Origin of the sequence: Dyadobacter jiangsuensis (assembly GCF_003014695.1) — a bacterium.
Classification (GTDB): Bacteria; Bacteroidota; Bacteroidia; order Cytophagales; family Spirosomataceae; genus Dyadobacter; species Dyadobacter jiangsuensis.
In genome coordinates this window covers 230685-288355 of sequence record NZ_PYAS01000006.1, presented here as the reverse complement: position 1 = coordinate 288355, position 57671 = coordinate 230685, and the positions used below count along the sequence as shown (strand labels likewise).

The window sequence follows — 57671 nt, the reverse complement described above, 5'->3', positions numbered from 1 at the left end:
CCGGCATCCCCTGTTGGTCGAAACCTCGCAAAAGGCGGCTGCGCTTACGTACTTCTTCGCCGGGGACGTTTCGTATGACATTATCCGAATAGACAACCCTGCCCAGTAATTGCAAGTATTCGTGGGTTACTTATTTTGACTCATTATGAGTCGATTATACGCTTTTTTGTGGCCGCAGACGACCGGTTGCCGGATTGTTAAATTTTTTCAATTTTCTTCCGGTTTCTGGTGTTTTTGAAAACCGGTTTTCTAAATTGGGTAATTATTGAAATTCATTCCTTTCGAAAAATTGACGGATTAATGGCACAAGGAGCTGAAAAAGTTAGGTTAAGTCTTCAAACAGAAAACAAGGGATGGAAGAAATGGGGACCTTACTTATCGGAGCGCCAATGGGGCACGGTGAGGGAGGATTATAGTGGCAATGGAGATGCCTGGAACTATATTACCCACGAAATGGCGCTTTCCAAAGCATACCGCTGGGGCGAAGACGGGATCGGTGGTTTTTCTGATAACAAGCAACATATATGTCTGTCTTTCGGGTTCTGGAACCATAAGGACAAAATACTGAAAGAGCGCATTTTTGGGCTGACCAACCGGGAATCGAATCACGGGGAAGACGTGAAGGAGATGTATTATTATCTCGATAGCACGCCTACGCATTCGTACACTAAAATGCTGTATAAGTACCCGCAGCAGCCATTCCCGTACGACAATCTGCGCCAGGAAAACGGCCGGCGCGGCAAACAGGACCCGGAGTACGAGATCATGGACACAGGTGTGTTCGATAACGACGAGTATTTCGACATCTTTATCGAGCACGCCAAGGCCGATGAGGAGGATATTCTGATGAAAGTGACGGTGTTCAACCGGGGTAAGGAAGAAGCGCCGATTACCGTGCTGCCGCAGATTATGTTCCGGAATACCTGGTCGTGGGGCTACGAGGCGTTCAATTACAAGCCGATCATGAATGGTATTTCCAATCGCCTGATCGAAGTAACGCACCGGAAACACGGGAAATATAACCTTTACCTCGACGGCGCGGATGAACTGCTGTTCTGTGAGAACGAAACGAATTTCAAAAAGCTTTACGGTACGGCCAATAACACGGCTTATCCTAAGGACGGGATTAACGACTATATCGTAAGCGGCCAGAAATCCAACACGGTCAATCCGAACAATATTGGTACGAAAGCGGCAGCGCGTTTTACCAAAACTATCAAGGGCGGTGAAAGCTTTACTTTCCGCCTGCGTTTTGTTAATCATTCTATTTCCGAACCTTTTGGTGGTTTTGAAGACCTTTTTACCAAAAGAATCCGCGAAGCCGACGAGTTTTACGATGATTTACAGCGCGACGTGGCCGATGCCGACCTCCGCTCGATCCAGCGCCAATCGTACGCGGGAATGCTTTGGAGCAAGCAGTTTTATTATTATAATGTATATGAATGGCTGAAAGGCGACCCAGCGCAGCCGGGGCCTAACCAGGGCCGCAAATGGGGCCGCAACTCGGGTTGGAAGCATTTGTATGCGGCCAATATCATTTCAATGCCCGACAAATGGGAATACCCGTGGTTTGCCGCCTGGGATCTGGCTTTCCATTGCGTGCCGCTCGCGAGAGTAGACGCCGATTTTGCCAAAAGACAACTTGAAATCCTCCTGCGCGAGTACTACATGCACCCGAACGGGCAGATACCCGCGTACGAGTGGAACTTCTCCGACGTAAACCCGCCGGTACACGGCTGGGCAACCTGGAAAGTGTATGAGATCGACCGGGAGCAGAACAACGGGGTAGGGGATATCGAGTTCCTGGAAAAGATATTCCATAAACTGCTGCTGAACTTCACCTGGTGGGTCAATCAGAAGGACGATACCGGCAACAATATATTCAGTGGCGGCTTCCTCGGGCTCGACAATATCGGGGTGTTCGATCGCTCGACGCCGATGCCGTTTGGCGGTAAGTTGCAACAGGCAGACGCGACGGGCTGGATGGCGATGTACACGCTGAATATGCTCCGCATTTCCGTGGAAGTGGCGCTCGTGCACGGCGTTTACCAGGATATGGCTTCCAAATTCTTCGAGCACTTCCTGCACATTGCAGGCGCGATGGAATCGATTGGAGGCAAAAACTCATCGATTAGTCTTTGGGACGAGGAAGATCAGTTCTATTACGACGTGATCCATATTCCGAATGGGCAGAGCATTCTATTGAAAGTTCGTTCGATCGTAGGATTGATACCGTTATTTGCGGTGGAAATTCTCGATCCGCAGAATCTGGACAAGCTGCCGATTTTCAAACGCCGGGTTGAATGGGTATTGGCCAACCGTCCTGACCTCGCGAGACTGATTTCGCGTTGGTTTGAATCGGGTAAGGGAGAAAACAGGCTGCTGTCGATCCTGCGCGGCCACCGGATGAAGATGATCATGAAACGGATGCTCGACGAGAGCGAGTTTCTTTCGGATTACGGTGTGCGGGCGTTGTCCAAATACCACGAGGAGAACCCTTACAAGTTTTATATCAACGGTGAGGTGTTGCAGGTCGATTATACGCCTGCGGAGGCGTTGACCGACATCATGGGCGGTAACTCCAACTGGCGCGGGCCGATCTGGTTCCCGCTTAATTACCTCATTTTCGACTCACTGATGAAATTCCACTCCTATTACGGCGAGGATTTCATGATCGAATACCCGACCAATTCCGGTAACCTTACGACGATCAAAGACGCCGCATTGGCTATTGCTTGCCGGTTGATCGACATTTTTAAGAAGGATTCGGAAGGAAAGCGCGCGGTGTACGGCCATGATGAGAAAATGCAGAAAGACCCTAACTTTAACGACCACGTTCTGTTTTACGAATATTTCCATGGTGATAACGGCCGCGGGTGCGGGGCGAGCCACCAGACAGGTTGGACAGGCCTTGTTGCGGAGTTGATCCATAAAACCGCGAAGGAGCAGTTCTCTGCGATTGAGAAGGAGCCGTTGGAGGTTAGTAAATAAGGACGGTACATACATTTTAAAATTCTCTTAATTAATTCTATTTAACTGATTATGACTGCAAAATTGGAACCGAATGTGATGACCAAAGTGAGCAGCTGGCTCAACGGTGATTATGATATCGATACGAAACAATCCATTCAACAACTGATCGATGAAGGCAACGATACTGAACTGACGGATGCGTTTTACAAAGACCTCGAATTCGGAACAGGCGGATTGAGGGGCCTCATAGGCATTGGTTCCAACCGCATGAACCGCTACACCGTAGGTACGGCTACGCAAGGATTGGCAAATTATCTCAACAAAGCATTCCCGAACGAAGCGAAAAGCGTGGCAGTGGCTTATGACAGCCGTATCAAATCGGATGAGTTTGCGAAGATCATCGCGGATATTTTCTCGGCAAACGGTATTTCAGTTTACCTTTTCGAAGGCTTGCGCCCGACGCCGGAACTTTCTTTCGCGATACGCCTGCTGGGCTGCAAAAGCGGGGTGGTAGTAACGGCATCGCACAACCCGAAGGAGTATAACGGCTACAAGGCTTACTGGACCGACGGCTCACAGGTAGTGGCGCCGCACGATACCAACATTATCAACGAAGTAAATGCGATCACGTCGATCGACCAGGTGAAATTTGATGGCGATGCCTCGAAAATCACGAAGATCGGTACCGAGGTGGACGAAAAATACATCAACCATATTCTCTCGCTTTCGATTTCAAAAGGTGCATTGGAGCGCCAGAAAGACCTTAAAATCGTATATACCCCATTGCACGGAACTGGCGTGACGCTGGTGCCGCAATTGTTGGGGAAAATGGGTTTTGAAGCGGTAACCCTGATTGAGGAACAAGCGGAGCCGAAAGGTAACGGCCAGTTCCCGACGGTGGTTTATCCAAACCCGGAAGAAAGCGAAGCAATGTCCAAAGCCGTTGAAAAGGCAAAGGAAATCGACGCTGACCTGGTAATGGGTACCGACCCTGATTCCGACCGCGTGGGTATTGCCGTGAAAAATCACCACGGCGAAATCCAGCTGCTGAATGGTAACCAGACGGCCAGCGTGCTCATTTACTATCTCCTGAATGCATGGAAAGACGCAGGCAAGCTCACCGGAACGCAATTTGTGTGTAAAACCATCGTAACCACCGATCTGATCGACAAGATGGCGGCGGCTTACGACGTGAAATGCTATAACACGCTCACGGGCTTCAAATACATCGCACAGGTAATCCGTGAGAAAGAAGGCCAGGAGCAATTCATCGGCGGCGGCGAGGAGAGCTACGGTTACTTGATCGGCGACGCGGTGCGCGACAAGGACGCGATCGCTTCCTGCGCGATGATCGCAGAGCTTACGGCTTACGCGAAAGACAAAGGCCTGAGTCTCTTCGATATGCTGATGGAAATCTACAAACAGTTTGGTTTCTACTACGAAGGGCTGATCTCGCTGACCAAAAAGGGCAAGTCAGGCGCGGACGAAATCCAGCAAATGATGGCCGATTTCCGTGCTAATCCTCCGAAAACCATCGCAGGATCGCCGGTTGTAAGAATGGACGATTACAAAGCGCTTACCACGACCGATTTCAAATCGGGTAATACGGTTGCTATTCCATCCGGAGAAATGGGTATCGAATCGTCGAACGTGTTGCAGTTCTTCACCGAAGACGGTACGAAATTCACTTGCCGCCCGTCCGGTACCGAGCCGAAGATCAAGTTCTACGTGGGTGTACGCGCTGCGCTGGAAAAGAACGAGGATTTCGACAGCGTTTACGCTTCGTTGAAGGACAAGGTGAAAGCGATCGGCGAGGAGCTGAATTTGAAATAGTACCTTATCATACGGTAATAAAATGCGAAGGCGGCTCATTCGGGCCGCCTTCTGTTATTTGGTATAAATGATAAAATAGGTCTTGTGCTGGTTGTCTTCCCTGTAAGAAATTTTCTTGACTTTATCGATGGTTAGTTTGCTGGCTTCCTCCCGGGTCGAGCGCTTGGTATTAATGTAAAACTCTGCATTTGCATTCTTCTCGGTAAACAGCAACGTATTTTGCGCTGACTTCCCGAAGCCTTTTCTCTCCAATAACCCTTTATTGCCATTGCCATCGAAAAACCCCTCGTCTATTGATCCGCCAGAATTAGGCCCGATAGAGCTAAACAGCTTTTTCTCAAAAAAGTCAACCTCTTTTCCCTTCTTAATGGCTAATGCGGCCTGATAATCTTTTTCCATCTCCATCTGTAATGGTGCAGGCGGTCGCTGCCCCATTCCGATACCGTCTTTGCGGATATAACCGGAATACCCTTCAATTGGTGAGAACTCACCATCCCCTTCCCGCGAACCTGATCCTGATGAACCGCGCTTGCTACTTTGGGTGAGAACTGATATCGAAGTGATGAATTCTTGAAAAGGATCGAACTGGATCTTATTCACTGCCAGTTCCGCACCAAATTCATGTACGAATTTTCTCAGCGCATTAATGTCATCCCAGGTCATCAGAGGTGTGATGGTCCAATACAATGTATCATTCCGCAATAAAACCCCTTTGACTTTGGGTACCTGTGGGCTTTGAACCGTATCGCTGACAGGCTCCATTACATTTTCTTTTTGTGAAATCGCGGAAACTTCTTCCTTGTCCTCCGGATTTTCGGTCGGATCTTTTTTAGTAGACACTGATGCAGCCGAATCTCTTTCAGGCCCTGCCGATGCAATAACCTCACCCACCAACGGTTTTACAAGCGGCCTGATTACCTCAGGCGCCAGTTCGACAATCTGCTCGCGGTAAGGCGCTACAAATGCCGATGAGATATAAACCAATGCAATTACAGCTACATACTTAACCCAAACCAGATAGTGCGAGGGCTTCCGGTTCATCATTTTGATCCGCTTTTTGAGGAGCGACTGAGCGAATGAATTGGTCAGAGGTAACTCCCGCGCCTGCATGACCGTGTTGAGCAAATTGTATTGATATTGTTTCTTCTCGAAGCCATTATCTAAAACGGCCCGGTCGGCGAGGTATTCGAGGTTCTCCTGTACGAGCTTTTGATGTATCCAGGCAAACGGATTAAACCAAAGGCAAATCCGCTGGATTTCGGCCAGCAGCAGATCCGCGCTGTGCCATTGCCGGGCGTGCTCGGCCTCATGCGCGATGATGTTACGCAACGCAAGGCCCGAATGCATTGAAGGATCGAGCACGATCCATTTGAAAAAGGAATAGGGAGCGGAACCGCTTACGTGGACAATGGAAGTTCCGTCGGCATGTCGTTCTGCGTTGCCTTTAACTACGGTTAGGAACAACCGACCGATCTGGAACAGGAAATAAGCAGCCAGAATGATCATTCCGGTAAAGTAAATGGCGGTTATCCAGTCGGCGGCGGTCATGGTAGTAGCCGCGATGCCTGGCGATGGGAATGGCTCGGATTGAATCGCTGCAATCGGCTGAGTAAGCGCAGGAAGCTTGCCTACTACCCTGGGAATGCTGTGGTGAAATTCGTTCTGTACTTGCACCGGACCCCAGCTGGGCAGGCTGATGAGCGGCAAAGTCCATGCTGCGACGGCATTCAGCCACAATAGCACACGATTTAGCTTTGAAAATGTTTCAAACTGAATCAGCCAGCGATAGGCCATTGTAAGCACGGCCAGCACGAGGCTGACTTTCATAAGATAAGGGATCAGCATAAAGTCGGTGGATGAATGTGGTACATCAATACTCTACTCTCCTTCTTCGATCATCCGGATGATCTCGCGCAGATCGTCGGGAGTCACTTTTTCCTGCTTTGCAAAATAGGCAACCAGGTCCTTGTAGGAATCGTTGAAATACCCTCCAACGACTTTGCCCAGCACAAAATGGTTCTGGTAATCCTCCTGCTTCACGACCGGGAAATATTCATAGGTATTCCCGAATTGCCGGTGCGATACATAGCCCTTTTCTTCCAGGTTCCGGATAATGGTCGAAACGGTGTTGTAATGCAATTTCGGCTCGGTAAAAAGCGGAAGCATGTCTTTCACAAATGCAGCGCCCAGCTTCCATAGCACCTGCATCACTTCTTCTTCTTTGTTGGTCAGCTTTTCAAATTCCATATCGTAAATATGAAACTATTTTTATAGTTAACAAACTATTTTTCTAGTAATTATATTTTTTGATGGAAAACTTGAAAATAAATACGTACACAAGGCGGCTTCCAATGAACCGCTGGGTAATCAATATGTTACCTTTTGTTGTCTTATGGAAACTATAAGTGATACTTTTTAAAGAACGAATTGTAAATTACAGGTATCATGTAACGACACCTAGCTAATTGATGATGAAAAAACTACTTCACAACAACTCAATGTGGTTGTGCCTGACGATGGCATTCTGCTGGAATGTTGCATGGGCGCAAGATGGGTCGGTGGCCGGCAAAGTCACGGACAAAGATGGAATTGAAATGCCGGGCGTAAGTGTGAACGCCAAAGGTACCTCTCACGGAACGTTAACTGATGCGAACGGCAGATATTCGATTTATGTAAAGCCTGGTACAGTACTCGTTTTTAGCTTCATCGGTTTTAAAAAACAGGAGATTACGCGCGGTAGTGAGAGTGTATTGAATGTGCAAATGGAAGCCGATGTGTCGATGCTCGACGAGGTGGTGGTTACAGCGCTCGGGCAGACGCAGGAAAAGCGGGCGATCGGCTATTCGGTGCAGTCGATCCGGTCCGATGAAATTAAGGAATCGGGCAATCCGAATATGGTAGGCGCATTGCAGGGCAAGATTGCAGGCGCGGTGATCACCGGCTCGGGCGGTGCGCCAGGTGCCGGCGTTAATATCATCCTCAGGGGAATTACGTCGCTCAGCGGGAGTGCCGATAATCAGCCGCTGTTTGTGATCGACGGCATTATCATCAGCAACGCTACCACAGCCGGTAACCCGTTGCCCAGTGCAGGTTCGGCTTCTCCCGGTGCCTCCGAGCAGTTTGCGAATACAAATCGCGCCGCCGACATCAACCCCGACGACGTTGAAAGCATTTCTGTATTGAAAGGCCCTGCGGCAACGGCGCTTTACGGCTTGCGGGCCTCGAATGGTGCCATTATCATTACCACCAAGCGCGGGAAATCGGGTAAGCTGAATATCTCACTGTCGCTATCGGGTGGGGTGGATGTGCTGGGGAAATCACCGGATATTCAGACGCGCTTCCTGCAAGGCCGCTTCGGAGAGTTCATTTCGCCTACCGAAGTGCGTCAACGGACGCCTTACCAATCGTTCGGGCCGTCGGTGATCGGTAACACCACCGACCGCATTTACGACAACTTCCGCGGGTTTTATCAAACGGGTTTTCGTACCAACAACAATATTACGCTCACCAAAGGCAGCGAAAAGGGCAATATTTACGTCTCGGCGGGGCATAACTACCAGCAAGGCATCGTACCAGCAACCTATTTCGAACGAACCTCCGCGAAAATCGCCGGTACCTATAATCTGACGAAGCGCCTTTCGGCTTCGGGCTCGTTCAATTACATCCGTTCCGGCGGAAAGCGCCCGCCTGCCGGAGATAAGTCGGTGTTCAGCGCCTTGTCGTACTGGCCTAATACTTACGACGTGAACGATTACCTGAATCCTGACGGATCGTACAAGAACTTGTTGCCCGGTTTTACCGACAACCCGGTTTACCTCGTCAAGAAGAGCCCGCGGATCGACGCTGTCAACCGCTACATTGCCGACCTCACATTGAATTACAACATTACCGACTGGCTCACGGCCAAATACCAGATTACCATGGACGCTTTCAACGAGCGGCGCAAGCGGCAGGTCGATAGTACTTTCGATGTGGGTACAGCCGTGAAGGGGTTTTTAATCAAGGAAAATATCAATTACCGAGAAATCAATTCTAATCTGTATGTCACAGCGACGAAGCAGTTCAACGAAAACTGGAATGGCTCGCTGATGGTCGGGAATTCGGTAGTAGGCAGCAAACGCCCCGACAGCTATTACGAACGCGGTGAAGGCTGGAAGGCACCGTTTACCGACGAGATCAGCAGTTACCGTAATCAGCAAAAACGCTTCTATTCGCCGCTGCAATACCGCATTGTGAGCTTCTTCGCGGATGCCAAGCTGAGTTATAAAGATATGCTTTACCTGAATGCGACCGGCCGCAACGACATTGTTTCGACGCTTCCCAAGGCCAATAACTCGTTTTTTTATCCCTCATTCAGCGCCGGGTATATTTTCACAGAAAACCTGCCTAAAAACAATATCCTCAGCTACGGAAAGCTCCGTGCGTCGTGGGCGCAGGTGGGTAAGGGCACGGACCCGTACGTGATAGGCGTGTATTATGAGCTAGCCGATAACTTTCCTTTCGGCAATACGGTGCCCGGCTATGTCCGGCGGTCCACCACCGCAGCGGATAACCTCAAACCCGAGCGTACCACCTCTATTGAATTCGGTACCGAGCTGCGTTTTTTCAGGAACAGGCTCATGCTCGACGCGACCTATTTTACAATGGATAGCAAGGACCAGATCGTTCGTGCGCCGGTTTCGAACGTGTCGGGTTATTCTTTTTATTATACCAATATCGGTTTGATCCGCAACAAGGGCGTCGAATTACTGGCCACTTTCAAGCCGGTGCAGACGGCGCGGTTCAATTGGGAAATGTCATTGAATTTTACAAAAATGTCGGGCAGGGTGATCGAAATGCCGGACGAGCTCGAAGAAATCTCCTACTTCGACAATGGCAGCCGAGGCGTGCTGAAAGTGCGGGAAGGCAGCAAGTTGGGTGAACTATGGGGGCTCGATTACCTGCGTGCACCGGATGGGCAGTTGCTTATTCAACCGAACGGTTTCCCGCTCACCAGCCAGGTGACTGTGCCCTGGGGCAATGCATTGCCGGACTGGACAGCCGGCCTTACCAACACTTTTAACTACCGTGGAATAGGGCTTTCGTTTCTGCTCGAATGGCGGCAGGGCGGTGATGTAGTCGACCTTGGCGAGCGCAACGCATTCCGTGCAGGGTCGATTGAAATTACCGGCCGACGTTATGAACGGGTTGTATTTAAAGGGGTTGTCGAACAGAAAGGTGCCGATAACTCGGTGACCTATGTGCCCAATACCAAGTCTGTGGTGCTGGATGATGCCTTCTACAACCCTTCGACGGCACGATACATGGGCAACTCGGCGCAGTTCAACATTCAGGATGGTTCGTGGTTCCGCTTGCGAACGGTAAACCTTTCCTATGCGATTCCGAAAGCTGCATTGGCCAAATCGGTTTTCAAAGGAGGGATTCGGTTCAGTTTTACAGGTACCAATCTCTTCTTGAATACACCGTTTCGCGGGTATGATCCGGAAGCCCTCACATTTGGCTCCGGAACCAACATCATTGGTTTTGTGGGACGGAATAATCCGGCAACGCGCAGTTTTCAGTTGGGTATCAATGTCAATTTCTAAGAAAACATGAAAAATATCAGATACATATTCAAAATACTGCCTTTGCTGGGGCTGTCGCTGATGTCCTGCGACAAATTCCTGGACGTCAATACCGACGAAACCCTCAAAGGCGACGCAACGATGCAGGAATTACTGCCAACCGCGCAGTTTTACACCGCCGAAGCGAGTTTCCAGCAGGCATATGTGGCTTGCCAGTATGCACAGCAACTGGGCAGCGCACTGGGTGCCAACGGAATCGATACCTATGCCGAAACGGATAACACGCTAGGTTGGTCTAACCTTTACCTCTATGCATTGCCCCAACTCAATACGATCATCAAAAAAGGGCAAATGGACGGCGCTCCTGCCTATGTAGGAATAGCGAAGGTGCTGACGGCCTATAACCTCGGCGTGGCGACGGCCAATTGGGAGAATGTACCATATAGCGAGGCTGATCAGAAGGATTTCTCTCCCGCATACGACACGCAGGAGCAGATATATGCGACAATGAATAAGCTCCTCGACGAGGCGGTAACAGAGCTCAGCGGCAGTACCGGTGCCAAACCCGGCCAGGACGACCTTATTTATCAGGGCGATCTGGGTAAATGGACCCGGCTGGCCTATTCTTTGCGCGCCCGCTACCTTTGGCATGGGTCACTACGGAACCCTCAGCAAGCCGCACAAGGCGCACTTGCCGCGTTGGAAAAGGGTATGAAGGGAAATGAAGATGATTTTCAGCTGCAATACAATTCCAAAAACCTCAGTCCCTGGTACAGTAAAGTAGCTATCCCGAATACGACGGGCAATCTCTCGGTCACGTTTTCGAATACCATTGTGGATCTCTTCAATGGCACGGCGCAGGGCATTGTAGACCCGCGTTTGTCCAAAGTGATAGGTTTGAAAAACAACCAGACGGTCTATTCCGGCGTTATACCCGGCTCGGGGAGCGGCTCTACGGTGGACCTGAACAGCAAGGCGTGGCATTCGAACATCAACTCGCCACTGGTAATGATGACTTACTCCGAGCTGAAAGGGATAGAGGCGGAGGCGAGGTTGGCTGGCAATGCAGGAGGAAGCACTTCGGCGGCCGGATATGCGGCATATCAGGAAATGATTTCTGCTAATATGAAGAAGGTGGGCGTTGAACAGGCGGATATCGACAAGTTTCTGAAAGACGTGAAGATCGACGTAGGTGCTTCCAGGCTGACAGCGAAGCAAATCGTTACGGAGAAATTCAAATCCATGCTGCTGATTGGCGATATCTGGACGGATATCCGCAAATATGATTATCTGGATTTTCCGATGCCCACCAATCCGAATCCCGATTTGCAGGGCAAGCGCATTCAGCGGATGAAATACCCCGATTCGGAAATTACCCGGAACTCCAAAACGGTGCTGGCCAACCAGAAAGATCCAGAAGTACTGATGTGGCTGATGAACAAATAGACTTTATCAAACAGAAACAATATGAAACCGATCTTGAAATATATGCTTGCCTGCCTGATTCCAGCGATGATGCTTACCGGTTGCTATAAAGAACCGGATTTGTTCGAGGAACTGTTGGTCAGCAATGGAAAGGTGGCGCAGATCGCCGTGGTTTGGCTGGGCGATGCGAAAGTTTACAATGCAGCCGGCGTGCTGCAAACAACCACCACCGTAGATTCGCTCAGTACGGTGAATGTGAATATCGAATATACCTCGGAAGTAGCTGTTAAGGAGTTTAAAATCTACTCGGCCCCGACGGCTTCCGGATCGCAAACACTTCTGGCAACTGTTCCTGCCGGCGCTCAGAAATATGATGCCGAGCTTCGGAATTATGTGATGAAAGTGCCTATTACCGCACCAAAGGGTAAAAACGTCACTTCGATCATCTTTGCGGAGATTGTTGCGGAAAACTCCTATGCCTCGTCCCAAAAGACCGCTACATTGAAAACGAAGCCGTAGCTGAAGGTGAAAGGGATATGCAACGTTTGGAGGGTATTTCGGGTATCGGTTCAAAGTTTACAAACTCCTCGTTTATCTTTGAGGTTTAAAGCTTTGAATATCCGATGCACCCCTTTTTGAACCGCATATCCCTTACCCGCTGCTTATTGATATTGGTCGTGACTGTTCTTGCGCACACAAGCATGTACGCACAACAGGCAGGAACGGTTACGCTTACCGGCAAGGTCACCGACGAGAAAACCGGGAAGCCGCTGCCTTTTGCCAATGTTTTCATCAATAATTCAACCATAGGGACCAATTCCGACGAAAACGGTAATTATCGCCTGCCCAATCTGGCAGTCGGGAACCTCGAATTGGTTGTGTCGTTCCTGGGCTATGAAACTATGAAGCAAACGCTCCGATTTGAACAGCCAGGTACCAAGACGGTTATTTTTAAACTACGCGAAGGACAGGAACTGAAAGGCGTGACCATTGTCGCCAAAAAGAATAAAAAGCGCGAGAAGCATCTGAAAATTATCATTCGTGAGCTGTTAGGAAGGGGTAAATTCAGTAAGTTGTGCAAAGTCCTGAACCCTGAAGTATTGCGGATCTCGGAGGACGACGACGGGCATCTTGGCGCACAGACTACGAAGCCTTTGATTATCGAGAACTACGCATTGGGTTACCGCATTCACCAGGACCTGGATGATTTCGACTATTTCAATGGAAAGGTTTACTATGGCGGTGCCACGCGTTTCGAGCTTTTAGTTCCGAAGGACGATGCACAGCGTAAGCAATGGCGCAGCAATCAGAAGGAAGCATATAAAGGTTCTCTCAAGCACTTGCTGACGAGCATGGTGTCGGACAGTTTGCAGGAGCAGGGTTTCAAGGTTTTTCAGGTGATCCCGGATTCCCTCCGCATGTTTAAATCGGTGAGGAGCGTCAATGGATACAACACCATTAACAATCACGTTCATAATCGGATCGAACCGGTACGCGGTATGCGCCTGGTACGCCCGGGAGAGCTACCCACGGAACGATTGGTGGTGTCAGGGACGCAGCTGGAAGTATTTAATATGAATAAGCACGGCAGGTCGCCTTATTCAGATATGTCTTATGCCTACACGCAGATAACACTTCCGCAAGGCTATATGGTTATAACACCACAAGGGTGGGTTGTAATGCCCATGGGTTTTGAAATTGCCGGTGACCTCGGCAACGACCGTTTCTCCAACCTTCTCCCCGCCGACTGGAGGCGCGACGAGTAGTCTCTTCTTTCTTACGTATAGTGCTTCCCGTGGATGATGCTGCGGTCACTCACCTTTTTGTGAGTGAATGTAGTGATGTGCCTAAAAGTACAGATACTGGTTGTCTCTTTGTCACTCTTTTTTTATCAAAATAGGCTAATATCGTACAATTATTAGCTCCTTAAACGATTAAGGGGCTTTTTTCGTCTAAAAATTTTATGTAACCGATAGTGATATGATGTGACATTATTTTAGCTATTTATGGTACTATTCTGTCAAAAAATAAAATCATAGCTTCTATATGTATAAATATTTGATTAAATAATTATAAATTTGATATGCCTAATAATTTATTAACCTAACTAAGGAATATGAAAATAATCTACAAAAGTCCCGGTCGGGATTTCTTCACTTTCCTCCTCCTCTTTCTGACAGTTTTTTCAGCTATTGCTCAGGATCGGAGAGTGACTGGCGTTGTGTCAGATCCCGCGGGCACAGGAATTCCCGGAGCTACCATTCTGATAAAAGGTACGCAGATCGGGTCGAACACAGATGCGGAAGGGCGTTTTGCAGTAAATGTCAGATCAGACAAAGATGTGCTCGTCATCAGCTTTGTCGGCTACAAAACGAAAGAGATCATTGTGGGAAACCAGACGGTGGTCGATGTGAAAATGGAAGACGACGTAGCGGCATTGGAAGAAGTGGTGGTGACCGGTTATACGACCGATAAACGCCGTGAAACTTCCGGGTCGGTAGCGCTCGTAAAAGCGAAAGATTTGACGGCCGTTCCGTCCGGTAACGTGGAGCAGCAATTGCAGGGCCGCGTGGCGGGGGTGACGGTGATTACGAATGGTCAGCCAGGTACCAACAGCCAGATCCGTGTCCGCGGTTTTGGTTCTTTTGAAGCCAACGAACCATTGTATATCGTGGATGGGGTGCCTGTGGGTTCAACGGACTTCCTCAACCCGGACGATATCGACCAAACCACGGTGTTGAAGGATGCCGCGGCAGCATCTATTTATGGTGCGCGGGCGGCAGCGGGGGTGGTCGTTTATACAACCAAGAAAGGTACCCGCAACAGAAAGCTGAGCGTTACCTATGATGGTCTGGTCGGTTTCACGACTCCGGGCAGCGGTCAGAAAATGATGAACCCGACTGATTTTGCAGACTGGACCTGGAATGCATTCCGGAATTCGGGCTGGAAACCTGGCGATAAAAACTGGACGCACCCCCAATTTGGTACTGGTGCCACGCCTGTGATTCCCGACTACCTGATGGTGGGCGGAACGTATGGCGTTACCGGTAATGTGGATCTGGCAGCAGAACGTAAGAAATATAATGTAGATCCTACGGCCGGAACGGTCTATCAGGTGGTAAGGGCAAACCGCGCTGGTACCGACTGGTACGACGCGATCACCCGGACTGCACCTGTTACACGTCATTCATTGGGCTTCTCCGGCGGCGGTGAAAACGGCCGTTACTTCGTGGGATTGGGCTTGCAGGATCAAAAAGGTATTCTTTTGAACAACAGTTTCAAACGTTACTCTTTCCGGGTAAATACCGAATTCAACATCCTTAAAAATCTGCGGTTCGGGGAGAATATTCAGGGAACGTATCGCCAGGTACTCGGTATCGGTGGAGCGAATAACGGCCAGGGTGTGGCAAACGACGAAAACGATATCCTGAGCGCATTCCGTATGCCTTCGATCATTCCTGTTTACGACGAATTCGGCGGTTATGCAGGCACGGCGGCGAAAGGTTTCAACAACCCAAGGAACCCGGTAGCAACCCGCGACGGCATGAAAAACAACAATGCTTTCAACGCGAACGGCTTCGGTAACATTTACCTCGAATTCGATCCGATTGAAAACCTGACGTTGCGCACCAGCTTGGGCGGCCAGTATAACAATTATACTTATTGGAACTATTCACGCCGCCAGTACGAAAACTCCGAAAACAACTCGGCAGTGGGCTACGGCGAAGGATCGGGATACCGCTTTGCATGGACATTGACCAATACGGCGCAATACCGCAAAACATTCGGCTTGCATAATGTGGACGTTTTGGTAGGTCAGGAAGCGCTGAACACCGGCGTAAGCCGCGATTTGCAGGCATCGGGTTTGAACCCGTTCTCGAACGACATTAATTATGTAAACATGTCGAACGTGTCGTCGAAAGTTACCAACAGCCAGCTAAGCAATGGGGTGACGTTCTACTCACTCTTCGGTCGTTTGAACTACATATTCAATGACCGGTACATTGTTTCCGGGGTGTTGCGTCGCGATGGATCCTCGCGTTTCGGGGCAGCCAACCGTTACGGGGTATTCCCGGCTGTGTCGGTGGCATGGCGCGTTACCTCCGAGAACTTCATGAAGGGTGTGACTTTCCTGAGCGACCTCAAAATTCGCGGAGGTTACGGAACAATGGGTAACTCCAATGCCGTGCGGCCTGATAACCAGTATAGCCTCTATTCGGCAGGTATCGGAACATCGGCATATGACATTACCGGTTCCAATACCAGCGCCGCCGAAGGTTATTACCGCAGCAAATTGGGGAATGCAGATGCGAAATGGGAGACCAGCGTAACCAAAAACATCGGTTTCGATGCGACATTCTTCAATGGCAAACTGGACGTAATCCTCGATTTGTGGCAAAAAGATTCCAAAGACCTGCTATTCCAAAAAGGGGTGCCGGCCGTTGTAGGCTCGGGTGCAACGCCTCCGTACGTGAACGCGGGAACGATTACCAATAAAGGTATCGACTTCCAGATCATTACAAAAGGCAAAGCGGGCAGCAAGCTCGGCTATGAGCTGAACGTAACCGGTAGTGTGCTCAAAAACGAGATCGGTGATCTTGGCGGAGACAAATACCTGGCGGGTATCAACCCAGGTTACCGCGGTCTGCAACCGATCCGTAACCAGCTCGGCTATTCGCTTTCGGCATTCTATGGATATAATGTACTCGGCCTGTTCCAGACCCAGGAAGAAGTTGACCGTGCGCCGGCGCAGGATGGCAAGGGTATCGGCCGCTTCCGTTATGAGGATGTCAATGGCGATAATCTCATCAACGCGGACGACCGTAAGTACCTGGGTAGCCCTGTTCCCAAATTCACAGGTGGTTTGAACCTCAAACTGACCTACCTGAACTTCGAAGTGGAAACTTATATGTATACCTCTATCGGTAACAAGATTTTCAATGCTTCGAAATGGTTTACGGACTTCTATCCTTCATTTGCCGGTGCAGCCATCAGCGAAAGGGTGAAAGACTCCTGGTCGCCATCCAACACAGGCGCAGCTATCCCTATTTTTGAAAGTGCTTCCAACTTCAGTACCAACACACAAGCCAACTCTTTCTATGTAGAGAATGGCAACTATGTGAGAATGCAGAATATTTCGCTGGGCTATAACCTGCCCAAGACTTTGCTGGCCAAGCTGAAAATGCAGAAACTGAGATTGTATGCCTCAGCCAACAACATTTTCACAATCTCCAAATACCAGGGTCTCGATCCCGGTGTAGGTGGTAACGCGGACACGCAATTCGGGATCGATGTGGGTAACTATCCTGTAACAAGAAGCTGGGTTTTCGGTGTGAACCTCGGTTTCTAATTATCAGACAGGCAGTTTCTACATGGAATGAATCATTAATATTCTGAATCGATGAAAAAGATATTAACAAATAGTGCGGTGATAATCGCCGGCGTTATGACGGTGTTTTTCTCCTGCAAAGAGAGTTTTCTGGAAAAGCCGGCCACAGGCGCGGTGAGTGAAGTCCTTCTTACCTCTACCAAAGGGCTTGAAGGAGCGCTGATCTCAGTCTACGGCCAGATTAACGGCAAGGGTGCGGGTGGCAGGATGGCCAGCCCGAGTAACTGGGTTTGGGGAAGTATCCGCGGAGGTGATGCCAACAAAGGTACAGACCCTGGGGATTACAGTGATATCAACCCGATTCAGCGTTATGAATACCTGAGCACACAGGGTGTGATCTCTGAAAAATGGCAAGGTAATTACGAAGGTATTTCACGTGCGAATGCCGTGTTGCGCCTCGTGGCCAAGGCTGATGCGGACGTTACCGATGCCACCAAGACGCGGATTAGCGCAGAGGCCCGCTTCTTGCGCGGACACTATTATTTCGAACTGAAAAAAGCGTTTGGTAACACACCTTATGTAGATGAGTCCGTTGACTACGGAACCGGAATTGAAAAGGTGAAAAACGATGCGGACCTCTGGCCAAAGATCGAGGCGGATTTCAAATTTGCGTTCGATAACCTCCCGGTAACGCAGGACGCAGTAGGGCGCGCCAACAAATGGGCAGCCGCGTCTTACCTCGCCAAAGCGTATCTCTATCAGAAGAAATATCCTGAGGCCAAAACGCTTTTTGATCAGATCATCGCGAATGGACAGACTACCAACGGCAAGAAATATGCATTGGTGGCCAAGTACGCCGACGTATTCCGTGCTTCGAATGACAACAACTCGGAGTCCGTTTTTGCGGTACAGGCAGCGGCGAACACAGGTAGCGTCAATAATGCGAACCCTGAATTTGACCTGAACTGGCCTTACAACACGGGTGCGAACGGCCCTGGTAACTGCTGCGGTTTCTTCCAGCCTAGCTTCGAAATGGTGAACTCGCACCGTACCGATGCCAATGGCTTGCCGTTGCTGGATGGTTCGTACAACTCGGATAAAAATGCGGTAGTGTCGGATATGGGTTTACTTTCGAAAGATAAATTCACCCCTGACGCCGGTAACCTCGACCCACGGCTCGACCACTCGGTAGGTCGCCGCGGAATTCCTTTCCTCGACTGGATCGATCACCCAGGCGCCGACTGGATCCGTAACCAGGCCAATGGCGGCCCATACAGCCCCAAAAAGTATGCTTACTACAAAACCGACGTAGGTTCGTTGCAGGATAACAGCTCCTGGACCCCTGGTTATACGGCGATCAACTACACGGTAATCCGTTTTGCTGATGTGCTCCTGATGGCCGCCGAGGCGGAAGTGGAAGCCGGGACGCTCGAAAAGGCACGCGAGTATGTGAATATGGTGCGTACCCGCGCCGCTAATCCCGACGGCTTTGTGAAGAAAGGCGGTGCCCCGGCAGCGAAGTATGTGATCGGAACTTACAAAACTGCATGGACCGACAAGGAAGCAGCCCGCATGGCAGTCCGTTTTGAAAGAAAGCTGGAACTGAACCTGGAAGGTCACCGGTTCTTCGACCTCGTACGTTGGGGTGTTGCCGACAAGGAGCTCAACGCATACCTGACATTCGAATCGAAACAACTTACAGGTGCATTGGGTAGTGCCAAATTCGCGGCTAAATATGAATTGTTGCCGATACCACAGAGCCAAATCGACCTTCAGGGCGCTGACGTCCTGAAACAGAACCCTGGTTTCTAAGCATTTCAAACCTGACTAATTTATAGGAGATGGTATGTATTTACCATCTCCTTTTGTTAATTTCGAGATATCCTGATTCTGTCAACTTTATCGCACCTGGCAAATGCTTGTTAAGCGCTTACTCCCTGTTTTGGTGGGCACCGTCCTGCTTGTATCCTGTAAAAAAGAACTCAAAACCTTCACTGAACTGCCCGCCGATGAAACAGGTATCCGGTTTGCGAACCGCATTGCCGAAAACGATACCATGAATATCCTGGCGTTTGAATACGTCTATAACGGAGGGGGAGTGGCGTTGGGTGATTTTAATAACGACAGCCTGCCCGACGTGTATTTTACCGGAAATACTGCTCCTAACAAGTTGTATTTGAACAAGGGCGATTTCAAATTCGAGGACGTTACCGAAAAAGCAGGCGTAGCACCGGAGAACAAATGGTCGACAGGAGTGGCGTTGGTGGATATCAACAATGATAACCTGCTGGATATCTACGTGTGCGCATCCGTGCGTGAGGTCGCGAAGCAACGCGAGAACTTGCTGTACGTCAATCAGGGCCTGGGTAAGGATAAAGTACCGGTTTTCAAGGAAATGGGTAAGGAATACGGGATCGCGGATACGACGCACACGACAAATGCGGCTTTTTTTGATTACGATAATGATGGCGATCTGGATTTGTTCCTGATCGTCAATGAAATGGATGATAATAACTTCCCGAACAAATACCATAAGAAGATTGTCGACGGCTCGTCGCGCCGCACCGACCGGCTGTACCGTAATGACTGGGACGCAAAATTGAACCATCCGGTTTTTACCAATGTGTCCAAAGATGCCGGTATCCTGATCGAAGGTTACAGCTTGGGCATCAACGTGACGGATGTTAACCAGGACGGCTGGAAGGACGTGTACATTACAAACGATTACCTCACCAACGACCTTCTTTATATCAACAATGGCAATGGTACTTTCACCGACCAGGCTGCAAATTATTTCAAACATACCTCGCATTCGGCGATGGGCAACGACGTGGCTGATCTGAACAATGACGGCCTCGTGGATGTGGTGGCTGTGGACATGATGCCGGCAACCAATCGCCGTAAAAAGATGATGACACCTGCGAATAGCTATGTGACTTATCAGAACAACGATTTATTCGGTTACCAGTATCAAGTGGCGAGAAATACGCTGCAACTCAATATGGGAAGCGCTTCGGGTAAGAGTAAGTCGCCTGTTTTCAGTGAAATAGGGCTGCTTAGCGGCGTTGCCGAAACGGATTGGAGCTGGACGCCGATGGTTACGGACTTTGATAATGACGGCCTCCGTGACATTATCATTACAAATGGCTTCCCGAGGGACATAACCGACCTGGATTTTATTGCATATCGCAACGAAGTTTCGAGTATTATGGCGCCTATGATGATGCTCGATTATATTCCGAGTGTAAGGATCAGGAATTTTGCATTCAAAAATAAAGGGAATCTTGGTTTCGAAGACGTGACTAACGACTGGGGCATCGAGACGCCTGGCTTCTCTAACGGAGCTGCCTATGCGGACCTTGACAACGATGGCGACCTTGACTACATCGTCAACAATATCAACGACTCGGCGATGGTTTATCGCAACAATAGTATCCAGTTGAAGCCGGAGGAAAGCAATTATCTGCGTATTGCGTTTAAGGGGGATCGTTACAATGGTGCGGGAATCGGTGCCATTGCTGAAATCACTTATGGAGGAGGGAAAAAGCAGGTAGCGGAAAACTCGCCTTACCGCGGCTATCTGTCCACGGTCGAGCCGGTTTTGCATTTCGGATTAGGGGGCGAAAAGGCTTTACAGGAAGTAAAAATCACTTGGCCAGGCGGAAAGAGCCAGGTTTTGAAGAATGTTAAGGCGAATCAGGTACTGGTTGTCAGCGAGAAAGATGCGGTGATGGCGCCGGCGCCGGCCGAAACAACCGTTGTGCCGCTGTTTACGGACGTTACGAACGAGCTGAATGTTCCTTATCGCCATGAGGAGACGGATATTATCGATTTTAATGTTCAAAAATTGCTGCCGCATAAAATGTCTCAATTTGGGCCCGCACTTGCGGTGGGGGATGTGAACGGAGACGGGCTGGAAGACGTGTTCGTGGGCGGCGCGTACTTGCATAAAGGGCGCTTTTTGCTTCAAAAGCCTGATGGCAAATTCACGGTTGCAGATTTGCTGCCTGGTCCGGAAGGCTTTGAAAAAACGTCAGAAGATATGGGTGTGTTGCTCTTCGATGCTGACAGTGACCAGGATTTGGATTTGTATATCGTTAGTGGAAGTTATGAGATTCAGGAAGGCTCGGATGCATTGAAGAATGCGCTATATATCAATGACGGTAAGGGGCATTTTGCACGTGATGTCGCCGCATTGCCCGCATTTCTGGTGAACGGATCATGTGTAAAGGCCGTTGATTATGATCGCGATGGTGATCTGGATTTGTTTGTTGGCGGCAGGGTAGAGTCCGGGAAATATCCGAAGCCGGTTTCAAGTTACATTCTTCGAAACGACTCCAATGGCGCCACCGTGCGCTTTTCGAATGTCACAGCAGCGGCTGCGCCGGAGCTGGCAGGCATCGGCTTGGTCTGTGACGCACTTTGGACTGACTATGACAACGACGGTTGGGTCGACCTGCTACTCGCAGGCGAATGGATGCCTCTCACTTTCCTCAAAAACGAAAAGGGTAAATTCAAAAAGGTGACCACAGGATTGGAGGCCCAAAAAGGGTGGTGGGGCAGCCTTGTAGCGGGTGACTTCGACAACGACGGCGATATGGATTACATCGGGGGGAATCTGGGCACGAATAGTTTAAGCAGGGCTTCGGAAAGCCGCCCCGTGAGCGTGTATGCGAAAGATTTTAACAACGATGGCTATTTCGATGCGATACCGACCGTATTCTATAAAGCGCAGGACGAAACCTATAAGGAGTTTCCATACAACACGCGCGACGATATGGGTAAGCAGGTAATCCAGGTGCGCCAGCGCTTCCAGGAATATGGGAAATTTGCGGAGTCGGGTTTGCCGGATATTCTGAAACCGGAAGAGTTGAAAGACGCATTGCATTTGACGGCAACCTGGATGAAAAGCAGCTATATAGAAAACCAGGGCGGCGGAAAGTTTGCTTTGCGTGAGCTGCCTGTTCAGGCGCAGTTTGCTCCGCTTTTTGGGATGATTGCGGACGACTTTGATCAGGACGGTAACCTGGATCTGATGCTGTCAGGAAACGATTACGGTTCCGAGGTGTCGGTAGGAAGGTATGATGCGATGTACGGGCTTATCCTCAAAGGTGATGGCAAGGGTGGGTTCCGCCCGCTCAGCATTTCAGAGAGCGGCTATATGGCGGGTGGAAATATGAAAGCACTTGTGCGTGTTGCTTCGTCCGATGGTAACTGGCTTTCGGTTACCTCGCAGAACCGTGACTTGCTGCGGTTTCACCGCGCAACCAAGCCTGTCCGGAAAATCGGCCTGGCAACTGGCGAGACGTCCGTACTGCTGCACTTAAAGAATGGCAAATCGAGGCGCGAAGAGCCAGGGTACGGGTCGTCGTTCCTTTCGCAGTCTGGCCATGCTTTGTTTTTGCCGGATTACGTTTCGACTGTAACCGTTAATGACTCGAAGGGAGCCAAGAGGGAATTGAAATAGGCTGATAGCTACCTGAATATTCGGCTGTTTGAATTATAGTATTTTGCCGCTGTGAGCACCACAGCGGCTTTTTTGTTGGAATATAATTTTTCTCATTTACGGTTAATTTTGGCTAATTTTAAATATGAATATTTAAGTTAATTATATAAAATAAATAAAGCTTAGCCTCCACATAGGCCGGTAGCCCTTTTCTAGATATTTTATCTTTTGAGGTTCTTCGAGCAGACATGAATTTGTAACTCTTTTTTTACTATAAATGGCTGATTTTGTGTTATTTGTAAGGTTGACACTTATTTATTTGGACATTAAAATTGGATTAAAATCCCCTTCGTTTAAGCAAAAATTCTTGGAAAAAATCAATTTTGATTTCATTGTTATAGTGAAATAGTGCAATTCTGTATTCGATTGAATATATTTTGTGAATATTAGATTATTTAATGATTCTAAATGAATATTTTTGAGTAGCATAATTATATTAACCTGACTAAATACGATGAAACAAAACTACCTTCACCTGGGAAGCAGGCTGGTTTTTTGCGTGCTTCTTTTTCTAATCTCCCTAACAGCTTTTTCACAGGATATCACCATAGCCGGTAAGGTTGTGGATGAGCAGTCCGGTTCAAGTCTGCCGGGAGCTTCTGTCACACTAAAAGGTTCGACAACTATTGGCGTTACCACTGACGCGGACGGCAAGTACTCCATTAAAGTACCTTCCAGTGCTCAGATCCTCGTTTTTTCATTTATCGGCTACACGGCCAAGGAGGTGGCGATAGGCAATCGGACGGTTATCGACGTATCGATGACCAGTGACGTAAGTGCGCTGGAAGAAGTGATTGTAACGGGCTATGGCTCACAGTCACGTCGGGATATTACCGGTTCGGTAACGACCGTCAATGCGAAGGATTTGCAGTCTGTTCCGGCAACGACATTCGCGCAGCAATTACAAGGCCGTGCGTCGGGTCTGAACATCGTGAACGATGCAACGCCGGGTGGTAACGCAACCGTACGTATACGGGGGTTCGGTACAATTGGTAACAACGACCCGCTGTTCATTATCGACGGTGTGCCAACGGAAAATCAGGGTAACCTTAACCCCAACGATATCGAGACGATCCAAATTCTGAAAGACGCGTCGTCGGCCTCTATTTATGGTTCACGCGCGGCTAACGGGGTGGTGATCATCACGACCAAACGCGGTAAAATCGGTAAGCCGGTGATTTCCTTCAATGCTTATTATGGAACGCAGAAGGCTTACAAGGACGTAGAGGCGTTGAATGCCAAAGAACTGGGGCAATACCTGTATCTGGCCGACAAATACGCAGGTAAAACCCCTTCACACGGTCAGTATACTTACGGGCCGAATGGCGAGGTGACTTTGCCCGATTACGTGTTCCCAAGCAAAGGCAAAGAGGGAACGCCGGATGTAGACCCAGCGAAGTATTCACTCGTGCCGGGTAACATTTATGCCATTACCAAGGCCGCAGACACCAACTGGTGGAAAGAATTGACAACAACAGCACCCATTCAAAATTACCAGCTATCCGCAACGGGCGGTACTGAAAACAGCCGTTATGCATTGTCGGTGGGCTATTTCAGCCAGGACGGTGTCGTGAAGTTCATCGGATACGACCGCTACACCGTTCGGGCCAACACCGAGTTTTCGACTGCTAACAAGCGTTTCCGCGTTGGGGAGAACCTGGCGGTATCGTTTGACAACAGAAAAGGAGGGTTTGGTAATAACCAGGAGCAGAATGCGGTATCGGGTAGCTATAAGCACCACCCGTTGCTTCCTATTTATGATATCAAAGGTAATTTCGCAGGTTCCCGTGGTTTGAACCTTGGTAATAACTCGAACCCGTATGCGACATTGTATCGCGAAAAGGACAACCGTACTTACCGCTTACGCGCATTCGGTAACGTTTACGGGGAGTTTGATATCATTCCGAACCTGACTGTTAAAACGAGCCTTGGTATCGACGGCGTCAGTCAGCGTGGACGTTATATCGGTCGCGCCAACCCTGAATACGTGGAAGGTAGCTTCAACAATGGTTCGACAGCCACCGACTATTATTCATACCAATGGGTTTGGACTAATACACTGAGCTATTCTCACAATTTTGGTACCAATCATAAAGTGGATGCTTACATTGGCGTCGAAGCTATCCGCGAGTTTGCAGAGGAATTCGGTGCCTCCCGTTCCGGTTATGCTTTTGAAATCCCTTCCATTATTAATTATCTGAACCTGGGGGATGCGACGAAAGCAACTAACTACGGCGGCGTCAACCGAGATTACAGCCTTTACTCGCAATTCGGAAAAGTTAACTATGCTTTTGCGGACAAGTACCTGTTTCAGTTCATCCTGCGTAACGACGCATCTTCCCGTTTCCAGCAAGCTTCCAGAAATGCGGTGTTCCCTGCATTCAGCTTGGGTTGGCGGTTGTCGGACGAAGGTTTCATGAAGTCGGTGAGCTTTATTAATGATATGAAACTTCGCTACGGCTGGGGTAAAACAGGTAACCAGAAAATCGGGGACTACAATGCCTACACTACTTACCGGGCGGATATTTTCCATGCAGGTTATCCTATCGACGGCTCGGGAAGCCAGCCAACCATCGGTTATGACGCCTCCTCGTTCGGTAACCCGAATGCGAAATGGGAGACGACAACTTCCAACAACATCGGTCTCGACGCGACATTCCTGAACGACGCGTTGACCCTCGAGTTGGACTTCTGGAACCGCAAAACGACCGATATGCTCTTCTCGACGCCGATCACATTTACTGCCGGTGACGCGAATGCGCCTTCATTCAACGTAGGTCAGATGACCAACAAGGGTATTGACCTCGGGCTATCTTATCGCAACACCGCAATGAAAGGCGATTTGCGTTACGGAGCGTCGTTTAACTACTCGATGTACCGCAACACGGTGGATAAGCTGGATGAAAGCGAAAATACCAAGTACTTCGGTGCCGGTTCCCGCGTGCCCGCGGTGACGCTCACACAGGCAGGTTTGCCGATCTCGTCCTACTACGGATATAAAGTGCTGGGAATCTTCCAGTCTGACGAAGAGGCCAAAGCCTGGGCGCCTTATGGTTCGTACAATAAAGCAGGTAAATTCAAGATAGCGGACATTAACAACGACGGTAAGATCACCGACGACGACCGGACCGTAATAGGTAACCCGCACCCCGATTTTGTTTATGGCGTAAACGTGAACATCGGCTACAAAGCCTTTGACCTGACTGTCTTCGGTAATGGTGTGGTGGGTAACGAAATTTTCAGTTACCTGCGCTACTTCACTGATTTCAACACGTTCCAGGGTAACCGTGCGAAACGTGCATTGTATGATGCATGGCAGCCCGACCACAAACAAGGTACTGTGCCTATTATGGATGCGGATGATCAGATCAGTAGCCGCCCGTCCAGCTATTTTGTTGAAAAGGGTACTTATTTCCGCCTGAAAAACGTGCAGCTTACTTACACCTTGCCCAAGCCTGTTGCCGCGAAGATCGGTTTCAGCAATGCGCAGATTTACGTTCAGGGACAGAACATGTTTACCGTTAGTAAATATACCGGTCTGAACCCTGAAATCCAGACAGGAGAGGACCGTACCCTTGGTTTCGATGGTGGCTATATGCCGGTGTCGCGGACGTTCCTGCTGGGCCTTAACGTGTCATTCTGATAACCACCCGTTTTTCTTCTGATCTTAAAAATTCGATATATATGAATTCAAGACTTGTAAAATACATGCTATCGGTGGGTCTGGCAATCGGGATCGTCTCGGCTTGTAAAGACTCATTCCTGAGCCGGGATCCGCAAGGACAGTACAGCCCTACGGCCCTGAAAACACCTTCAGGTGTGGAAGGCTTGCTCGTGGGTGCCTACGCGATGATCGACGGGCAGGGCCTCGACGGACAGGACCCATGGAACAACGACATCCAAAGCTGGGTTTTTGGCGGTATTGCTTCTGATGATTCCTATAAAGGTACCGATGCCGGTGACCAGCCTGAGGAATCGTTTATTGAAAAATGGGACTTTCAGCCTACCAACAACCACATCAAAAACAAATGGCGTGGATTGTACAAAGGCATTGCCCGTACAAACGACGTAATCAACACGTTGGCCGAGGTGAAGGAGGTAAGCGACACACGCAGAAAGCAGATCATCGCCGAAGCGCGCTTCCTGCGCGGATTGTTCCACTTCGAAGCCAAGAAAATGTGGAAAACGATTCCTTACATCGACGAGACGATTTACAAACTCGACGACCTGGAAAGTACTAAAGTTCCGAATGATAAGGATGTATGGCCGATGATCGAAGCTGATTTTAAAGCGGCATCGGAAGGACTTCCGGAGGCACAATCGCAAGTTGGGCGTCCAACCAAATGGGCTGCACTGGCTTTCCTGGCCAAAACTTACATGTACCAGGGCTGGAATATCTCTACCGGTGCGGCTAATGTGGCTGTTTTGCAAAAAGCGAAGCCTATCCTGGAACAAATTGTCGCGTCGGGCAAGTTTTCACTGGCGCCAAAGTTTGAGGATAACTTCCTGATCGCAACCCGTAACAATGTCGAATCGATCTTCGAAATCCAATATGCAGTTTCCAGTGCGTCGGGTGACGCGGCTGACGCGGGTGTAGGTTTGGCGCACCCTTACATTGACCCATGGGGCTGCTGCGGATTTTACCAGCCTTCACAAAACCTTGTGAATGCATTTAAAACCACTGCTGCCGGCTTGCCTATGCTGGATAATTTCAATGATTCCGACGTGAAGAACGACCAGGGCTTGAAGTACAGCGATCCTTTTGAGCCTTATACAGGAACGCTGGATCCTCGCCTGGATCAGACAGTTGGTCGTCGCGGTATTCTTTTCAAAGATTTCAAGATTCATGGCAGCGACTTTATCCGCGACCAGACTTATGCAGGTCCTTACTCGCCGAAAAAGCACATTTCCGAAAAGGCTGGATTTGGTATCAACGGCTGGGGTAACCTTTCAAGCAACAACTACCGCATTATGCGCTATGGCATGATCCTTCTCTGGCTTGCGGAATGCGATGTAGAGTTGGGTAACCTCGAAAATGCACGGAAACTGGTTAATCAGATCCGCACACGTGCCGCCAATCCGGCTGGCTTTGTGAAAAAAGCAGTTCAAGGGCCCAAGTCCAGGGATGATTATTCTGTCCTGAATGAGCCAGCGGCAAACTATGTGATCAAAACTTATGACCAGGCCTGGACCGACGCTGCTGTTGCGCGCAAGGCAGTACGTTTCGAAAGCCGCCTCGAATTCGCGATGGAAGGCCACCGTTTCTTCGATTTGACGCGCTGGGGAATTGCAGCTGAGGTGCTGAATGCTTATGTCGCGGTCGAAGCCAATAAAAGAGTTTACAAAAAGGGTGCAGTGTTTACCAAAGGCAAGAACGAGTTTTTCCCGATTCCACAGGAAGCGATCGACCGGTCGTACAAAGCGGGAGCAGCTACCCTCACACAAGACCCCGCGTATAAATGATTTTGGTTAGTTAAAACCAGTATTTGTTAAGCGTTTGTAATCAGAAAAGCCCCTGCGGATATGCAGGGGCTTTCTTAGTTGATGAAGCTTTTTAAATTGGCTAGTTCACATTGATTTCCTGAGCAGGTTTCTCCGAACCGGGCACGATCGGCAGCGTCAGTTGCAGAATGCCATTGTTATATTGCGCGCTGATGTTCTCCGTATCGACGGTGTTGTCAATCATGAATGTCCGTTGAAAAGAGCTTTTGCTAAACTCCTGCCTTATCCAGTTGCGCTTCTCGCTCAGATTGTCTTTCAGTTCATAGGAAATGGTCAGTTCCAATCCTTGCACATTGATTTTGAAGTCTTCCTTATTGCGGTCGGGGGCGAAGATGAGCATTTCATAACTATCGTCGTTTCTGACAATGTTCACCGGTACGCGGAACTCGCGCTGCGGACCGAAATGTCTGCTATAATGGTCGTGGCGCATTCCAAAGCCACGACGTCCGAATCTGTTATCACACATGGTATTAACTGGTTGTTTGTTGAATGAATTGTTTTAAACTTTTTGAGGCATCGGGCCAAGCGGATCGGCCAGGTACTCGCGCTGAGGTCCTCCGAAATCGGCATTGGGATAGCCGTAGAAACCGGAATGGTAATGACGCCATCTCCGGTAGCGCCTTCTTCCGGCAATGAGTCTGAAAATCAGTCCCAGGAAAAGGAAGAAGAATATGGCTTTGAATATCAGGAACGGGAGAGCGAACAGGACCAGGCCTGCGAGGACCGCTGCCCCTATTGATTTTAGAATGACGATGAACATGATCTTGTCTGGTTTTGATGAATAACTGTGCGTTGTTGGCACCTATATTATTGCAGACGTGTAGTTTGAAAAAATACTTTAACCAAATGCAAATAAATAAACCCGGCTGTCGGGCCGGGTTTGGTGTAAGCTACATATTTTCAGGTGGTTTTCGCCATCGGTTGCGCATTTCCTGGCGGAAGCGCCGGCGTTCTTCATCGGTCATCTGCATCCATTTATTCTTCCACGCGAGCATCTCTTCGCGTCCTTCTCGACCAAAGCGGCGGTTGAATTTCTGCCATTTGTGATGATGCCGGTGCTGGCCAGGCCCGCCACGGAAGCCGCCGAACAGTATTTTGCATAAAACGAACAAGCCTACGGCCTGCCAGTAGCTAATCGTATTAAAGTTGGCGGCAGCAGGCAGAATTGCGTTCCAAAGCCATTGTACGACTGCTCCAAGTCCGAGGGCTGCGATCAGGATAAAAACCGGTAGCGCAAGCCGAAATCTCCTACCTCTGTTTTGCGGGTTCATCATGGTCAACAAATTTAATAATTTACAAACTCCCGGTACACGCTTTCGAGCCGTTCACGAAGGTGACGAACCGCATAACGCTTACGGGAAATTAAGGTTTTGATATTCTCTCCGGTGCGGTTGGCGATCTCCTGGAATGTCTGGTCTTCGAGCTCGTTCCAGATGAATACCTGTCGCTGGTTCTCAGGAAGCTCGTCCAGGGCAATATTCAGTTGCTCCCATAAGAGGTCTTTCAAATAAGCAGTTTCGGGTGTATTGTCGTCGGCCAGCAGGATGTCCTTGAAATGGAACTCGCCATCTTCGTCTTCGTAGCCGAAATCTTCGAGTGATTCGGGCTTTTGTTTGCGGTATTTATCGATGATCCGGTTGCGGGCCACGCGATAAAGCCAGCTGCTCATCTGCTCGATCGCCTCAATCTCCGGGACGGTGCTCAGCTGGTACCAAACGTCCTGCAAAATGTCCTCCGCATCCTCGTCGGTATTTACACGCTGCCGGATGAACCCCAGCAACTGTTTACCATAGGATGCGACGGTTTGGATGATATTTGGCTTTTTCTGCGACAAACGGACTTTTAAGCTATTACAGATTGGCAGACGACTGACTCCCGGAAATACTTTAATAGTTAACAAGATTTTTTGCCATTAAGAACACGAATGTCCAGGAAGCCAGTGCGCTTCGTGCTCATTCGCTTCTTCGTGGTAAAATCCACCAAATGGGTATACTATTCAAAAATATTAAAAAAGTGCAAATATTGGTCAATTGCACTTTTCCAATAGAACTGGCAAATTTCAAACGACTTGCTGTATTATTCCCATAAACATATAACTATTTCAATACTAATGCATCATTCAAAGAAGAACTTTTAAGGAACAAAATCGTCCTTATTGACTTTTAATCACAATGTTGGGTACCTTTGTAATGTCCAAAGAGCAAAAGATGGAAACACTAAGCTGCTCAGAGAACTTAGTCAGGTAAATGCCTGAAAAGTGCAAATTGGTAACATTGATTCAGACTTTAAACATTAAGAATAAAATGAAAAAGACTATCTTGGCAATCGCAGTTTTGGTGGGAGTATCAACTGCAAATCTTTCAATCGCTGCTGATAAAGTAAAAGAAAACAACGCTTCTATCGAGCTCGTTTCAGGTGCAGAATTGAAATTCAAATTGTCTCTTGAAAACGTAAAAGAAAGATCTTCATTGGTTATCAAAGACTACACAGGACAGATCGTTTATAGCACATCGATCCCTAAGTCTGAAAACTACACTAAGATCTTCGACCTGTCGAACCTGGCAGACGGAAATTACAGCTTCATTATCAACAATGGCAGCGAAATCTCTACAAAGCCATTCGCGATCTCAACTGAAACAAAACGTCAGGTAACAGCAGTTATCAAATAATATAAGCCAGGTCTGGCAAGAAAAAAGGCAGTTCGGATATTCCGGACTGCCTTTTGCTTTTTATTGTGGCTCTTAGTAAGCCAGTACTTTCTTCTCGTTGCTGCTTTGGAACGCCAGGTCGATCACGCGGCAGGTGCGCAAAACTTCTTCGGGTTTCACCGCCAGCTCGGCGCCGTGCACGATGGCGTCGTAGACATTCTGATAAAACGGCATGTAATCACCAGCTTCGCTTTCCACTATACCAGTAAATGCTGCACTATACAGCTTGCCCCAGCGATCTTCCGGTTCCACGCCCCAGGGTTTTTCGGTAGGCAGTACATTCTTGCGCAGCGTCTCTTCCTGCGGGTCGAGGCCGCCTTTGATGAATGAGCCCTTCGTGCCGTGCAGGACGTAACGCAAGTGGTTTTCATACACCATCAGGCTCGATTTTACAATTACCGACTTGTCGGCATAGCCCAAACGAATGTCGAAATAATCGTCGATCTCGCTGTTCGGGCGAACGATGCGGATATCGGCGGTCACTGTTTGCGGCTCACCGAACAATACCAACGCCTGGTCGATCAAATGCGGGCCGAGGTTGTACACATTGCCGCCCACAGGCACTGCACGTTCTTTCCATGAGCCAGCCACGGCTTCCCGGTAGCGGTCGTAGCGGCATTCGTATTCTATAATGTCGCCCAGTTTTCCTTCGCCCAGCAATTTCTGAATGGTGAGGAAGTCGGAGTCCCAACGGCGGTTCTGGTAGGCTGTCAGTATCAGGCCTTTTTCTTTGGCCACTTTCACGAGTTCGCGCGCCTCTTCTTCCGTCGCTGAGAAAGGCTTTTCGATCACGACGTGCTTGCCGTTTTGGAGCGCGTCCATTGCGTATTCGAAATGCGTGTCATTAGGCGTACATATGAAAACCAGGTCGATTTCCTCGTCGCTAAGCAGCTCTTCCACCGAACGCGCATTGCCGATCGTGGGGTCAAATTCCTGCGCCTCGTTTTTGGACCTTTCGACTACCGTTTTGATCTTGAAATTGGGATTGGTACTCAGGAACGGCGAGTGAAAATACCGCCCCGACAAACCGAAACCGATTAAACCGACATTGAGAATTTTTGAAGGCATAGTTTTAGATTTTGCTTTGTCACAAAGGTAACCTTCCCCGAAAACTGAGCAAGGGACCATTGCAGGATGTTTAGGATTGATAGGAGATTTGACTCATTAACATTATATTTGACTAGCATCAATACGTTTTGCCATGACAACGGAAGAAAAGAAAATCGAGATTATCGGGAAAATTGTCAGCCTGGAAAACGAACAGCTGATCGATAAAGTCGACAATCTGCTGAGAGGAGAGGTTGCGACTCTTCGAGCAAGAAGACCTGGTTTGGGAAAAAACATGGTAAACGCGATCTCTGATGATTTCGACGACTTCATACCACCCGGTTTTTTATAGAATGACCATTTCCTATCAAATCGCGTAGCGATGTAATATTGGTAGTAACGCCGAACTGCGCAATATGCGTTAATCCCGTCAGGGATGCAACAACAACAAGCAGGCAATGCATTGTTGTTACATGCCCAAGGGCATTTCCAGGATGTTCGAATCAGTGTCTTTGCTACCAGTATTACATGCCTAACGGCATTTGTCGAATCATATTAGGGCAACGCAAGCACTACATACACAGGATGTTCGATTCACTGTCTTTTGCTACCAATGTTTCATGCCTAACGGCATTTATCGAATCACATTAGGGCAACGCAAACGCCACATACTTGTCACCCGACTTCGTATTCAATTTCCCGCCACCGCAAGCTATGACGACATATTGCTTGCCGTTCACAGAATAGGTACTCGCTGAGGCATAACCAGCCGCGGGTAATACGGCTTGCCACAAAATCTTACCTGTTTCCTTGTCAAATGCCCGGAACTGCTCGTCGCGGCTTGCAGCGATGAATATCAATCCGCTGGCAGTTACGAGCGGGCCTCCGTAGTTGTCGGTGCCGGTGGGCGGAATGCCTTTGGTGGTGAGCTCCTTGTATTCGCCAAGGGGGACCTGCCATTTTCGTTGGCCAGTATTCAAGTCAACGGCGGTCAACGTGCCCCAAGGCGGCTGACTTACCGGATAGCCATTCCGATCATACCAGCGGTTGTAGCCGGTGTGTTGATAGGGTACCTGCGTTTTTGAATCGATTTTAATGCTTTCCCCGCTTTCCTGGTTGCTGAGATAGGCGATGATCGACTTTCGCTCGGCCTCCGAAATATGTGTAAATGAAGGCATCATACCTCGCCCCTTTTGCAATATCGCTTCGATTTGCGCCGGTTTGAGTCGTTTTTCAAGATTGGCGAGCGAGGGGTAGGAGCCATCGTGGTTACCCATTTTGTCGGCGCCATGGCAGGCGGCACAGTTCATTTGATAGAGCTGTGCGCCTGTCACGGAGCCGGTATTTTTGGGTATTTCCTTTTTAACCAATGAAGTATAAACAGGTATTTCCTTGGCGGGAACGTACATGATGCCACTCGGATCAGTGGCTGCGCCACCCCATTGTGCGCCGCCATCAGTGCCGGGGTAGAAGATGGTCATGCTGGAAGTAATAGGAATATATGCGCTGCCGGTCTTGGCTTTCGAAAGCAGATCTACCAGTGAGTCACGGTCGGCGACGAATGCATTGAAATCACCCGAATGAAATGTCTGACGCGTAAATGGGGCCGGTAATGTGGGAATCGGTTGCGTAGGGCTGACTTTTTCACCATCGATAGCTGGGAAATGGAATGCAGTTTCCCTGATTGGAAACAGGGGCTTTCCCGTGACCCGGTCGAGCACGAATACGTAACCTTGCTTGGTGACCTGCACGATCGCATCCACGCGTTTGCCCTTGTGCGTGACGGTCACCAGATTCGGAGGACAGGGCGGGTCGCGGTCCCAGATGTCGTGATGCACGAGTTGGTAATGCCATAGGCGCTTGCCAGTCGCGGCGTCGAGGGCGATGAGGCAGTTGGCAAAAAGGTTGTTGCCTGGCCGGTTGCCACCATAAAAGTCATAGGCTGCCGAGCCGGTCGGAATGTAAACGATTCCGCGGCCGCGATCGATGGCCATCCCGGCCCACGCATTAGCGCCTCCGAAATGTTCGCGGGCGTTAGCGGGCCAGGTTTCGGCACCGAATTCCCCTTTGGCTGGAATGGTGCGAAACGTCCAAACCAGCTTGCCCGTGCGTACGTCGTATGCACGCACGTCCCCGAGCAGCGCGGTTTCCGTTTCATTCACCCGCATTCCGGTAATGAGCAGGTTTTTGTAAATGGTGTTGGGCGTATTGGAAGTCAGGTAATCATCCGCACCGGGGCGCTCGATGCCGGTTTTTAGATTAATACGACCATGCTCTCCAAAGGATCCGATTAACGACCCGTCGGTCGCATTCAATGCATAAATCCATTTCCCAGCCCCGAAAAAAACGCGTTTCTCCTTGCCATCTGACCAGTAGGTGACGCCGCGGCTGGTGGTACCGCCATTATCAGTGATTTGGGTTTGCCAGATTTGTTGCCCGGTTGCGGCATTCAATGCAAATGCCTGCGTTCCGGCCGATACGCCGTACAAGATACCGTCGATCACGATGGGGTTACACTGCATTTGCGTGCGGTTACGCGCCGTGTCCGCACCACCGGACGCATACGTCCACGCGACTTTGAGCTGCGCTACATTGTCCTTCGTGATTTGATTCAGAGCAGAATAATGGCTGCGTGCGCCGTCGCCATTGTATTCCGGCCAGTTCTGGTCCGTGGAATGGGTGCTGACCACAAAACCGCATAGCGCAGCAAACGAGGCCGACAGGAGGATAGGCGTTGGTTTCATGGAATGGGACGGTAGTTAAGCGGCTGCCCAGAGTTCTTTCAGTTTTTGCAAATCACGTTTCATCGCATCGAAAACCACTTTTTTATCCACAGTAATCTGAAATGCGCCTTGGTCGGCACCGCCCAGCGGATATTCCAGGTGCAGGCAGATCGGGACATCCACTTTGAGGTCTTTCAACAGTTTGAAATAGGTTTTAAAATCCACCATTCCTTCGCCCAGCGGCACGCTTTTCACCGCCCATTTGCCACTACTGTTTTTCTCCCAATAGAAATCCTTGATCACGATGGTCTTGATATGCGGGCGGATCAGATTGAAACCAGTTTGCCAGGAAAGACCACCTTCGACAGTAGCGTGGCGGATATCGTATTGCGCACCCATGGTTTTAGGGTTTGCTTTTTGGAGAATTTGCCAGATCTCGAACATCGACGCACCCACCATTCTTCCCGAATGGTTCTGATAGCAACCGTGAATGCCCAGTTTATCATTCAGCTGGCCCAAACCGGCCATTTTGGTGCTGAACTCGCCGAGTTGTTCGGGAATCGCTTTTTGCTCATTGTAGCGATACCAGTTCATGCGGTAATATTTGAAACCCAGTTTTGCTGCCGTTTCAAGCAGTTTTTTATCCACCGGGTTAGTGGCGTCTTCCACTGCGGTACAAAACATGAGCGGCGTCAATCCTACCTTTTTCATCGCTTCCACAGCTAATGGAAGGTCCGTTTCGACTTTTTCGGGTAGTACGTGGCCTTTGGGACGAACCGTGAGGTCGATGCCGTCGAAACCAAGTTCTTTGGCCACTTCCGCCATGTCCTGGTAGTTCAGGAATTGCAGGTGTTTGGAAAAAATATTGACTTTCAAATCATCTGCTGCCCTGCTCGCGGAACTTGCAAACGACTCCTGGGATAATGCGGGGATGATGCTGCCGGCGAGGGCGCTGTTAATGAGAAAATCTCTGCGGGATAAGTTCATGAGGAATAATCAGGATTTGGTGATAACAAAACTGTGCTTGCCTTTGGATCTCAATGCCTTGCTGGTGAGTACGATGCGAGTCACCGGTTCGCCGTCCCATTTGGTCTTGAAGCTGTTGTATTCCATACCTTCCGTAGAGGGTAATTCTGTGGAAACGGTCCAGCTCTTAGGATCATAAGTGAGCGAAACGGCTTTTTTACCGGAGGTTGTGAGTATGATTTTGCCGGGGGTACCGATATCGACTTTGCACACGGTCATGAATATTTGCTGCAAGGAGTCGGGCTTTTGTTTTAGAATGTATTCATCGGAGATTTCGACCGCATTTTTGCTGCGATTGAGCTTTACCAGGCGGTTCCAGTTTTGTACACCTGCCTCCTGCGGGTAAGCGGGCGCGATGTCCATGGCAAGGGATACCTCTTTTTCGGAGAGATTGCTTTTGACATTCCGGGCATTGAACTGCTTCCCGGCAGGCTGTCCGAGCCCATTGATAATCGGAAGGTTATGGTATTTCGACTGCGTAAACCAAAGCTCGTACCTTTTTGATGAAAACGTCCGCGCGGTATAGTTGCCGCGGCCCGCGTCGACGATTACCGGTTCACCATCGGCGTACACAATAAAATCGCCGACATCATTATGGTTATGGCTTTCCGCATTATGGCCGGCGTGGGTGGCCAGGTACAGGCCGTTCGCAGAGCGGGCGGTGAGTACTTCAATATCCGAAAGCCATGATTGCGGTACCAGTTTATAGGTTTTGGATTGATCCTGCTTCAATTCCGAAGTCGTGAGCAGGTTCCAGACCTTTCTGGGGCGCTGGTAGCCATTACCGCCTGTCACGGCACCAAACTGGCCGTAAGCCCATTCGCCAAGCGCAGCCAGTTCGGGATCCTGAACTGATTTGCCGAATCGGTAAAGCATTAAGCCATCCGGTTTTAGTTTTGGATCTGCATCGGCGAAATTGACGAAATAGTCGTTGGCGATATGCACTTTGTACACATACGCGGCCATTTTGCGGATCAGATCATTGTCGTAAATATTAACTTTTCCGCCGGTTGCGCTTTCGAGGATTGCAAGGGCGTCGTAGGCGCTCGCGCCGGCCGCAAACCAGTAGCTGGGCCCCTCGTCGCAGCCGCCGTCATCGCCCAGGCTGTTGAAATACCGGTCGAGGAATACCATGTATTGATATGCGTTGTCACTGCGCTTTTGGGCGTCTTTTTCGAGCAGGAGATCGGCGATAAGCAGGTTGGAGACGATCCACGGGTTCCAGTTGTTGACCGGGTTGGTCGTACTCAGCCAACCGTAACGCTTGGGGTCTTTCAGTGGCTCGAATATCTTTTTATTGGTTTCAAAATAAATGCGGGGGCGGATCAATGGTGATATTTTATCCAGTTTCGCACCCAAAAAGTAATCGGTAAGTGCCAGTACCCCGGCAGTTTCGGCTCCGAAGAGATCCACGGTCGGGTCTTGGACGTCGGGGAGGCCGTTTTTGGCCTTCTGTGCGCTCAAATGCGCGGGTACACCCCAATAAGTTTCTTCGCAAATGGCCCATACCGAGTTGAGGATGGCTTCCATAAACCGGTCTTTGCCCTCCACGGTTTCTGCCAGTACGAGATTCATTAACTGGTTTCTTCGCCCGAATGAAGCCGCGGCATGCCGCTCCCGGTCGCCGCTGCGGGTGAAATCAAGCAAAAGGCTCGCCGTAACCATCGGAATAGGCTTTTCCAGTGCTTCTTCACCTGCTTTAATGATTTTCGCGAGCTCGGCCGGGTCGGTTTTACTGCGCCATTCTTCCGGTGTTTTGGGGTAGGGAGCCCATTTGTCGAGGGGGATGAGGGCCTTGTCGAATGCATCCTGCGTGTATTTCTGAGCGAGAATGTTTCGCGGGGTGACTTGCGCGCCGGCCGACAACGAAATCGCCAGGGCAAATGCCAGTAGTAGTCTGATCATAACGGCTGTGGTTTAGGAAGTTGAATGTAACCGAATATAAGACTCCAATATCCAGTAGAATCACTGACTCCGGTCTTTAAATTAAATTGAATTAGTATAAATTCCTGAAAAAATATGAATGCTAAGCGTCTGAACCGTCGCGATTTCCTGAAAGCAGGTGCCGTTGTCTCGTCTTTTATGATCGTCCCCAGGCATGTGCTCGGGCGCGGATATCAGGCACCCAGCGACATGATTACGTTGGGTTTCATCGGTTGCGGGCGCCAGAGCGGAGGCCTCAGAAACCGCTTTCTCGACACGCAGGAAACGCGCATTATCGCCGCTTCGGATGTATATGCGATCAAGCAGGAAACCTTTGTGGCTGCTACCGATAAATGGTATTCGGAAAAACTCGGGCAGGGCTCGTATAGCGCTGCGGTCGGTTTGAAGGATTTCCGGGAATTGCTTTCCCGAAAAGATATTGATGCGGTGGTGATAGCAGCACCTGATCATTGGCACGCTGCCATGGCTGTACGTGCCGCCGAGGCAGGTAAGGATATTTACTGCGAAAAACCGCTTTCACTGACGGTCAAAGAGGGCCGGGCGATGGTGAATGCTGCCAGAAACCATAATCGGGTGTTCCAAACCGGAAGTATGCAGCGCTCGGCACCGGAATTCACAAAGGCTGTGCAGCTGGTACGAAGCGGAGCCATTGGAACCGTGAAAAAGGTGTATGTCAATGTAGGCGGGCCACCGAAAGTCTGGGATCTGCAAAGCGAAACCAAGCCGGATGGCCTCGACTGGGACTTGTGGATGGGGCCCAATACCATGGAAAGACCCTACAACAATGAACTTGCACCGGCTATGGACGCCAAATTCTGGCCCAAATGGCGTGATTATGTCGAGTTTGGCGGCGGCGGTATGACCGACTGGGGAGCGCACATGTTCGATATTGCGCAATGGGGCTTGAATATGGATGCTGGCGGCCCCAGCGAATTGATTTATTCCGAGCCGGGTAAAGGTTTGATTTACAAATATGCCAATGGCGTGGAAGTAATCCACCGCCCGATGGAGGGTAAGCAGCATTGCCATTTCGTGGGTACCGACGGCGAGGTATTTGTAGCGCGCGGCGAGTTGAAAACTACCCCGGAGCCGTTGAAAGACAAGGTTTTCAATGAGGGCGATGCGGGAGTTTATGTTAGCACAAATCATTATAAGGACTTCCTGAATGCGATCCGGACAAGGAAGCCGCCTATTTGCGATGTCGAAACCGGGCATCGAACGGCGTCTGTCTGCAACATAGGCAATATCGCGTACGGCTTGGGACGTTCGCTGAAATGGGACCCGGTGAAGGAGGATTTTGAAGGGGATAAAAAGGCCAGTCAATTGCTGGGCAGGCCAATGCGGAAAGAATGGAAAGTCTGATGTTGTCGGACACATAAAATTGTCACGGGTTTTTCCAAATTGTGTATTTTTGTAACATGATTGGACAGCCCACGGTTATTCGTTTTAAGGAACTCGACGAGCTAGGAAATGTATCCGAAGCACTTCTGAGGCTTGGTGCAGAAACGCCCGTCTGGCTTTTCGAAGGTCAGATGGGAGCCGGTAAAACGACGCTTATCAAGGCACTATGCAGCCATCTCGGGGTTACAACCCATGTGCAGAGCCCCACTTTCTCGCTGGTGAATGAATATGACGCGGGGGGCAGAACAATCTATCATTTTGATTTTTACAGGATTAAGGACGAAACAGAAGCCCTGGACATGGGCGTGGAGGAGTATTTCGATTCGGGAGACCTTTGTTTTGTCGAGTGGCCGGGGAAGGTGGAGAACCTTTGGCCGCTAAGTTATATGCAGCTGCATCTGGAAGCGGATGAAACTGGCATGAGAATATTGGAAGTCACCAAGGTATAAGAGGTCACATTTAGTTAGTTACAGTTTCACTTTCATTTTGCTAGTCAATGGCACAACCTCACATTACCGGTTTTGAAGAGCTCGCCAAGCAGTCGGTGCTGTACCCCCAGGAATCATTAATGGCTGTCCGGAAGGACCAGAATTCGCTGCATATCGGCTTGCCGAGGGAGGTTTCGTTGCAGGAAAACCGCATTGCGCTCACACCCGACGCGGTCGCGATCCTGGTCAGGAACGGACATGAAGTATGGGTAGAGAAAGATGCCGGCAAAGGTGCCAATTTGTCGGACCATGAATACAGCGAGGCCGGTGCGAAGATTGTTCACAGCCCGGAAGAAGTGTATCAGGCCAATGTAATCCTGAAAGTGGAGCCGCTGGTGGAAGAGGAGTTCCGTTTTGTGAAAGCCGGAACGACGCTCATCTCGGCACTGAACCTCCCTGCGCTGGAAAAGCAATATTTTGAAAAGCTGAATGAACTGAAAGTAACCGGCATTGGCTATGAGCTGATCGAAGACAAGGTAGGAGGGAAGCCGATTATCCGTGCCATGGGCGAGATTGCCGGCAGTACGGTGCTATTGATCGCGGCCGAATACCTTTCGACGCCAAATGGTGGCCGGGGCATTATCCTCGGCGGCATTACGGGCGTACCACCGACCAAAATCGTGATCCTTGGCGCGGGTACCGTTTCGGAATATGCCACACGCGCAGCACTGAGCGTGGGTGCCGATGTGAAGGTTTTCGATAAGCATATTTACCGTCTGCAAAGGCTCAAATACTCGATCGGACAGAATTTGTACACGTCCATTATAGAATCTGAAACGCTGGCCGAGGCCATTGGACGAGCAGACGTGGTGATCGGTACCATGCGTGCAGAAAATGGCCTGAGTCCGATGGTGGTAACGCGTGAAATGGTGTCGAAAATGAAACCGGGTTCCGTAATTATCGACGTCAGCATCGATCAGGGCGGGTCGTTCGAGACTTCGAGGATGACGACGCACAAGAACCCGACATTCAAATACAACGAAGTGATCCATTACTGCGTGCCCAACATTCCCTCGCGCGTGGCGCACACGGCGAGCACGGCGCTGAGTAATGTATTTTTGCCTTTTTTACTCCAAACCGGTACAATCGGAGGTATTGAGGAAATGATTTATGCTAATCGTTGGTTTATGAAAGGAGTGTATTGCCACAAAGGCACGCTCACCAACTCCCACATCGCCCGCAGTTTTAATATGCGTTACAAAGATTTGACGTTGCTGCTGGCGGCGAGAATGTAAAGTAATTATTAATTTATGATCAACAATAGCAATGAAAATGCCTTGATGGACGATGCAAATTCTCCGGATTTGAATCAGAAACTGATGGGTTATATATCGCAGGATTTTATCAAGGTCGCCGACCAGCTGAAAGAAGCCTCATACCAGATCCGTAAACGCGGTTTTTCGGAATATCCGATTTTCGCAGTGACCAACAACGAGCTGGATCTGGGTGTGCTGCTGATCGATGCGAGAGAACTTACAAATAACTATATTTACAAGGCGTCGTACATGCAGGAGTTTGTCGATCGCAAGCTGATCGGGCCGGAATCGGTGCTGCTTTTCACGGAGAATTATAAAAACCCGGAAGAGTTTTGCTGCCTGTTCGCGTTGATCGGCGAATTTTCGGGTTTTGTATACGTGCCTTATCCCGAGGATTAGCGGCTGGATGTAGTTGGGAAAGTTGCGTAAGGCCGCTTAATAAACAGTTGGAACGCTTACTAGGTCGTGGGGATCGGGTTCCTGAATTTTATTTTAGTTTTAGAAATTAATTGTTTGAAATTCAGCTAAAAAATCCCCCGTCTATGGAATCTAAACTACTTCTCGAAAAGGAACTCGAACCCATTTTCCTTCAAAAATTCCCGCCATTCTCCGAGAGCGTCAAAGAATTTCTCGTGCAGTATGGTCCTTACATTATCCTGGTGCTTTCTATTCTCGGAGTATTGGGCTTGCTCACGGCATTGGGCGTAGGTGGTGCGGTTTTGGGGGCCGGGGGGCTTACGGCAGGCATTGCATTCAACGCTTATGTCGGTATTGCACTCGGGATCGTCACGCTGGTGATGTACCTGATGGCGTTTTCGCCGCTCAAAGCGCGTAAGAGAGCCGGCTGGAACCTCCTTTACTATGCCCTTTTGATCGGCCTGATCAGCAACCTGATCCAGTTGAGCATTCTTGGCTTTATCATCGGCGGGATCATCGGTTTCTGGGTGCTTTTCCAGATCCGCGAGAAATACGCTTAAATATTAACCGGCCTGAGCCGTGTAAAGCGGGCGGATTATTCCGCCCGCTTTTTATTTTTGCCATTGGTCAGCCAAATGAGGCTTTTGTACCCGTGAGTGCCGCGACCCGGGAAATTACTTCGCATATTTGCGACTACACCGTTTTTGAGATTATGAATATCATAGAGGTAAGGAACGTCACGAAGGAATATTCCAGCCACACTGCCCTGGACAATGTGAGTATATCCATTCCCAAAGGCTGTATTTTCGGGCTGCTGGGGCCGAATGGGGCGGGGAAGACATCGCTGATCCGGATCATCAACCAGATTACCGGTCCCGATAGCGGAGAAGTATTGTTCGACGGCGTGCCGCTCAACCCCAACCATATTTCCCGGATCGGATATTTGCCGGAAGAGCGAGGGCTCTACAAAAAGATGAAAGTGGGGGAGCAACTGCTCTACCTCGCCCAGCTTAAAGGCCTCTCTCAGAAAGAGGCAATGGAGAAGCTCAAAACCTGGTTCATTAAATTTGATATCAAAACCTGGTGGGATAAAACCATCGGCGATCTTTCGAAGGGAATGCAGCAAAAAGTGCAGTTTGTATCAACTGTTCTGCACGAGCCCGACCTCATTATCCTCGACGAACCATTCTCCGGTTTCGATCCGATCAATGCCAACCTGATCCGTGACGAGATCCTCGAATTGAAACAAAAAGGCAGCACGATCATTTTCTCGACCCACCGGATGGAAACCGTGGAGGAACTTTGCGACCATATTGCATTGATCCACAAGTCGCGCAAAGTGCTCGACGGTGCCAAGAGGGAGATCAAGGAGCAGTTCAAGACGCATACCTACTTTGTCGAATACAAAGGCCACCTCGACGAACTGGACCCGATTTATCAAATCCTGGACCAGAAGATACTGGAAGACGGCTATCTGCGGTCCAATATCCATCTGGATGGCGGTGCCAGTTCCAATGCATTGTTGCTCAATTTGTTGTCGAAAGTCGAGATCCGCGCGTTTGGTGAGAACATTCCTACGATGAGCGATATTTTTATGAAGGCGGTCAATGAAGTACCCGAGGCATAGCCGGGGCGCATTCCATTCACAGTTATTAATCCGATTCCCATGCGAAATATATTTCTGGTTATTAGAAGAGAATACCTGGTAAGGGTCAAAAAGAAGTCGTTTCTGGTGATGACCGTGCTGGGGCCGTTGCTTTTTGTGGCTTTCTATGGGACGGTATTTTGGGCGGCGGTGAGTTCGGTGGACATCAAGACGGTACAAGTGCTGGATGAAAGCGGCTTGTTCCGAAATAAATTCAAGGACTCGGAGACTTTAAAATTCGAGTCGACCAACACGAGTATCGATTCCGCCAAAGCGGCATTCCCCAATAGCGATGCCAATGCGCTGGTTTATATTCCCGCTAATGTGATCCAATCGCCGAAAAGCGTTCGCATTTACGCTGCCAAGAATGTGAGTTTGGAATTGAAATCGGAGATCGAAAAGGTCATCGAGAAGGAAATTGAAGATATTAAACTCGCGGAGGCGGGTATCACCCATAAGATTCTGGAAGATTCACGCGTGAATGTCAATTCTGAAACGATCAGCCTGAGCGAAGAAGGCGAGAAAACCAGTAGCTCCGGTGCGGCTACTGTTATTGGAGGCATTTGCGCATTCCTGATATACATGTCCGTATTCATTTACGGAACGCAGGTTATGCGTGGAATCACCGAGGAGAAAACCAGCAGGATCGTGGAGGTGATCATTTCCTCTGTGAAGCCGTTCCAGTTGATGCTCGGGAAGATCATCGGCGTAGCGTTGGTAGGGCTCACTCAGTTTGTACTTTGGATTTTGCTGACTACCGCATTGACAAGCGCTACATCGGCTGTGATTGCCAGCAAGATGTCGAAAGAGTCGGCACAGATCGAACAGGAAATGAAGAAAGCACAAATGCCGAACCAGGGATTACCGGGCGGGAATGTGGACAATCCGGTGGCGGAAGTACTCGGTGCAGTGTCCAGCCTGAACCTCCCGCTGATCATCGGCTGCTTCCTGTTTTACTACCTGGGTGGCTATTTGCTGTATAGCGCGCTGTTTGGAGCCGTAGGAGCGGCCGTCGATAATGATGCAGATACCCAGCAGTTTATGCTGCCCATTACATTACCTATTATCTTCTCCTTTGTATTCGCCCAATTTGTCCTCCGCGACCCCGACGGTACGCTGGCATTCTGGACTTCCATTATCCCATTCACTTCGCCGATCATCATGATGGTCCGTATTCCTTTCGGCGTCCCGGCCTGGGAAATCGCATTATCGATGGTGCTTCTGGTACTAGGCTTCATGGGTACTACCTGGGTAGCCGCCCGCATTTACCGCGTGGGTATTCTCATGTACGGAAAGAAAGTGAGCTACAAGGAGCTCGTGAAGTGGATATTTTATAAGTGACGGTCGACGACGGACCGCCGACCACCGACGGCTGACGGCCGAATGTGATATAGACGACGGTTTGCTTTTTTTGTCCATGGAAGATAGACGAGGGACCATATCTACGTTGTCAGCGGTCGGCGGTCCATGGTCGGCGGTCCGGGCCGCAGGCCCGTTTAACGTTTTTTAAGATTCGCAAACCGTTGCCGTTGTGGTTATTTTGCTAATTTTGGCCGATCATTGATAGAACTGCTCAAAAAGAGTCGCCATCTTTGCGCATTGTGCATATAACTTTTTCAAATTTACCGTCTTTCAGATGACCCGTTTCAGCCGTACAAACAACCTTACGGGTTGGATTGTCTTTGCTATTGCATTCATCACCTACGCCCTTACCGTCGAACGTACTGCCAGTTTCTGGGATTGCGGGGAGTTTATCGCCTGTGCATTCAAATTACAGGTTCCTCACCCTCCCGGTGCGCCGTTCTTCCTGTTGATCGGCCGTATTTTCTCCCTGTTCGCCATGGGAGATCTGCTGCAAGTAGCATACTGGATCAATATGGTATCGGTGCTGAGCAGCGCATTCACCATCCTGTTCCTCTTCTGGACCATTACCCTGCTGGTTCGCAAACTGGTTGCCAAAAATGACGAAGAGCTGACACAAGCTGATACGCTTCTTGTAATGGGAGCCGGTATTGTTGGTGCATTGGCTTATACCTGGTCCGATTCCTTCTGGTTCTCGGCCGTGGAAGCTGAGGTTTACGGTTTGTCGTCCTTCTTTACAGCCATTGTGATCTGGGCTGTATTCAAATGGGAGCGCATCCAAGACCCTGCGACGGAGAATCGTTGGCTGATCCTGATCGCCTACCTCGTTGGATTATCTATCGGTGTTCACTTGTTGAACCTTGTTACGATTCCGGCGCTTGCATTGGTTTATTATTTCAAGAAGTATCAGAAAGTCAGTGTTTTCGGAGGTATTATGGCTTTCGTTGGCGGTCTGGTAGTTTTGGGGATCATCAACTCCGGTATCATCCCGGGCTTGCCGAGTGTTGCGGGTAAATTTGAGATATTCTTTGTAAATACTTTGGGATTACCCTACAAATCAGGGGTGATCTTCTTCATTATATTGTTCATCGGCGCGCTGATCTGGGGAATCCGTTTTTCCCAAAAGAAAGGCAATGTGCTGTTGAATACCAGCTTGCTTTCACTGGCATTTGTATTGATCGGCTACGCCAGCTACCTGATGGTACTGGTACGTGCCGAGTACAACCCGCCGATCAATGAAAACAACCCGAATGATGTATTAAGCTTCGTATCTTACCTGAAACGCGAGCAATATGGCAGCCGTCCGTTGTTGTACGGGCCGTCGTTCGTCTCACGCCCGGTAAGCCAGAAACGCGGTGCGCCGATGTACCGCAAGCAGGATGGCAAATACGTCATTTACGACTACCGTCCGGAGTACGAATACGAGCCGGGCGCAAATATGCTGTTGCCGCGTATGTACAGCACGCAGCCGGGACACCCGCAATTGTATATGCAAATGACCGGTCTGGCAGAAGGTCAGAAACCAACCATGTCGCATAACCTGTCCTTCATGTTCTCGTACCAGATCGGGCATATGTACTGGCGTTATTTCTTGTGGAACTTCGTAGGTCGTGAGAGCGATGAAGAGGGCGCAGGTAACATGACGCCGTGGGACGTTTCCACCAAATACCCTGAGCCTATCGCTCATAATAAGGCGCATGATAATTACTATATGCTGCCGTTCCTTCTCGGCTTGTTCGGTATCGTGATCTGCTATTTCCGCCAGAAGCGCGACCTCCTCGTGTTGGGTCTGTTGTTCATCCTGACAGGCGTGGCGTTGGTGGTTTACCTCAACTCTCCGCCCACCGAACCGCGGGAGCGTGACTATATTTACGTGGGTTCATTCTACATTTTCTGTATCTGGATTGGCTACGGCGTAATCGCCATTGCGGATGCGATCAGCAAGTTTGTGAAAAGCGGTACGGCCCGTGCCGGCGTTGCGACTGCATTGGGTCTGGTAGCTCCTGTCATTATGGGAACCAAAGGCTGGGATAACCACAACCGCGACCACCGTTATCACTCGGTTGATTTCGCGAAAAACCTCCTGAACTCCTGCGCACCGAATGCGATTCTTTTCACAGGCGGTGATAACGATACATTCCCGTTGTGGTACGTACAGGAAGTAGAAGGCTTCCGTACTGACGTGCGTGTGTGTAACCTGAGCCTTCTCGGGACCGACTGGTATATCGACCAGATGAAGCGCAAGACTTATTTGTCGGAAGCGCTGCCGATTTCGCTCGACAAGAACAACTACGCATTCGGAAAGAACGATATCGTGCCTTTCTATGAAATCCCAAGCGTAAAAGCGGGTATCAACCTGAAAGAATACCTTGGATTGGTAAAACAAGAGAACAAAGCGATTCAGGTGCCATTGACCAGCGGAGATATGACGTCCATTCTGCCGTCATCGGTGTTGTTCCTGCCGGTGGATGCAGAGGCTGTTAAGAAGATGAATATCATTAAAAGCGACCTCGTTCCATTCGTGAGCGATTCGATCAGCTGGACGATTGGTAAAGGCGATTTGTACAAATCAGACCTGATCATGCTAGATATCATCGCGTCCAACGACTGGAAACGTCCTATTTACTTCTCGTCGACCCTGGGCGGATCGAGCTACCTGAACCTGAAAGAGTACATGCAGTTGGAAGGCTACGCCTACCGCCTGCTGCCGGTGAAAGTGCCGGGAGCGAGCGATGGCTACGTGAATGCGGATGTGATGTATAATAATCTGATGACGAAGATGTTCTGGCGCGAGCTCGACAATCCGAACACTTATTATGACAACACTTATCTCGGTTCACCGGTAGCGACTGCACGTATCGCGTTCCTACGCCTTACCGGCCAACTGATTGCCGATGGTCGCAAGGAAGAAGCGAAAAAAGCCATCGAACGCTCGCTGACCACTATGCCGGACAAGAGCATTCCATACGACCAGTTCTCGGCCAACTTCATCGGTCCATTGTTCGACCTGGGCGAAACCAAAAAAGCGCTTGAAATAGCCGAAACCATGGCAACCCGCGCAGATGAGGTACTGACATGGGCGAAGAACAATTCCACCACGCGCCGCCGCGACAGCAACGTGTACCTGTACATCATGCAAGTGATCGTCCAGGAATGCCGCGACGCGAAGCAGGAAGCCGCCGCGAAGAAATACGAGGCGATTTTCCAGAAGCATCTGGCTGCGTTTAATATGTATGGTGGAGGGCAGTAATATCTAAATAAGATAAATACGAATGGCGGCATTTGCGAAAGCAGATGCCGCCATTTCTTTTTACCTCCTTTTGACGTTTATTAACTTCTTCTACATGCTGCGCGGGAAGTAATTATCAAGCAACGGGATAAGTTAGTTGCCGGTGGTTAGATTTGATCATTTGAAAATGAGATGGTTATGGTAGCTTCTTTCGCTGGATAAATACAGTCTCCCTTCAATTTTGATATTGTGCCCTCCTGCGACGTGAATGTGGCTTGCATATCTCTGCGCGAATCTCAACATTCACAAAAAACAAAACCCCGCCGTAAGCTTGGTACCTGACGGGCGGGGTTGCGGTTTGAGTCAAGTTGTTAACCAAAACCTTTCAAATTTATGAAGAAATGCTCTATCCGGCGCGTGGAGCTGGTGATTGCTTTTGCCTTTGTGTTTGGATGTAAAGACACGGGTGAAAAAGCAAATGTGTTACCCTCCGACGACTTCACGGTCGGACAAGCTCAGAAATGGTATTCTGACTTTCGCAAATCATCCCGGAGCGTCGGGCAGCCTGATGACAAAGTGATTTGGGGAGCTGCGACGCAGCGGAAAGTGGCGGAGGACGATGAAATCGTGGTAGCGCCGGTGTTATCGGGCAATTTTCTCGGTTGCCGCATTAAAGACGGCCGGAAGGACAAACGTAAGCCCGATGAGGAAAATGTGGCCGGAAGAATCCACCGAAGCCTTATTGTGCGCAAGGTACGCGGGAAGATCGAAGCCATAGAAATGCGGACGGTATTCGATGCGGATTACGAGCCAAGAGTCAAGAATGGCCAAATCGATCCCGCCAATTTCGAAGGCAAAGTCTACTTCTTCGACATGGACGGGAAGCTCGTCAACGGTTTGATTTATGAAGAAGGAAAGCAGGTAGCCGCATTCGGCCCTAACAAAGGCGGCCGGACTTCTGATATGGTAGAAGTCTGCACGGATTGGTATCATCAGGGTTGTGTGGATGGCTATGGTTGTTCGGGCTGGGTTTATCAGGAGACTACTTGTGAGATGGTGTATGTAAGCGCGGGTTCTAGCGGTAGCGGGACAATCTGGGCGAATTCTCTGGATGTATCGCTGAGCAGCGGAAGTGCCGTGCTATTCAACGAATTAATGCAGTTGCCTTATATATCCAGTTTTTGGGGTGGGATCAATGACACGGAGAAAGATTACTTCTTGAATAGACTGTGGATGATACCACAGGCCGCTTCCGCAACGGCCGCGGCTATGTCCTTCGCAGAATGGTTTTACTGCGATCTTTCGGACGACGGTAACTGGAATGCATATAAGCATGCTGTGTTGTCCGCAATCCTGTGCATGGAATTTGGAGTATCAACTGCTCTTCAAATCACCAATAACCACGAATTGGAGTCGCCGCCGAATCAGATGGAAATGGATTTGCATAATAATGATCTCGGGGTTAAGATCTACAAGAGTATTAGCGCTTCTTTGGCGACTGTGCCTATACACAATCCCGGCCTAAAACTAGCCTTGATAGCGGATACCGCTCTGAAAAAAATTGCGCTTGGGGAGGGTAAAAGACTAATGCCAGTAAACGTGTCCATTGGTACACCTCAAACATTTTTTTGGACAAACGGAGCCAATAGATGTCATTGAGCTATATGAAACAATTTCAAATCGTTAAAAAATATGTGGCTAGCAGGCTGTTTCCAAGCCTGCTAGCCACAGTAACGACCACTGGATGTTTATTTGAAAGAGGAGAATTTCAAATAACGGACGTATCTCAAAACCATTATTTCACGGATTCGGCGTGGTTTCATCCCAGATGCTGCGTGGCAACATTAGTGACTGGTAAGTTGGACGCGCCAGCCCTGGTAGTGGTTCAGAGCTATTTAATTGGTGGACTTAACGATAGTCTGTATTTGCCGAAGGGTAACGTATACGTCAAGTCACAGCAAGATCACTATGTGTATAGGAAAATCGTGATCAAATATTTCCCCGGCGAAGCGAAGAATGGGAGTCTGACAATTAAAACATCAATTTATTAAGATGAAAGGTTTCAAGACGTTTGCCAGCCTGCTGTTCATTGTAGCTACCAGTTGCTCATATGAAGAGGGAGAGTTTTACATCGCAGACGTGTCAAAAGAGCACACATTTACCGATTCTGCTTCGTTTCATCCCGACTGTTGCGTTTCCACTTCCGTGGCCGGAACGCTGGATGCGCCCGCCTTGATAATTGTCGAAGGCTATTTGATTGGAGGGTTTATTGATAGTCTGCATTTACCGAAGGGTAAGGTCAATATTGAGAACTCACACGGAGATTTCTATGGGTATAGAAAAATTGCTATCAAATACTTTCCCTGCGAAGCGAAAAAGGGGAATCTGATAATCAAAACATCGATCTACTAAATGAAATGGAGAAGTTTATTCAACGCGGATAATGTAGCCAAATTGATCATCGCGTTCTTCATCGGCCTGGCATTCTTCCTGCTAATGTGGCCGTACTGGATGGAAGACGAACGCGTATTCGAAGTTGCCGATCCTTCTCAGGCGTATATGTTTGAGGATTCTTCCCGCTCACGGCATGCCGACGTCGTAGAAGCGTCCATCACCGGACATTTAGACGGTACGGCCAGGGTAGAGATATATTATCCGGATACGATTCACCGGGTGTGGACTTTTGAGCTTCCAGCCGGGCGCATCGATTCATCGGGCCGTTGGGATTTCTATGACAGGGAGGTTCGGATTGACTATATTCCCGGAACGGCTAAAAAGGGTCATCTAACAATCAAGACAAAGGTCTTTTAAACCACCAACGGCCCGGATGATTCCGAGCCGTTGGTGGTTAGTTAGAATGTGTTGGCTACTGTTTGAAGTTCAAATGCACTAGCATTACTCCACCTTCACCCTAACCCAAACCAACCGGTGATCGGAGCTCGACTCCCGCTTCTCTACCAGCTCCGCCATCGGTTCACCTTTCGCGGGCCAGAAAACGCCGCTGTCGATGATTTGAAACCCCTTGCGCGAGGGTAGCACATAATCCGCGCGCATGCGCCAGAATGCGGTGTGATTTTTGGCAAATGCATTGGTGGGCGAATGCTCTGCACCGCCTTTGCTTGCGGGAGCCGTGTTGCCGTTTACAGCCGGATTCGCGAGGAGCTGGCGGATGCCGTCCGGGATGGCGTTGCCTTCGTCAGGAGAGGCATTCTGATCGCCTAGGATTACGAACGAGGCGCTTGTGGCGAGGCCGCCTTTTTTGCCTTTGTCGTCGTAAATGTAGTTGCCTTTACCAGCGGTGATATAGTCGTTCCAGAAGCGGATCTCGTCGTGGTTGCGCTTGCCGTTGCGGTCCTCTTTACCGTCGAACGAGGGTGGAGTAGGGTGGCTGGCGAGGACGTGGATGGTTTTGTTGCCTACTTTTACCGGGATATCCCAATGCGATTTAGAGGAAAGCGGGAACTGAGCCCAGGCTTCCGGAGCGTACCAATCGGCGCCGTCTTCGGTAGTGGTTTTTAATGCATTGGGCATGTCCTTCCATTTGAAATGCTGGAATGTCCGTATCGCTTTGGTGTCGATCGGAAAGCGCGATAGGAGTACCATTCCGTATTGGCCGGGATAGTTGCCGAATCCCCAGGCATCGGAGCCGAACTGCTCATTTTTGCCGTTTCTGTCGAGGTCGTAAGGAGTCGGTTGGCCGGTATTGACGGTCGAATAATAGTAGTAAGGATAATCAATGCCTTTTGCGCCATTCGAATCCTCTTTCAGGTAGGTCTTTACAAACTGCGCTGCACCTTCCTGTGGATTTTTGATGTAATCGAACTCGTTGAGCAGAATCACATCAGGGCGGACGGTTTTGATGATCTGAGCAATGTTTTTGATTTGCTGGTTTGAGCCGGAAGCGAGTTCTTTAATCAAGACCTTCTCGGAGTTCCCCGGGGTGCCTCGTGGAATGTAGTTTTCGGCTTCCATACTCACATTGTAAGTAGCAAATGTGATTTCGGCAGGCGTGGTTTGCGCGGCAACAAGTCCCGGACAGGCGAGGCCCGTGCAAAGCCATGCGCCGGTAAGCAATAGAGATTTCATTTTGTAATGTTTTTGGTTATTGAATGATCGATGATGAGTTGCGGCTCGCCGCTATTGGTGTCAAGCAAAAAGAGCCGCTCCGGTTAAGAAGCAGCTCTTTTGGAATATTTATTGAACAGGCATGATCAATGGAAGAAATCTTTCATTTTATCAAAAAAGCCTTTCTCATTTTTGCCCGGCTTTGGCTGGAAGTTCGGTGAGTGACGGAGCGATTCAAGTGTTGAGCGCTCGTCCGAAGTCAGCTGCTGAGGTGTCCATACATTAATATGTACCAGCTGGTCGCCTTTTCCGTAACCATTCAGGTCTTTGATACCTTTGCCTTTGAGGCGAAGAATTTTGCCCGCCTGGGTTCCCGATTCAATGTTAATGCGTGCTTTGCCGTCAATGGTCGGTATTTCAACCGAAGTCCCGAGCGCCGCGTCGATAAAGCTCAGATGCATGTCGAATACGACGTTGTTGCCGTCTCTTTTAAGCAATGCATCCTCCTCTTCTTCGATCACGATCAACAGGTCGCCTGCGACGCCCCCGCGTGCAGGAACGTTTCCTTTGCCCGACATCGAGAGCTGCATGCCTTCGGCCACACCGCCCGGAATATTGAGCGTGATCAGGTCGTCTTGCAACAAGCGGCCCTCGCCTGCGCAGGAGTCGCAACGTTCGCTGATAATCTTGCCATCGCCATTACAAGTAGGACAAGTAGCGGTTGAAACCATCTGGCCGAGCATGGTGCTCACCACTTTGCGCACCTGGCCGGTTCCGTTACAGCCATTACAGTTGGTCAACGACGTGCCATTTTTAGCACCGTTGCCACCGCAGGTATTACAGGTAACGTGTCTTTTTACCTTGATCTTCTTCTCAACCCCGTTCGCAACCTCTTCAAGGTTCAGTTTCAGCTTAATCCGAAGGTCGGAGCCTTTGCGAACCCTGCGGCCATTTCCGCCCTGACGGCCGAAAATATCGCCAAACGGGCTGCTATCTCCGAAAATATCCCCGAATTGCGAGAAAATGTCGTCCATGGAGAAACCACCGCCGAAACCGCCTGCTCCGCCGCCCGAGGCACCGCCAACACCGGCGTGCCCGAACTGATCGTAACGCTGGCGTTTGTTCTCGTCGCTCAGAATGCTGTACGCCTCTGCCGCTTCTTTGAACTTGTCTTCCGCCGTAGGGTCGTTGGGGTTTTTGTCCGGGTGGAACTTGATCGCGAGCTTGCGGTAAGCTTTCTTGATTTCATCCGCGGAGGCGCCACGATCCACGCCAAGGACTTCATAATAATCTCTTTTCTTTGCCATTTTTAATTACTGATGTATCCTGTAAGGAAGGTTGAGAGCATTAGGCGCCTACGATTACTTTGGCGTAACGAATGACCTTGTCGTTCAGGTAATATCCTTTTTCAATTTCATCAATCACCTTTCCTTTCAGATCTTCCGACGGTGCAGGAAACTGCGCGATGGATTCGTGGATTTCAGCGTCGAAGTCGGCCCCTTTCGATTCCATGGCTTTCAGGCCTTTGGATTCGAGGGCTTTATACAATTTGGTGTAAATCAGGTCCACACCTTCTTTCAATGCTTCGATATCCGTAGAAGAATCAAAAGAAACCTTGGCGCGTTCGAAATCATCGACAATCGGGAGGATGAGCTTTACCGTATCGGCGCTCGCTCCGGAGATCATTTCCAGTTTCTCCTTGGCAGTGCGGCGGCGGAAGTTCTCAAAATCTGCGTAAAGGCGCAGGTATTTGTCTTTCAATTCAGCGATTTCAGCCTTTGCTGCGGCTAACGGGTCGGCTTTGGGAGCCTCACCGGTAATCTCCTGACCTGCATTGTCCAGAGGTACATTGTTGGAAATTTCGGAATTTTCTTCGTTTACCAGATTGTCAGTTTCCAATGAAGCTTTATCCTCGTTCATTTCGTAATTTTTGTCTTGATCTATGTTGAATTCTGTATTTTCCGGCATGATTCTTCGCAGTTACGTGACTTTTGCCACAGCCATATTTCCCCTAAATTACTTTGCCACGGCTAAATTACTGACAAGATGGCATTTTACAATCAATTTGTAACTTTGCAATATGACGGCAGCAGATATCGTAAGGCAGGAGAGGAGTCGGTTTATCAAGGCGAAGGCACTTGAAAACGGGTTCGATTTTTGCGGTATTTCAAAAGCGGAGTTCCTCGAAAGTGAGGCCCCTCGCCTCGAAAAATGGCTGTCGCTCAACCACCACGGCGCGATGGCCTACATGGCCAATCACTTCGACAAACGCCTCGATCCCACCAAACTGGTCGAGGGTGCGAAGAGCGTCATCTCCGTATTATTAAATTATTACCCCGAAGAACGCCTCCCGGAGGGCGACGACGATCTCAAACTTTCGAAGTATGCCTACGGCACCGATTACCATTACGTTTTAAAAGAGAAGCTCGGTGCATTACTCACGGCCATTCAGGATGAGGTAGGCGAAGTGAACGGCCGCATTTTTGTCGATTCGGCGCCGGTAATGGACAAGGTATGGGCTGCGAAAAGCGGACTTGGGTGGATTGGCAAGCATTCGAATCTCCTCAACCGGGAAATGGGTAGCTTTTTCTTCATTGGGGAAATTATCTGCGACCTCGACCTTGCACCCGACAGTGCCACCGGCGATTACTGCGGCACCTGCACCAAATGCATCGACGCCTGCCCGACAGATGCCATTACCGGCCCGTTTGTCGTCGACGGCAGTAAATGCATCAGCTATTATACGATTGAATTAAAGGATGCGATACCCGAGGACGTACGGGGAAAGTTCAGCAACTGGATATTCGGTTGTGATGTATGCCAGGATGTTTGTCCGTGGAACCGGTTCGCCCGCCCGCACACAACCCCGCAGTTCAATTTGCCGCAGGAGCTTGCCGGTTTTTCAAACGGCGACTGGCAGGAAATTACGGAAGAGGTTTTTCGCGAAATATTCCGCCGGTCACCCGTAAAAAGGGCCAAATACGCCGGTTTAAAGCGGAATATCGAATTTGTTATATCCGATGGATAAAAAGCACAATTATATCTGAAACATCTTATATTTGGGCCGGGGAGTTCCTTTCGATGACTGAATAAAACACTCAATACAATGAGAAAACAATCTGTCAATCTTTGGGCCGTGCTAGTATGCGTAGTGATAGGTCAGATAGTACCAGCGTTGTGGTACAGCACATTTTCAGAACAATGGATGGCTTTGAATGGCTTCACGATGGAGCAGATTAAGTCAGCCACCAGCCCAATCCCTTATCTTGCCAGCATTGTCTCCACCTCCTTCATGGCCTACACCATGGCCTGGGTATTCACCAAAGTCCCCGTCAAATCCCTCGTCATGGGTTTCCTTATCGGATTGTTGTTCGGAATCGTCTTTGTCTTGTTCGAGACGATCGTTAAGGACATGTTTTCGATGCGTGCATTGGCGCTCTCGCTGATCAACGGCGGCGTGAGCGTGATCGTGTATGCACTCACGGGTGCCATCCTGGGCGCGTGGCGGAAGTACGAGTAGTTGCATTTTTCTGATCTTGCTTTTTTACTAGTTGACGCCACGGGTAACCTGTCAGGTGTAGTACTTCTTTGTAGTCGTAATCCCGGTTTTGGGCGACAATTCAACGGATGTTCCATCGGGTTTGGATAAAATTGAAAAAGGCCGAATGCGTGCCGGTGTTTCGAGCACGCAACCGGATGTCTTGCATCTAATAAATGTATTGTAGACAAATATTATTTTGATATATGTCAAATACTGCATTTTAAATGCTTTTGAATGTCGTTTGTCTAAAATATTAGTTTAGTGCAATTAAAAAAGGCGGAATAAGTTGCTTGTTTGGGTTAATAGGATTAAATTTCTATTAAATTCAATAAACCCAGTTAAACCTATGAGCAAAGCTTTACAGTTTGTGCTGCTGACGTTTTTGTCGGTAGTGCTGTTCGTTAATGCATCGCATGCGCAGGACCGGCAAGTCACCGGGAAAGTGAGCGATGAGAACGGGGCCGGGCTTCCCGGTGCCAACGTCCTGATCAAAGGGACCACGAGGGGAACAAATACGGATGCGGAGGGGAATTTTACATTAAATATGAGTGGCGCGGGAACGCTGATCATTTCTTCGGTGGGCTACACTTCCAAAGAGGTAGCGGTGTCGGAGAATATGACGAACGTCACGGTGTCGATGGATGCCGATGTCCGTAACCTGGGTGAAGTGGTTGTAACAGCGCTGGGTATCAGCAAAGAACAGAAGACGCTGAGCTACGCAACCCAGATGATCAACACCGACAACTTCTCGAAAGCACGCGAGCTGAACGTCGCCAACTCGCTTTCGGGCCGCGTGGCAGGTCTGGATATTGTGCGGTCGTCGTCCGGTGTGGGTGGTTCGAGCCGGATTGTTTTGCGCGGTGACCGGTCTATAACAGGTAACAACCAGGCATTGATCGTCGTGGATGGGGTTCCCATTGATAATTCTAACTTCAGTCCCGGTAACGCAAACGGTGGTCGTGATGCCAGCGATGGTCTTTCGAGCATTAACCCCGACGATATAGAGTCGATCAACGTATTGAGAGGAGCGTCTGCTACGGCCTTGTATGGTAGCCGTGCGGCAAACGGGGCGTTACTGATCACGACAAAGAAAGGAGCGGTACGGAAAGGGATTGGGATTAGTGTTAATAGCACTTTCCAGATCGAGAAAGCCATGGAATTACAAAACTTCCAGAACGTGTACGGTCAGGGAGTGGAAGGAAAGGCTGCTCCGGGCAGCGAATTCAGTTGGGGCGCTAAAATGGAAGGACAGCAAGTGCCAGCCTGGGGTCCGGATCCAGACAATAAAGGGAAAATGTATGCTTATTCGCCGCAGCCGAATTCCTATAAGGATTTTTACTCGACAGGAACTTCCATCGCGAATTCAGTGGCCCTAACGGCGGGTAATGAGAAGGTTCAGACTTATTTTTCCTATACTAATACGAGTGCGAAAGGCATTGTTTCCAACAACAAGCTTAGCCGACATAACTTTAACCTTCGCCTGTCGAGCCAGGTAACAAGCAAATTGAGTTTTGACGGTAAGATTACTTATCTGAGCGAAAAGATCGATAACCGGCAACAAACCGGTGAGGCATTTGCCAACTTACAGCGCCATATTCTTCGCCTGCCCCGAAGCATTGCATTGGAACAGGCCAAAGACTTTGAATATGTAGACCCGAAAACAGGTAAAACTCTACAAAACTATTGGAACCCGGGTTCAAACGGAGGTCAGAACCCCTACTGGATCAAGAATCGGGTACTCGCGTTGGATAACAGGGACAGGATCTACGGGTTCACGTCGCTTAATTACAAGTTTACGCCATGGTTTACATTAATGGGGCGTGCGGGATATGATAAGTACATTGATAAGTTCGAAGGAAAATGGTATACGAACACCTATACAATTGCCGATTTTGGTGACTACCAGACCAACTGGCGGGATAACTCCGAGTTGAACCTGGACTTGTTCGGATTAGTAAGCAAGCAGTTTGGCGAGGATTTCAAACTCGAGGCGACCGTCGGCGGCAATATCCTGAAACGTGATTTCATAAACCATCAGACGCTGAATAACGGTTTGAACCGCGACAATCTGTTTGTTACCACCAATGCGAGAAACTCTGTTACCAACAGGACTGTAACGCAAACGCGCAAACAAGGGGTGTTTGCATCGGCCGACTTTATCTGGAAAGACGCGCTGACAATTTCTGCCTCGGCAAGAAACGACTGGTCTTCAACTTTGCCCACTGCCAATCAGTCGTATTTCTTTCCGTCAGTCGGTGCCGCCGCTGTGTTGACCAGTCTTTTTGAGCTTCCTCAGGCGATCTCGTTTGCCAAGATACGAGGTAGCTATGCGTTGACAGGGAATGATGCAGCGCCGTATCTGTTGACACAAACATATTCTTATGTGGCCGGCGGAAACACAGGTTATATTGTGAGAGATGCCATAAAGCCATTTCCGGGATTGAAACCGGAGTTGACAACAGCCCGTGAAATCGGTTTGGAAGCCAAATTCTTACAAAATCGTATTGGTTTTGACCTGACGTTATACAACAGTAACTCCAAGAACCAACTGTTTCAGGTGGCGTTGTCCCCTGCCTCGGGGTGGAGTTCGGAGTACATTAACGCAGGTAATGTTCAGAACAAAGGCATTGAGTTGACATTCAATATCGTACCGATTAGGTCAGCGGATTTTTCCTGGAACATCGACC

41 protein-coding genes (2 of these 41 cut by a window edge) are annotated in these 57671 nt (G+C 49.4%); 28 read left to right on the top strand and 13 right to left on the bottom strand.

The window, feature by feature from the left end:
- From CLV60_RS14505 to CLV60_RS14495, 3 genes are all read left to right on the top strand, one after another.
- A protein-coding gene (locus CLV60_RS14505) for a D-alanine--D-alanine ligase family protein (protein WP_106596083.1) crosses the window boundary here: on the top strand, window positions 1–109 show its 3' portion. It extends 1592 nt beyond the left edge of the window; 109 of the gene's 1701 nt are visible here — the last part of the coding sequence; the start codon falls outside the window, past its left edge; it ends in the stop codon at window positions 107–109.
- A gap of 191 nt (window positions 110–300) precedes the next feature.
- On the top strand, window positions 301–2991 hold the full coding sequence (locus CLV60_RS14500) for an MGH1-like glycoside hydrolase domain-containing protein (protein ID WP_106596082.1): 2691 nt from the start codon (window positions 301–303) through the stop codon (window positions 2989–2991).
- A 51-nt stretch (window positions 2992–3042) separates the two neighbouring features.
- Window positions 3043–4806: a phospho-sugar mutase gene (locus CLV60_RS14495; RefSeq protein WP_106596081.1), complete on the top strand. Its 1764-nt coding sequence runs from the start codon at window positions 3043–3045 to the stop codon at window positions 4804–4806.
- A gap of 54 nt (window positions 4807–4860) precedes the next feature.
- Here the strand turns inward: CLV60_RS14495 and CLV60_RS14490 are convergent, their stop codons facing one another.
- Together CLV60_RS14490 and CLV60_RS14485 are read right to left on the bottom strand one after the other, a co-directional pair.
- Complete coding sequence (locus tag CLV60_RS14490) at window positions 4861–6633, bottom strand: M56 family metallopeptidase (protein ID WP_229210972.1); 1773 nt, start codon at window positions 6631–6633, stop codon at window positions 4861–4863.
- A 51-nt stretch (window positions 6634–6684) separates the two neighbouring features.
- Complete coding sequence (locus tag CLV60_RS14485; protein ID WP_106596079.1) at window positions 6685–7053, bottom strand: BlaI/MecI/CopY family transcriptional regulator; 369 nt, start codon at window positions 7051–7053, stop codon at window positions 6685–6687.
- A 221-nt stretch (window positions 7054–7274) separates the two neighbouring features.
- Here CLV60_RS14485 and CLV60_RS14480 point away from each other — a divergent pair, with 221 nt between their 5' ends.
- From CLV60_RS14480 to CLV60_RS14440, 9 genes are all read left to right on the top strand, one after another.
- Entirely contained in the window at window positions 7275–10391 is a 3117-nt protein-coding gene (locus tag CLV60_RS14480; RefSeq protein WP_106596078.1) for a SusC/RagA family TonB-linked outer membrane protein, read from the top strand.
- Between the two features lie 6 nt (window positions 10392–10397).
- Window positions 10398–11816 (top strand): SusD/RagB family nutrient-binding outer membrane lipoprotein, encoded by a 1419-nt coding sequence (locus tag CLV60_RS14475; protein ID WP_106596077.1) that lies wholly within the window; start codon window positions 10398–10400, stop codon window positions 11814–11816.
- 21 nt (window positions 11817–11837) lie between these two features.
- Window positions 11838–12314 (top strand): hypothetical protein, encoded by a 477-nt coding sequence (locus tag CLV60_RS14470; RefSeq protein ID WP_106596076.1) that lies wholly within the window; start codon window positions 11838–11840, stop codon window positions 12312–12314.
- Between the two features lie 182 nt (window positions 12315–12496).
- A complete protein-coding gene (locus CLV60_RS14465; RefSeq protein WP_229210971.1) occupies window positions 12497–13561 on the top strand; it encodes a carboxypeptidase-like regulatory domain-containing protein in 1065 nt (354 codons plus the stop codon).
- Window positions 13562–13911: 350 nt separating this feature from the next.
- The gene (locus tag CLV60_RS14460; protein ID WP_106596074.1) at window positions 13912–17145 is read left to right on the top strand and encodes a SusC/RagA family TonB-linked outer membrane protein; all 3234 of its coding nucleotides are present in this window, start codon (window positions 13912–13914) and stop codon (window positions 17143–17145) included.
- 51 nt (window positions 17146–17196) lie between these two features.
- On the top strand, window positions 17197–18936 hold the full coding sequence (locus CLV60_RS14455; protein WP_106596073.1) for a RagB/SusD family nutrient uptake outer membrane protein: 1740 nt from the start codon (window positions 17197–17199) through the stop codon (window positions 18934–18936).
- A gap of 103 nt (window positions 18937–19039) precedes the next feature.
- Complete coding sequence (locus CLV60_RS14450) at window positions 19040–22591, top strand: VCBS repeat-containing protein (RefSeq protein WP_106596072.1); 3552 nt, start codon at window positions 19040–19042, stop codon at window positions 22589–22591.
- 493 nt (window positions 22592–23084) lie between these two features.
- The gene (locus CLV60_RS14445) at window positions 23085–26273 is read left to right on the top strand and encodes a SusC/RagA family TonB-linked outer membrane protein (RefSeq protein WP_106596071.1); all 3189 of its coding nucleotides are present in this window, start codon (window positions 23085–23087) and stop codon (window positions 26271–26273) included.
- A 41-nt stretch (window positions 26274–26314) separates the two neighbouring features.
- Window positions 26315–28093 carry a RagB/SusD family nutrient uptake outer membrane protein gene (locus CLV60_RS14440; RefSeq protein ID WP_106596070.1) on the top strand — a complete coding sequence of 593 codons (1779 nt, stop codon included), beginning with the start codon at window positions 26315–26317 and terminating at the stop codon, window positions 28091–28093.
- A 100-nt stretch (window positions 28094–28193) separates the two neighbouring features.
- Here CLV60_RS14440 and CLV60_RS14435 read toward each other — a convergent pair whose 3' ends face one another.
- The 4 genes from CLV60_RS14435 to CLV60_RS14420 form a co-directional block, all read right to left on the bottom strand.
- Window positions 28194–28598: an Hsp20/alpha crystallin family protein gene (locus CLV60_RS14435; protein ID WP_106596069.1), complete on the bottom strand. Its 405-nt coding sequence runs from the start codon at window positions 28596–28598 to the stop codon at window positions 28194–28196.
- A gap of 33 nt (window positions 28599–28631) precedes the next feature.
- A complete protein-coding gene (locus CLV60_RS14430) occupies window positions 28632–28892 on the bottom strand; it encodes a hypothetical protein (protein WP_106596068.1) in 261 nt (86 codons plus the stop codon).
- 130 nt (window positions 28893–29022) lie between these two features.
- Entirely contained in the window at window positions 29023–29406 is a 384-nt protein-coding gene (locus tag CLV60_RS14425; protein WP_106596067.1) for a hypothetical protein, read from the bottom strand.
- A gap of 11 nt (window positions 29407–29417) precedes the next feature.
- Window positions 29418–29966, bottom strand: a complete 549-nt coding sequence (locus CLV60_RS14420; RefSeq protein WP_106596066.1) for an RNA polymerase sigma factor — start codon at window positions 29964–29966, stop codon at window positions 29418–29420.
- 469 nt (window positions 29967–30435) lie between these two features.
- On the opposite strand from CLV60_RS14420, the gene CLV60_RS14415 reads away from it, so the two are divergent.
- A complete protein-coding gene (locus CLV60_RS14415; RefSeq protein WP_106596230.1) occupies window positions 30436–30801 on the top strand; it encodes a T9SS type A sorting domain-containing protein in 366 nt (121 codons plus the stop codon).
- Between the two features lie 72 nt (window positions 30802–30873).
- On the opposite strand, the gene CLV60_RS14410 is transcribed toward CLV60_RS14415, so the two are convergent.
- Window positions 30874–31908 carry a Gfo/Idh/MocA family oxidoreductase gene (locus tag CLV60_RS14410; protein ID WP_106596065.1) on the bottom strand — a complete coding sequence of 345 codons (1035 nt, stop codon included), beginning with the start codon at window positions 31906–31908 and terminating at the stop codon, window positions 30874–30876.
- Between the two features lie 133 nt (window positions 31909–32041).
- On the opposite strand from CLV60_RS14410, the gene CLV60_RS14405 reads away from it, so the two are divergent.
- Window positions 32042–32239, top strand: coding sequence for a hypothetical protein (locus tag CLV60_RS14405; protein ID WP_106596064.1), 198 nt, complete (start codon window positions 32042–32044; stop codon window positions 32237–32239).
- 295 nt (window positions 32240–32534) lie between these two features.
- Here CLV60_RS14405 and CLV60_RS14400 read toward each other — a convergent pair whose 3' ends face one another.
- From CLV60_RS14400 to CLV60_RS14390, 3 genes are read right to left on the bottom strand one after another with little or no spacing between them, the layout of a single operon-like run.
- Complete coding sequence (locus CLV60_RS14400) at window positions 32535–34631, bottom strand: pyrroloquinoline quinone-dependent dehydrogenase (protein WP_106596063.1); 2097 nt, start codon at window positions 34629–34631, stop codon at window positions 32535–32537.
- 15 nt (window positions 34632–34646) lie between these two features.
- Window positions 34647–35597 carry a sugar phosphate isomerase/epimerase family protein gene (locus CLV60_RS14395; protein WP_106596062.1) on the bottom strand — a complete coding sequence of 317 codons (951 nt, stop codon included), beginning with the start codon at window positions 35595–35597 and terminating at the stop codon, window positions 34647–34649.
- 9 nt (window positions 35598–35606) lie between these two features.
- Complete coding sequence (locus CLV60_RS14390; protein WP_106596061.1) at window positions 35607–37541, bottom strand: heparinase II/III domain-containing protein; 1935 nt, start codon at window positions 37539–37541, stop codon at window positions 35607–35609.
- Between the two features lie 114 nt (window positions 37542–37655).
- On the opposite strand from CLV60_RS14390, the gene CLV60_RS14385 reads away from it, so the two are divergent.
- From CLV60_RS14385 to CLV60_RS14330, 11 genes are all read left to right on the top strand, one after another.
- Window positions 37656–38942: a Gfo/Idh/MocA family protein gene (locus CLV60_RS14385; protein ID WP_106596060.1), complete on the top strand. Its 1287-nt coding sequence runs from the start codon at window positions 37656–37658 to the stop codon at window positions 38940–38942.
- 56 nt (window positions 38943–38998) lie between these two features.
- Window positions 38999–39430 carry a tRNA (adenosine(37)-N6)-threonylcarbamoyltransferase complex ATPase subunit type 1 TsaE gene (tsaE, locus tag CLV60_RS14380; RefSeq protein WP_106596059.1) on the top strand — a complete coding sequence of 144 codons (432 nt, stop codon included), beginning with the start codon at window positions 38999–39001 and terminating at the stop codon, window positions 39428–39430.
- 47 nt (window positions 39431–39477) lie between these two features.
- A complete protein-coding gene (locus tag CLV60_RS14375; protein ID WP_106596058.1) occupies window positions 39478–40704 on the top strand; it encodes an alanine dehydrogenase in 1227 nt (408 codons plus the stop codon).
- Between the two features lie 15 nt (window positions 40705–40719).
- Entirely contained in the window at window positions 40720–41124 is a 405-nt protein-coding gene (locus tag CLV60_RS14370) for a hypothetical protein (protein WP_106596057.1), read from the top strand.
- A 143-nt stretch (window positions 41125–41267) separates the two neighbouring features.
- Entirely contained in the window at window positions 41268–41702 is a 435-nt protein-coding gene (locus tag CLV60_RS14365; protein WP_106596056.1) for a hypothetical protein, read from the top strand.
- A 152-nt stretch (window positions 41703–41854) separates the two neighbouring features.
- Window positions 41855–42769: an ABC transporter ATP-binding protein gene (locus CLV60_RS14360; RefSeq protein WP_106596229.1), complete on the top strand. Its 915-nt coding sequence runs from the start codon at window positions 41855–41857 to the stop codon at window positions 42767–42769.
- Window positions 42770–42808: 39 nt separating this feature from the next.
- On the top strand, window positions 42809–44128 hold the full coding sequence (locus tag CLV60_RS14355) for an ABC transporter permease (protein ID WP_106596055.1): 1320 nt from the start codon (window positions 42809–42811) through the stop codon (window positions 44126–44128).
- A 295-nt stretch (window positions 44129–44423) separates the two neighbouring features.
- A complete protein-coding gene (locus CLV60_RS14350; RefSeq protein ID WP_106596054.1) occupies window positions 44424–47399 on the top strand; it encodes a glycosyltransferase family 117 protein in 2976 nt (991 codons plus the stop codon).
- Between the two features lie 372 nt (window positions 47400–47771).
- Complete coding sequence (locus CLV60_RS14345) at window positions 47772–49037, top strand: DUF6973 domain-containing protein (RefSeq protein ID WP_106596053.1); 1266 nt, start codon at window positions 47772–47774, stop codon at window positions 49035–49037.
- Between the two features lie 393 nt (window positions 49038–49430).
- Complete coding sequence (locus tag CLV60_RS14335; protein ID WP_106596051.1) at window positions 49431–49790, top strand: hypothetical protein; 360 nt, start codon at window positions 49431–49433, stop codon at window positions 49788–49790.
- Window positions 49791–50189, top strand: coding sequence for a hypothetical protein (locus CLV60_RS14330; protein ID WP_106596050.1), 399 nt, complete (start codon window positions 49791–49793; stop codon window positions 50187–50189).
- A gap of 84 nt (window positions 50190–50273) precedes the next feature.
- Here the strand turns inward: CLV60_RS14330 and CLV60_RS14325 are convergent, their stop codons facing one another.
- The 3 genes from CLV60_RS14325 to CLV60_RS14315 all read right to left on the bottom strand — a co-directional run bounded on the left by CLV60_RS14325 (window position 50274) and on the right by CLV60_RS14315 (window position 53363).
- Entirely contained in the window at window positions 50274–51464 is a 1191-nt protein-coding gene (locus CLV60_RS14325) for an endonuclease/exonuclease/phosphatase family protein (protein ID WP_106596049.1), read from the bottom strand.
- A gap of 125 nt (window positions 51465–51589) precedes the next feature.
- Window positions 51590–52750 (bottom strand): molecular chaperone DnaJ, encoded by a 1161-nt coding sequence (gene dnaJ, locus CLV60_RS14320; protein WP_106596048.1) that lies wholly within the window; start codon window positions 52748–52750, stop codon window positions 51590–51592.
- Between the two features lie 40 nt (window positions 52751–52790).
- Window positions 52791–53363 carry a nucleotide exchange factor GrpE gene (locus CLV60_RS14315; RefSeq protein ID WP_374755647.1) on the bottom strand — a complete coding sequence of 191 codons (573 nt, stop codon included), beginning with the start codon at window positions 53361–53363 and terminating at the stop codon, window positions 52791–52793.
- Window positions 53364–53523: 160 nt separating this feature from the next.
- On the opposite strand from CLV60_RS14315, the gene queG reads away from it, so the two are divergent.
- The 3 genes from queG to CLV60_RS14295 form a co-directional block, all read left to right on the top strand.
- Window positions 53524–54471: a tRNA epoxyqueuosine(34) reductase QueG gene (gene queG, locus CLV60_RS14310; protein WP_106596046.1), complete on the top strand. Its 948-nt coding sequence runs from the start codon at window positions 53524–53526 to the stop codon at window positions 54469–54471.
- Between the two features lie 78 nt (window positions 54472–54549).
- On the top strand, window positions 54550–54963 hold the full coding sequence (locus tag CLV60_RS14305) for a DUF1761 domain-containing protein (RefSeq protein WP_106596045.1): 414 nt from the start codon (window positions 54550–54552) through the stop codon (window positions 54961–54963).
- Window positions 54964–55330: 367 nt separating this feature from the next.
- A protein-coding gene (locus tag CLV60_RS14295) for a SusC/RagA family TonB-linked outer membrane protein (RefSeq protein WP_106596043.1) crosses the window boundary here: on the top strand, window positions 55331–57671 show its 5' portion. It continues 752 nt past the right edge of the window; 2341 of the gene's 3093 nt are visible here — the first part of the coding sequence; its start codon is at window positions 55331–55333; the stop codon falls past the right edge of the window.

Coding starts and splice junctions, on each gene's coding strand:
- CLV60_RS14500 (WP_106596082.1), top strand. CDS start 301: ATGGCACAAGGAGCTGAAAAAGTTAGGTTAAGTCTTCAAACAGAAAAC.
- CLV60_RS14495 (WP_106596081.1), top strand. CDS start 3,043: ATGACTGCAAAATTGGAACCGAATGTGATGACCAAAGTGAGCAGCTGG.
- CLV60_RS14490 (WP_229210972.1), bottom strand. CDS start 6,633: ATGAAAGTCAGCCTCGTGCTGGCCGTGCTTACAATGGCCTATCGCTGG.
- CLV60_RS14485 (WP_106596079.1), bottom strand. CDS start 7,053: ATGGAATTTGAAAAGCTGACCAACAAAGAAGAAGAAGTGATGCAGGTG.
- CLV60_RS14480 (WP_106596078.1), top strand. CDS start 7,275: ATGATGAAAAAACTACTTCACAACAACTCAATGTGGTTGTGCCTGACG.
- CLV60_RS14475 (WP_106596077.1), top strand. CDS start 10,398: ATGAAAAATATCAGATACATATTCAAAATACTGCCTTTGCTGGGGCTG.
- CLV60_RS14470 (WP_106596076.1), top strand. CDS start 11,838: ATGAAACCGATCTTGAAATATATGCTTGCCTGCCTGATTCCAGCGATG.
- CLV60_RS14465 (WP_229210971.1), top strand. CDS start 12,497: ATGTACGCACAACAGGCAGGAACGGTTACGCTTACCGGCAAGGTCACC.
- CLV60_RS14460 (WP_106596074.1), top strand. CDS start 13,912: ATGAAAATAATCTACAAAAGTCCCGGTCGGGATTTCTTCACTTTCCTC.
- CLV60_RS14455 (WP_106596073.1), top strand. CDS start 17,197: ATGAAAAAGATATTAACAAATAGTGCGGTGATAATCGCCGGCGTTATG.
- CLV60_RS14450 (WP_106596072.1), top strand. CDS start 19,040: ATGCTTGTTAAGCGCTTACTCCCTGTTTTGGTGGGCACCGTCCTGCTT.
- CLV60_RS14445 (WP_106596071.1), top strand. CDS start 23,085: ATGAAACAAAACTACCTTCACCTGGGAAGCAGGCTGGTTTTTTGCGTG.
- CLV60_RS14440 (WP_106596070.1), top strand. CDS start 26,315: ATGAATTCAAGACTTGTAAAATACATGCTATCGGTGGGTCTGGCAATC.
- CLV60_RS14435 (WP_106596069.1), bottom strand. CDS start 28,598: ATGTGTGATAACAGATTCGGACGTCGTGGCTTTGGAATGCGCCACGAC.
- CLV60_RS14430 (WP_106596068.1), bottom strand. CDS start 28,892: ATGTTCATCGTCATTCTAAAATCAATAGGGGCAGCGGTCCTCGCAGGC.
- CLV60_RS14425 (WP_106596067.1), bottom strand. CDS start 29,406: ATGATGAACCCGCAAAACAGAGGTAGGAGATTTCGGCTTGCGCTACCG.
- CLV60_RS14415 (WP_106596230.1), top strand. CDS start 30,436: ATGAAAAAGACTATCTTGGCAATCGCAGTTTTGGTGGGAGTATCAACT.
- CLV60_RS14410 (WP_106596065.1), bottom strand. CDS start 31,908: ATGCCTTCAAAAATTCTCAATGTCGGTTTAATCGGTTTCGGTTTGTCG.
- CLV60_RS14405 (WP_106596064.1), top strand. CDS start 32,042: ATGACAACGGAAGAAAAGAAAATCGAGATTATCGGGAAAATTGTCAGC.
- CLV60_RS14400 (WP_106596063.1), bottom strand. CDS start 34,631: ATGAAACCAACGCCTATCCTCCTGTCGGCCTCGTTTGCTGCGCTATGC.
- CLV60_RS14395 (WP_106596062.1), bottom strand. CDS start 35,597: ATGAACTTATCCCGCAGAGATTTTCTCATTAACAGCGCCCTCGCCGGC.
- CLV60_RS14390 (WP_106596061.1), bottom strand. CDS start 37,541: ATGATCAGACTACTACTGGCATTTGCCCTGGCGATTTCGTTGTCGGCC.
- CLV60_RS14385 (WP_106596060.1), top strand. CDS start 37,656: ATGAATGCTAAGCGTCTGAACCGTCGCGATTTCCTGAAAGCAGGTGCC.
- tsaE (WP_106596059.1), top strand. CDS start 38,999: ATGATTGGACAGCCCACGGTTATTCGTTTTAAGGAACTCGACGAGCTA.
- CLV60_RS14375 (WP_106596058.1), top strand. CDS start 39,478: ATGGCACAACCTCACATTACCGGTTTTGAAGAGCTCGCCAAGCAGTCG.
- CLV60_RS14370 (WP_106596057.1), top strand. CDS start 40,720: ATGATCAACAATAGCAATGAAAATGCCTTGATGGACGATGCAAATTCT.
- CLV60_RS14365 (WP_106596056.1), top strand. CDS start 41,268: ATGGAATCTAAACTACTTCTCGAAAAGGAACTCGAACCCATTTTCCTT.
- CLV60_RS14360 (WP_106596229.1), top strand. CDS start 41,855: ATGAATATCATAGAGGTAAGGAACGTCACGAAGGAATATTCCAGCCAC.
- CLV60_RS14355 (WP_106596055.1), top strand. CDS start 42,809: ATGCGAAATATATTTCTGGTTATTAGAAGAGAATACCTGGTAAGGGTC.
- CLV60_RS14350 (WP_106596054.1), top strand. CDS start 44,424: ATGACCCGTTTCAGCCGTACAAACAACCTTACGGGTTGGATTGTCTTT.
- CLV60_RS14345 (WP_106596053.1), top strand. CDS start 47,772: ATGAAGAAATGCTCTATCCGGCGCGTGGAGCTGGTGATTGCTTTTGCC.
- CLV60_RS14335 (WP_106596051.1), top strand. CDS start 49,431: ATGAAAGGTTTCAAGACGTTTGCCAGCCTGCTGTTCATTGTAGCTACC.
- CLV60_RS14330 (WP_106596050.1), top strand. CDS start 49,791: ATGAAATGGAGAAGTTTATTCAACGCGGATAATGTAGCCAAATTGATC.
- CLV60_RS14325 (WP_106596049.1), bottom strand. CDS start 51,464: ATGAAATCTCTATTGCTTACCGGCGCATGGCTTTGCACGGGCCTCGCC.
- dnaJ (WP_106596048.1), bottom strand. CDS start 52,750: ATGGCAAAGAAAAGAGATTATTATGAAGTCCTTGGCGTGGATCGTGGC.
- CLV60_RS14315 (WP_374755647.1), bottom strand. CDS start 53,363: ATGAACGAGGATAAAGCTTCATTGGAAACTGACAATCTGGTAAACGAA.
- queG (WP_106596046.1), top strand. CDS start 53,524: ATGACGGCAGCAGATATCGTAAGGCAGGAGAGGAGTCGGTTTATCAAG.
- CLV60_RS14305 (WP_106596045.1), top strand. CDS start 54,550: ATGAGAAAACAATCTGTCAATCTTTGGGCCGTGCTAGTATGCGTAGTG.